Annotated in this window: 53 protein-coding genes (2 of these 53 cut by a window edge); 30 read left to right on the forward strand and 23 right to left on the reverse strand. The window is 55.0% G+C overall.

The window, feature by feature from the left end; genetic code table 11:
* Positions 1–652, reverse strand: partial view of a DivIVA domain-containing protein gene (locus IEW06_RS01135; RefSeq protein WP_188547238.1) — the 5' portion only. 359 nt of this gene lie to the left of the window's left edge; the window shows 652 of its 1,011 coding nt (coding positions 1–652); its start codon is at positions 650–652; its stop codon lies beyond the left edge, outside the window.
* A 172-nt stretch (positions 653–824) separates the two neighbouring features.
* Positions 825–1,751 carry a WD40 repeat domain-containing protein gene (locus IEW06_RS01140; protein WP_187731150.1) on the reverse strand — a complete coding sequence of 309 codons (927 nt, stop codon included), beginning with the start codon at positions 1,749–1,751 and terminating at the stop codon, positions 825–827.
* Between the two features lie 274 nt (positions 1,752–2,025).
* Here IEW06_RS01140 and IEW06_RS01145 point away from each other — a divergent pair, with 274 nt between their 5' ends.
* Both IEW06_RS01145 and IEW06_RS01150 read left to right on the forward strand, forming a co-directional pair.
* A complete protein-coding gene (locus IEW06_RS01145; RefSeq protein WP_187731149.1) occupies positions 2,026–2,685 on the forward strand; it encodes a 4'-phosphopantetheinyl transferase family protein in 660 nt (219 codons plus the stop codon).
* Between the two features lie 87 nt (positions 2,686–2,772).
* On the forward strand, positions 2,773–3,384 hold the full coding sequence (locus tag IEW06_RS01150; protein ID WP_188547240.1) for a redoxin domain-containing protein: 612 nt from the start codon (positions 2,773–2,775) through the stop codon (positions 3,382–3,384).
* 73 nt (positions 3,385–3,457) lie between these two features.
* On the opposite strand, the gene IEW06_RS01155 is transcribed toward IEW06_RS01150, so the two are convergent.
* The 5 genes from IEW06_RS01155 to IEW06_RS01175 form a co-directional block, all read right to left on the reverse strand.
* The gene (locus tag IEW06_RS01155; RefSeq protein ID WP_187731146.1) at positions 3,458–4,330 is read right to left on the reverse strand and encodes a transglutaminase-like domain-containing protein; all 873 of its coding nucleotides are present in this window, start codon (positions 4,328–4,330) and stop codon (positions 3,458–3,460) included.
* A gap of 364 nt (positions 4,331–4,694) precedes the next feature.
* The gene (locus IEW06_RS01160) at positions 4,695–5,180 is read right to left on the reverse strand and encodes an SMI1/KNR4 family protein (protein WP_187731145.1); all 486 of its coding nucleotides are present in this window, start codon (positions 5,178–5,180) and stop codon (positions 4,695–4,697) included.
* A 42-nt stretch (positions 5,181–5,222) separates the two neighbouring features.
* The gene (locus tag IEW06_RS01165) at positions 5,223–6,851 is read right to left on the reverse strand and encodes an acyl-CoA carboxylase subunit beta (protein ID WP_188547928.1); all 1,629 of its coding nucleotides are present in this window, start codon (positions 6,849–6,851) and stop codon (positions 5,223–5,225) included.
* A gap of 101 nt (positions 6,852–6,952) precedes the next feature.
* The gene (locus IEW06_RS01170; protein WP_187731144.1) at positions 6,953–7,996 is read right to left on the reverse strand and encodes an MlaD family protein; all 1,044 of its coding nucleotides are present in this window, start codon (positions 7,994–7,996) and stop codon (positions 6,953–6,955) included.
* Between the two features lie 65 nt (positions 7,997–8,061).
* Positions 8,062–8,868, reverse strand: coding sequence for an N-acetylmuramoyl-L-alanine amidase family protein (locus tag IEW06_RS01175; protein WP_188547242.1), 807 nt, complete (start codon positions 8,866–8,868; stop codon positions 8,062–8,064).
* A gap of 76 nt (positions 8,869–8,944) precedes the next feature.
* On the opposite strand from IEW06_RS01175, the gene IEW06_RS01180 reads away from it, so the two are divergent.
* The 8 genes from IEW06_RS01180 (at position 8,945) to rplS (ending at position 17,368) form a co-directional block, all read left to right on the forward strand.
* On the forward strand, positions 8,945–11,857 hold the full coding sequence (locus IEW06_RS01180) for a putative LPS assembly protein LptD (protein ID WP_229743023.1): 2,913 nt from the start codon (positions 8,945–8,947) through the stop codon (positions 11,855–11,857).
* A 79-nt stretch (positions 11,858–11,936) separates the two neighbouring features.
* Positions 11,937–12,752, forward strand: a complete 816-nt coding sequence (panB, locus tag IEW06_RS01185; RefSeq protein WP_187731142.1) for a 3-methyl-2-oxobutanoate hydroxymethyltransferase — start codon at positions 11,937–11,939, stop codon at positions 12,750–12,752.
* Between the two features lie 95 nt (positions 12,753–12,847).
* On the forward strand, positions 12,848–13,555 hold the full coding sequence (locus tag IEW06_RS01190; RefSeq protein ID WP_187731141.1) for an RluA family pseudouridine synthase: 708 nt from the start codon (positions 12,848–12,850) through the stop codon (positions 13,553–13,555).
* Positions 13,556–13,888: 333 nt separating this feature from the next.
* Positions 13,889–14,644, forward strand: a complete 756-nt coding sequence (locus tag IEW06_RS01195) for an acyl-CoA desaturase (protein ID WP_187731140.1) — start codon at positions 13,889–13,891, stop codon at positions 14,642–14,644.
* 188 nt (positions 14,645–14,832) lie between these two features.
* On the forward strand, positions 14,833–15,375 hold the full coding sequence (locus IEW06_RS01200) for a 30S ribosomal protein S16 (RefSeq protein WP_133271854.1): 543 nt from the start codon (positions 14,833–14,835) through the stop codon (positions 15,373–15,375).
* 149 nt (positions 15,376–15,524) lie between these two features.
* Positions 15,525–16,106 (forward strand): ribosome maturation factor RimM, encoded by a 582-nt coding sequence (rimM, locus tag IEW06_RS01205; protein ID WP_187731139.1) that lies wholly within the window; start codon positions 15,525–15,527, stop codon positions 16,104–16,106.
* Between the two features lie 73 nt (positions 16,107–16,179).
* Positions 16,180–16,857 (forward strand): tRNA (guanosine(37)-N1)-methyltransferase TrmD, encoded by a 678-nt coding sequence (trmD, locus tag IEW06_RS01210; protein WP_187731138.1) that lies wholly within the window; start codon positions 16,180–16,182, stop codon positions 16,855–16,857.
* A 154-nt stretch (positions 16,858–17,011) separates the two neighbouring features.
* On the forward strand, positions 17,012–17,368 hold the full coding sequence (rplS, locus tag IEW06_RS01215; protein ID WP_133271851.1) for a 50S ribosomal protein L19: 357 nt from the start codon (positions 17,012–17,014) through the stop codon (positions 17,366–17,368).
* An 85-nt stretch (positions 17,369–17,453) separates the two neighbouring features.
* Here the strand turns inward: rplS and IEW06_RS01220 are convergent, their stop codons facing one another.
* Positions 17,454–17,873: a hypothetical protein gene (locus IEW06_RS01220; protein WP_187731137.1), complete on the reverse strand. Its 420-nt coding sequence runs from the start codon at positions 17,871–17,873 to the stop codon at positions 17,454–17,456.
* Between the two features lie 148 nt (positions 17,874–18,021).
* Between IEW06_RS01220 and IEW06_RS01225 the strand changes: the two genes are divergently transcribed.
* Both IEW06_RS01225 and IEW06_RS01230 read left to right on the forward strand, forming a co-directional pair.
* Positions 18,022–21,006 (forward strand): M1 family metallopeptidase, encoded by a 2,985-nt coding sequence (locus IEW06_RS01225; protein ID WP_188547244.1) that lies wholly within the window; start codon positions 18,022–18,024, stop codon positions 21,004–21,006.
* A 12-nt stretch (positions 21,007–21,018) separates the two neighbouring features.
* Complete coding sequence (locus IEW06_RS01230; protein WP_188547247.1) at positions 21,019–21,606, forward strand: inorganic diphosphatase; 588 nt, start codon at positions 21,019–21,021, stop codon at positions 21,604–21,606.
* A gap of 77 nt (positions 21,607–21,683) precedes the next feature.
* Here the strand turns inward: IEW06_RS01230 and IEW06_RS01235 are convergent, their stop codons facing one another.
* Positions 21,684–22,394, reverse strand: coding sequence for a DNA repair ATPase (locus IEW06_RS01235; protein WP_187310055.1), 711 nt, complete (start codon positions 22,392–22,394; stop codon positions 21,684–21,686).
* Positions 22,395–22,706: 312 nt separating this feature from the next.
* On the opposite strand from IEW06_RS01235, the gene IEW06_RS01240 reads away from it, so the two are divergent.
* From IEW06_RS01240 to IEW06_RS01250, 3 genes are all read left to right on the forward strand, one after another.
* Positions 22,707–23,114, forward strand: a complete 408-nt coding sequence (locus IEW06_RS01240; protein ID WP_187731133.1) for a 6-pyruvoyl trahydropterin synthase family protein — start codon at positions 22,707–22,709, stop codon at positions 23,112–23,114.
* Positions 23,077–23,784, forward strand: coding sequence for a GTP cyclohydrolase I FolE (gene folE / locus IEW06_RS01245; protein WP_373285318.1), 708 nt, complete (start codon positions 23,077–23,079; stop codon positions 23,782–23,784). The genes IEW06_RS01240 and folE overlap by 38 nt, the downstream gene beginning before the upstream one ends.
* Positions 23,785–23,906: 122 nt before the next feature.
* Entirely contained in the window at positions 23,907–24,827 is a 921-nt protein-coding gene (locus IEW06_RS01250) for a TIGR01777 family oxidoreductase (protein ID WP_187731131.1), read from the forward strand.
* Positions 24,828–24,873: 46 nt separating this feature from the next.
* Here IEW06_RS01250 and IEW06_RS01255 read toward each other — a convergent pair whose 3' ends face one another.
* From IEW06_RS01255 to IEW06_RS01275, 5 genes are all read right to left on the reverse strand, one after another.
* Positions 24,874–27,237, reverse strand: coding sequence for a transglycosylase domain-containing protein (locus IEW06_RS01255; RefSeq protein ID WP_229743024.1), 2,364 nt, complete (start codon positions 27,235–27,237; stop codon positions 24,874–24,876).
* A gap of 160 nt (positions 27,238–27,397) precedes the next feature.
* On the reverse strand, positions 27,398–28,195 hold the full coding sequence (locus IEW06_RS01260) for a ferritin-like domain-containing protein (RefSeq protein ID WP_187731130.1): 798 nt from the start codon (positions 28,193–28,195) through the stop codon (positions 27,398–27,400).
* A gap of 37 nt (positions 28,196–28,232) precedes the next feature.
* Complete coding sequence (locus IEW06_RS01265; protein WP_187731129.1) at positions 28,233–29,849, reverse strand: DUF4153 domain-containing protein; 1,617 nt, start codon at positions 29,847–29,849, stop codon at positions 28,233–28,235.
* A gap of 78 nt (positions 29,850–29,927) precedes the next feature.
* Positions 29,928–30,224 (reverse strand): winged helix-turn-helix domain-containing protein, encoded by a 297-nt coding sequence (locus tag IEW06_RS01270; protein WP_133271841.1) that lies wholly within the window; start codon positions 30,222–30,224, stop codon positions 29,928–29,930.
* On the reverse strand, positions 30,221–30,874 hold the full coding sequence (locus IEW06_RS01275) for a hypothetical protein (RefSeq protein ID WP_188547249.1): 654 nt from the start codon (positions 30,872–30,874) through the stop codon (positions 30,221–30,223). The genes IEW06_RS01270 and IEW06_RS01275 overlap by 4 nt, the downstream gene beginning before the upstream one ends.
* Before the next feature lie 227 nt (positions 30,875–31,101).
* Between IEW06_RS01275 and IEW06_RS01280 the strand changes: the two genes are divergently transcribed.
* The 3 genes from IEW06_RS01280 to IEW06_RS01290 all read left to right on the forward strand — a co-directional run bounded on the left by IEW06_RS01280 (position 31,102) and on the right by IEW06_RS01290 (position 33,563).
* Complete coding sequence (locus IEW06_RS01280) at positions 31,102–31,896, forward strand: class I SAM-dependent methyltransferase (RefSeq protein ID WP_188547252.1); 795 nt, start codon at positions 31,102–31,104, stop codon at positions 31,894–31,896.
* Positions 31,897–31,963: 67 nt separating this feature from the next.
* A complete protein-coding gene (locus IEW06_RS01285) occupies positions 31,964–32,851 on the forward strand; it encodes a UbiA family prenyltransferase (protein WP_188547253.1) in 888 nt (295 codons plus the stop codon).
* A 91-nt stretch (positions 32,852–32,942) separates the two neighbouring features.
* Entirely contained in the window at positions 32,943–33,563 is a 621-nt protein-coding gene (locus IEW06_RS01290; protein ID WP_187731126.1) for a hypothetical protein, read from the forward strand.
* A 19-nt stretch (positions 33,564–33,582) separates the two neighbouring features.
* Here IEW06_RS01290 and IEW06_RS01295 read toward each other — a convergent pair whose 3' ends face one another.
* Together IEW06_RS01295 and rho are read right to left on the reverse strand one after the other, a co-directional pair.
* A complete protein-coding gene (locus IEW06_RS01295; RefSeq protein WP_188547255.1) occupies positions 33,583–34,248 on the reverse strand; it encodes a DsbA family protein in 666 nt (221 codons plus the stop codon).
* A gap of 470 nt (positions 34,249–34,718) precedes the next feature.
* A complete protein-coding gene (rho, locus tag IEW06_RS01300) occupies positions 34,719–36,995 on the reverse strand; it encodes a transcription termination factor Rho (RefSeq protein WP_188547257.1) in 2,277 nt (758 codons plus the stop codon).
* A gap of 418 nt (positions 36,996–37,413) precedes the next feature.
* On the opposite strand from rho, the gene serS reads away from it, so the two are divergent.
* Positions 37,414–38,691, forward strand: a complete 1,278-nt coding sequence (gene serS, locus IEW06_RS01305) for a serine--tRNA ligase (protein WP_188547259.1) — start codon at positions 37,414–37,416, stop codon at positions 38,689–38,691.
* A gap of 102 nt (positions 38,692–38,793) precedes the next feature.
* Here the strand turns inward: serS and IEW06_RS01310 are convergent, their stop codons facing one another.
* From IEW06_RS01310 to IEW06_RS01330, 5 genes are all read right to left on the reverse strand, one after another.
* Entirely contained in the window at positions 38,794–39,066 is a 273-nt protein-coding gene (locus IEW06_RS01310) for a UBP-type zinc finger domain-containing protein (RefSeq protein ID WP_187731123.1), read from the reverse strand.
* A 19-nt stretch (positions 39,067–39,085) separates the two neighbouring features.
* Positions 39,086–39,535 carry an OsmC family protein gene (locus tag IEW06_RS01315; protein ID WP_187731122.1) on the reverse strand — a complete coding sequence of 150 codons (450 nt, stop codon included), beginning with the start codon at positions 39,533–39,535 and terminating at the stop codon, positions 39,086–39,088.
* 152 nt (positions 39,536–39,687) lie between these two features.
* Positions 39,688–40,344 (reverse strand): hypothetical protein, encoded by a 657-nt coding sequence (locus IEW06_RS01320; RefSeq protein ID WP_187731121.1) that lies wholly within the window; start codon positions 40,342–40,344, stop codon positions 39,688–39,690.
* A 191-nt stretch (positions 40,345–40,535) separates the two neighbouring features.
* Positions 40,536–41,600 (reverse strand): glycosyltransferase family 9 protein, encoded by a 1,065-nt coding sequence (locus IEW06_RS01325; protein WP_188547261.1) that lies wholly within the window; start codon positions 41,598–41,600, stop codon positions 40,536–40,538.
* 29 nt (positions 41,601–41,629) lie between these two features.
* A complete protein-coding gene (locus tag IEW06_RS01330) occupies positions 41,630–43,381 on the reverse strand; it encodes a DNA polymerase/3'-5' exonuclease PolX (protein ID WP_187731119.1) in 1,752 nt (583 codons plus the stop codon).
* A 184-nt stretch (positions 43,382–43,565) separates the two neighbouring features.
* On the opposite strand from IEW06_RS01330, the gene IEW06_RS01335 reads away from it, so the two are divergent.
* The 5 genes from IEW06_RS01335 (at position 43,566) to IEW06_RS01355 (ending at position 47,382) form a co-directional block, all read left to right on the forward strand.
* The gene (locus IEW06_RS01335; RefSeq protein WP_188547263.1) at positions 43,566–43,961 is read left to right on the forward strand and encodes a hypothetical protein; all 396 of its coding nucleotides are present in this window, start codon (positions 43,566–43,568) and stop codon (positions 43,959–43,961) included.
* A 58-nt stretch (positions 43,962–44,019) separates the two neighbouring features.
* Positions 44,020–44,463, forward strand: a complete 444-nt coding sequence (locus tag IEW06_RS01340; protein ID WP_188547266.1) for a hypothetical protein — start codon at positions 44,020–44,022, stop codon at positions 44,461–44,463.
* A 129-nt stretch (positions 44,464–44,592) separates the two neighbouring features.
* Positions 44,593–45,000: an EVE domain-containing protein gene (locus IEW06_RS01345; protein WP_187731117.1), complete on the forward strand. Its 408-nt coding sequence runs from the start codon at positions 44,593–44,595 to the stop codon at positions 44,998–45,000.
* Positions 45,001–45,216: 216 nt separating this feature from the next.
* Positions 45,217–46,746, forward strand: coding sequence for a hypothetical protein (locus IEW06_RS01350; RefSeq protein ID WP_187731116.1), 1,530 nt, complete (start codon positions 45,217–45,219; stop codon positions 46,744–46,746).
* A gap of 66 nt (positions 46,747–46,812) precedes the next feature.
* A complete protein-coding gene (locus IEW06_RS01355) occupies positions 46,813–47,382 on the forward strand; it encodes a DUF4252 domain-containing protein (RefSeq protein WP_187731115.1) in 570 nt (189 codons plus the stop codon).
* A 447-nt stretch (positions 47,383–47,829) separates the two neighbouring features.
* On the opposite strand, the gene IEW06_RS01360 is transcribed toward IEW06_RS01355, so the two are convergent.
* Together IEW06_RS01360 and IEW06_RS01365 are read right to left on the reverse strand one after the other, a co-directional pair.
* Entirely contained in the window at positions 47,830–49,320 is a 1,491-nt protein-coding gene (locus IEW06_RS01360) for an OmpA family protein (RefSeq protein ID WP_187731114.1), read from the reverse strand.
* Positions 49,321–49,653: 333 nt separating this feature from the next.
* Positions 49,654–50,943 carry an aminopeptidase P N-terminal domain-containing protein gene (locus IEW06_RS01365; RefSeq protein ID WP_187731113.1) on the reverse strand — a complete coding sequence of 430 codons (1,290 nt, stop codon included), beginning with the start codon at positions 50,941–50,943 and terminating at the stop codon, positions 49,654–49,656.
* 321 nt (positions 50,944–51,264) lie between these two features.
* Here IEW06_RS01365 and IEW06_RS01370 point away from each other — a divergent pair, with 321 nt between their 5' ends.
* The 6 genes from IEW06_RS01370 to IEW06_RS01395 form a co-directional block, all read left to right on the forward strand.
* A complete protein-coding gene (locus IEW06_RS01370) occupies positions 51,265–52,305 on the forward strand; it encodes a glycosyltransferase family 9 protein (protein ID WP_187731112.1) in 1,041 nt (346 codons plus the stop codon).
* Positions 52,306–52,489: 184 nt separating this feature from the next.
* Positions 52,490–53,722: a M16 family metallopeptidase gene (locus tag IEW06_RS01375; RefSeq protein ID WP_187731111.1), complete on the forward strand. Its 1,233-nt coding sequence runs from the start codon at positions 52,490–52,492 to the stop codon at positions 53,720–53,722.
* 9 nt (positions 53,723–53,731) lie between these two features.
* Positions 53,732–54,220 (forward strand): YDG/SRA domain-containing protein, encoded by a 489-nt coding sequence (locus tag IEW06_RS01380; RefSeq protein ID WP_187731110.1) that lies wholly within the window; start codon positions 53,732–53,734, stop codon positions 54,218–54,220.
* Positions 54,221–54,265: 45 nt separating this feature from the next.
* On the forward strand, positions 54,266–55,072 hold the full coding sequence (locus tag IEW06_RS01385) for a DUF4184 family protein (RefSeq protein ID WP_187731109.1): 807 nt from the start codon (positions 54,266–54,268) through the stop codon (positions 55,070–55,072).
* Positions 55,069–55,713, forward strand: coding sequence for an O-methyltransferase (locus IEW06_RS01390; protein WP_188547268.1), 645 nt, complete (start codon positions 55,069–55,071; stop codon positions 55,711–55,713). Before IEW06_RS01385 ends, IEW06_RS01390 begins: the two co-directional genes overlap by 4 nt.
* A gap of 224 nt (positions 55,714–55,937) precedes the next feature.
* A protein-coding gene (locus tag IEW06_RS01395; RefSeq protein ID WP_188547270.1) for an outer membrane beta-barrel protein crosses the window boundary here: on the forward strand, positions 55,938–57,671 show its 5' portion. Its footprint extends 1,134 nt past the window's final position; the window shows 1,734 of its 2,868 coding nt (coding positions 1–1,734); it begins with the start codon at positions 55,938–55,940; its stop codon lies off the right edge, out of view.

The following is a 57,671-nucleotide window of genomic DNA, read 5'->3' on the forward strand; positions in this document are numbered from 1 at the left end:
ATGCTCCAGCTACCGCGGCAGCCGATGAAGTAGAAGCAGAAGATACACGCATGGCAGAGTCGTTTTGGGGTGAAGGTTCGGGTCTGCTTACCTGTACGCTACCGGCCCGCGAAAGGATGGCGGCCGCATCTGTTTTAGGTCGGGCTTTTGCTTTCGCTACTTTTTCCAGCGCGTCGGAGGCTAAGTGCTGCAAATCGCGCACGAGGTTTTCCATCTGGGTTTCCAGCCGATGACACTCCTGACCCAAACTATTGACTTCGGTGCGCATAGCGGCCACGCTTTTCTCAGCTTCGCGGGTGGCTTCTTCTACCAACCGACGCGCTTCCTGCTTGGCTTCGCTTAAAAGCTGATCCGCTTTGAGCTGAGCTTCGCGAATCCGCAGGTCGGCATCGCGCTGCGACTGCTCCGTGATGCTGTTGCCCGTGTCCTCGGCCGTTTTGAGGGTACGATACAGGCTGGTTTCCACTTCGCGCATTTTCTGCACATCGTGGGTGGCGTGCTCCAGCTTCAGGCGCAGCTCCCGGTTTTCATCGCCCATGCGCTCCCACTGCTGCGACAGCGTCATTAAGAAGGCTTGTACTTCGTCTTTGTCTACACCCCGAAAGGCTTTTTCAAAGGTTTTCTGCCGGATGTCGAGAGCGGTAATTTTCATGGAACTATGGATGATGGGCTGGAAGCTAAGGGAGCAGCCGGGGCCTTAATGAATGGAGAGATAGGGTAGAAACGAAGCGAGCGGCAAGGCGAGTATTTGAAAGAAACAGATTAGCCATTCGGGAGCTACTGCTGCTTTCTGTTCTTACCTCTCGGCCCTCACTCCTAGTGTCTCAAGAAATCCCCCACACGGCAAGGCTGCGGTCGTCACTACACGAAACTAGCCGATTCTGCCTGCCCGACCAAAATAACTTGTTGACGGAAGTGCCATGGCCGGCATGACGAGCCTTATCTACGACGCGCAGCAAGCGTCCCGTTTCGGCCTCCCATACCTTAATAGACTTATCCATGCTACACGTGGCCAGCAACAGTCCGTCGGGGCTGAACAGTAGGTGGTTAATGGTAAACATATGAGCCACAATGCTGCCTACTTCCGCATAATTGCCCCCCACAGCCCAAGTACGCAGATGAGCATCGCGGCCAGCCGTAAGCAGCTGCCGACCATCGGGCGAATAAGCAGCGGTAAACACGGAGTTGCTATGACCTAAAAGCGTGTACTTCACGGCCAGCGAATCAATATCGAGGATACGAACGACGGTGTCGCTGCCCCCTACGGCCAACTCGCCTCGCTCCTCGTGCAGCGCTAAGCAACGCAGGCTTTTGTCGCTAAGCGGCACCAGCTTTTCCAGTGAAAAATCGGCGGCTCGCAATACTGCCAGCACTCCATTGCCAAGGGCCACATACAGGCGCTGACGGGGCGCTGAGTATGCAAAATCGAAGATGGCAGCTGGCGGCAGCGCGGTGCTATGCACCAGCTTTCGCTCTGCCAACGCAATGGCCTGCACGCCCTGAAAATTATGGCCTAGCACCAGCAGCTCGCGCTCGGGTAAGTAGCGCAGGGCGTACACTGAGTTTTCAACCCAGGCCACCAGCTCACCATCACGCGCAAGGTCATCGATGCTCCACACGGCGACCATACCATCGGCGCCGGCCGAAAAGAAGCGGTTTTCCTCAGCAGAACCGGCTAAGGCGTACACGCAGTCGCGGTGGCCGCTGAGTGTGGCCAGTTTCTGCACCTGCGGACGTGAAAGCAACGGCATGAGCGAGGTCGTAATTTAGGGCGAAATTACAGCGGTTTTTCTAAGCCTATAGCAGAACGGCTAGCGGTTGATTTTGGCGAAACAATTCGATACCTGCTTTTAGACCTGCGTTTAACTAAGTTCTTAATAAATGGGCGGTCATGCAGAGCGATAGCGAAGCATCTCGCTCGTGCCGTTAGGTTACTAATCCCGCATCAGCACGCGAGATGCTTCGCTTTGCTCTGCATGAGGTTCGAAGTAAAAGTATAAGTGTCAATTCCTTCTATCTGCTATAATGCCTTTACACTCCCTCACGCCTCTTTCTGACCATGCTCTGCTCGGGTTGTGGCACCTTACAGAAATGCCCCCCGCGTTGGTCGAGCTTCTCCCCCACTCTGCCCATTACGCGGCGCAGCAGCCGGCAGTGCGCGATTTGACGCGTCAGGCGCAGTGGCTGGCAGGACGGGCGCTTACGCATACGCTGCTGCGGGAGCTAACCTCTGCTCAGTCCCTGCTGCTTAACGACAGCAACGGTCGACCTTACTTAGAGCAATTGCCTGATTTTGCGGTTTCATTGTCACATTCGGGGGAGTGGGTGGCGGGAATTGTATCGACTCAGGGGCGCGTTGGCACAGATGTTGAACTGATAAGACCCAAAGCGCAACACTTGGCAACCCGGTTTCTAGCCGAAACTGAACGAGTCAATGCCGGTGATGACGTAGCAAAATATAGTCTCTATTGGAGTGCCAAAGAGACGCTGTATAAGCTGCATAGTCGCCGGGGCGTGGTGTTTAAAGAGCAATTGTTGCTCAACCCGTTTGAGCTGCGGGAGGCAGGTGTTTTGACGGGGCACCTGCTGCTCGAAAACTTCCGCAGCGAACACCGAATTTCTTATCAACGCCTAGCATCCGACTATGTGCTAACGTATTGCGTTGAAGATGCTATGCACGGCTGAGTTTCGCCCACTTCGTCTGGTTGCAGACGCAACAATCTACCTCATAAAGATTTGGCGCTCCCATCCCACCTTCTAATCTTCCCACCTATGCTTTTTCGTCGAATCTCTATTATTGCAGCGGCCGCCCTGCTTTTCTGTACCGTTGCTATCAGTGTGGCAAAAGCGCAGGATGGCCGCACCGTCACCGACTTTAGTCTTACGAGTCCCACCAACGCGACCGTTACGCTGAGCAGCTATGCCAGCAACAAGGCTGTTGTGGTCGTATTCGTGAACCCTAACTGCGCCTTTTCCAAGCTGTATCAAAGCCGCCTGAATGCCCTGACGGCCGCGTATAGTGGCAAGGGCGTGCAGTTTTTGTTTATCAATGCGCCCATCAACCTGGAAGCTACGGCCGATGCTGCCGACGCGGATAAGCTCAAAATGAAGAGCACCGGCTCCGACGATTATCCTTATCTGACCGACCCTGGGCAGAAGGTGAGCGGCCTGCTGGGGGCTACCAAAACGCCGGAAGCCTTTGTGTTGCAGCCTGCTGAGAATGGCTTCGTGGTGCGCTACAGAGGGGCCATCGACGATAATGCTCAGGTAGAAGCCTATGCCAAGGAGCGCTACGTAGCGCAGGTGCTGGACAATATTCTGGCTGGAAAGCCCGCAGGCGTCGCCGACAAGCGGGCGGCGGGCTGCCTGATCAAGAGAATGTAGGCTTACATATAACTCCAAAAAAGCACCCCAGACTTGCGCTGGGGGGATTTTTTATGCCTTGATTTAACCCGAACTATTCTGTCGGCTCAATATCCGTGGGGGGAGTAATTTCATCGGTCAGGATGGCCAGGAGCTTGCCTACTTCGAGGGCTTTGGCGGGCTCCTGCAGCTTCTCGAAGCTCATCACCAGATTGCGCAACGCCCGGCGCACGATGTCGAGATGCGAGCAGGGCGCATAGAAGATATCGTTGGGCGACAGGTTGAGTTGGGCCACATAATGCTCGATGTCGGTGCGCGACAGAATGAGGCCGCGATTGTAGCAGTTGATGTAAAACGGCTCCGCTATCTGGCTCTGCGACTGATACGTGAGCACAAACAGATTGGGCAGATTCACGCCGTAAATAGGCAAGTTCAGCCGCTGCGCCACCAGCAGATAAATCACGCAGAGCGTAAGCGGGTTGCCACGCTTGGTTTCCAACACCAGGTGCAGCATGGAGTTGGCGGGCGAATGGAAGTTCTGCGTATTGGCCCCCAGCTTATGCACCCGAAACAAAACGTGATTTAGCACCTGCACCTGATCAGTAGGATGCATCTCGGGTCGCATGAGTGTCCAGGCTTCGAAGCGCAACTGCTCAATGGCGCGGTTCAGGGCCTGCAAATCGGCATCGGGATACTGGTAGGAGTTCAGCAGCCACATGCCTTCCAGCAGGTTTTCGCCGCCCGAATCGCGCCACACACGCAGGCGCTGCTTCAAGCCATCAAATTGCAGATCGTGAATCAGATCCTCCAGACGCTGCTGCTGACGCGGGTCGAGGCTCTCCTCCCACGACTCTTCCAAAAACGGAATGATGGTTTCGCCCAATGCCTGAATCCGCTCCTCTATCTGGGGGGCAATTTCCGGGTCGTCGAGCAGCGAGATAAGCGCTTTGATTTCTTTATTAGTCATGAAGCAGGTGGTCGGGGTGTTTGCAGCGGCCCCGAGAAGCACGAAGTAGCAAATAAAAGCAACCGACACGGTTTCGCCGCCGCCGGTTGCCCAGAATCAACACGTAGAATAGGTAGGAATGTTCAAATAAAGTGCTTTAACGAACTGGTTTTCGCCACCTCACTGGCGCGAGTTTAGTGCAGCGTAACTCGTGACCAGCCATGCCGGGAGGCTGCGCCTCCCCCGCCAGAACAACAACGCCGCCCGGATTTTTCCAGACGGCGCGGTCACAGTTTGCCGCTGTGCGGCAGTGGAGGTACAACCTCCACAAAAAGGCTTGTCACGAGCTACAATCTCGCGCCAGTTGGGGGTTACTAAAGTTATTTTATGAATTATTTAAAAATGCCTCCCAATACCAAATTGCAGCATCAGGATTTCGCTGTTCAATTTTTAATAAAAAATCTTGCTTCTGAGTCTCATCAATTGAGTTTTTATCAGTATCGAGTTCGCTATTTCTTTCTAAAGAACTATTATTTAATATGTTGAGTATCTCTTTAAAATCATCCAGGCTCTCTGCTATTACTTGTGGCTCCCAATCACCTTCTCCATGAGCTGCAGTTAAGACTGCTAAATCTGGCGAAGAAGTATCAACTATAATTGGATCACCTAAATCGTCATTAGCAATTACTAGCCATTCCTCCTGCCAATCACCTTCGTTTATTGATGTTAAATTATTTCCTTTCGAATCAACTTTATAACCAATTTGTGCGGCGTCCAAATCATCATAATCAACAAATTTTATTTCGCTATATCCCAAGGAAATATCCTTTGCTTCTAATAAGAAGATTTTGATCTTATTAAGGTCTTTCACTGAATAGATTTTAAATGAAAACTAAAGCGAATTTATTTCATTTCACACCTGAATAACACCCACATTAAACGCTTTCTCAATCGGCGCATGATTAGCCGCATCAATGCCCATTGAAAGTACCTTGCGCGTTTCCAGCGGGTCAATTACCGCATCTACCCACAAGCGGGCGGCGGCGTAATACGGCGACAGTTGCTCCTCGTAGCGGCTCTTGATGCGGTCGAGCAATTCTTTTTCGGCTTCGGGCGTGATTACTTCGCCTTTGGCTTTCAGGCTGGCTACTTGTATCTGTAGGAGCGTGTTGGCGGCGGCGGCGCCACTCATTACGGCAAGTTGGGCCGTGGGCCAGGCTACGATGAGGCGCGGATCATACGCCTTGCCGCACATGGCGTAGTTGCCGGCTCCGTAGCTGTTGCCCACAATGACCGTGAATTTCGGGACCACGGAGTTGCTCATGGCGCTTACCATCTTCGCACCGTCTTTGATGATGCCGCCATGCTCACTCTGCGAACCCACCATGAAGCCCGACACATCGTGCAGAAACACCAGCGGAATACGCTTCTGGTTGCAGTTCATGATAAAGCGCGCGGCTTTGTCGGCTGAGTCGGAGTAGATAACGCCGCCCATCTGCATGCCCGTCTTCTTCGACTTCACGATTTTGCGTTGGTTGGCTACAATGCCGACTGCCCAACCATCAATACGCGCCAGGCCGCAAATCAGCGTCTGACCATAGAGGTCTTTGTAAGGCTCAAACTCCGAGTTATCCACCAAGCGACGGATTATATCCATCATATCGTAAGGCTTGGCGCGGTCGGCGGGCAGCAGGCCATAGATTTCCTCGGACTTCTCAGCCGGCTCGGCCGGTGCGGCGCGGTGGAAGCCAGCTGAGGGCTGGCCGCCCATCTTATCGAAGATGTTGCGGATATGATCGAGGCACTCTTCGTCGTTCTTAAACTTATAATCAGTCACGCCCGAAATCTCGGAGTGCGTAGTAGCGCCGCCCAGCGTCTCGTTGTCGATACTTTCGCCAATGGCCGATTTCACCAGGTAAGAGCCCGCTAGAAACACCGAGCCCGTGCCATCCACAATCATCGCCTCATCACTCATAATGGGCAAATAAGCCCCCCCGGCCACGCACGGACCCATGATGGCGGCTAGCTGCACGATGCCCATACTGCTCATCACGGCGTTGTTGCGGAAGATGCGTCCGAAGTGCTCCTTATCGGGAAAAATCTCGTCCTGCATGGGCAAGTACACGCCCGCCGAATCGACCAGATAGATAATGGGCAGCTTGTTTTCGATGCTGATTTCCTGAGCCCGCAGGTTCTTTTTGGCCGTAATCGGGAACCAGGCACCAGCTTTCACGGTGGCGTCGTTGGCTACTACCACGCACTGTCGCCCTTTCACATAGCCAATCACCACAACCACGCCGCCTGAAGGGCAGCCGCCATGCTCTTTGTACATGCCTTCGCCCGCAAAAGCTCCTATCTCGACGGTTTCTGTGCCTTTATCCAGCAAGTAGTCTATCCGCTCGCGGGCGGTGAGCTTGCCTTTGGCTTTGTGGGCCTCGATGCGCTTTTCGCCGCCGCCCAGCGCCACTTTCTTCTGACGCTGGCTGAGTTGAAAAATGAGTTGTTTGACTTGATCTTCGTTTTTGTTGAACTCCAGATTCATGCGGGTGGGAAAAAGGGTGTTGGGGGGCAAATTGGGTGGTTTCGACACAAAAAAATCCGCCCGAAGGCGGATTTCAAAGGTACTTAAAATTGGCAGACGCCTTATTTAACCGGTGCAATGACTGAATCGACAGGCGCCATGGTTTGCGGGCTGCTAGATTTTACTTTCTGCTCAATTTCTATCTCCCCATCAGGCTTCTTGGTAACCTCCCGCTTCTTCTTATCCTTGCCGCCAAACGAAATCAGCGAAAAGTTGACGTAGCGCTTAGGGTTCGCCTTGAAGTCAACCAGCAGTGCATCGGTGCTGGCAGCGGAAGCGTTCAGATTCGTATACAGCGAGTCATCATTGATAAGCTTGCCGAGCGAGCCTTTGGTGCTGGTCAACGACTCATTAAGCGAAGCCATAGTTGCCTGCGCTTCCGTCACGGTGGCGTTCATTGTGCGCACTGTTTGGCTGATAGGGGCATTTTTGAGCGTGTCCGTGATTTGCGCCAAGTTGGAAGCCAAGCGGTCAAACTTGCGCTCCGTCACGTTAAGCGCACGGGTCAACTCGGCCATGTTGGTCGTAATCTGGTTGATGTTGCGCTGATTCATAATCAACAGGTTTTTCAGCGCCTCCGTCGAGCCCTGTGCATTCAACAGCGTGGCTTGCAAACTGATGCGGGCTTCTTTGGTCAGGAAGCTGTTCACCTTAATCAGCGTCGAATCTACGGTACCCAGTACGGGCAGCGCTTTGGCCTGAAACGCATCGGTAATACTGGCAACGGTGTACGATTTTAGCTCTTCGCCGCCATCATATACCTTCGAGTTCTTGCCCATAAACAGCGTGATGGTCTTGCTGCCCAGCAGCGTACCCGACAGGCTGGCCACGGTGGAGTCGCCCACCACGATATTCTTGTCTATCTCAAACTGCACGCGTACCCGGTTGCCTTCTTCCGGTACCAGATGCATCTCGCGCACCTGCCCCACTCTCACCCCGTTCAGAATAACCGGGTTGCCCAAGGCCAGCCCGTCCACGTTGTCATACTTGGCATGGAATGTACGGTTGGATGAGAAAATGTTGCTTCCTTTTAGAAAGGTGAACCCAAAGTAAAGGGCTACAATGGCCACGAGAGCAAGCAGGGCTACTTTGATTTCTTTTGACACGTTGGGTCAGCTATTGAGGGAGGTGAAGAGCAGGTAGATAAGGTGTTAACTGCTATGGGGGGCTTTTAGTCCCCGTTCATAGCCTCTAACTCATTCTTATAGTCGCGGAAGGCCCGGTATATACCCGAGGCCATATACGACTGACCCGATTTATCGTTCAGGTAGCGTTCCTCGTTGCGGTTAGTCAAGAAGCCAACTTCGATCAGAGACGAAGGCATTGTTGACTTCCAAAGCACCAGAAACCCAGCTTGCTTCACCCCGCGCGACTTGCGCCCCACCTTCGTTTTAAACTGATAATCAACCTTTTGCGCAAATCTTAGGCTATTATCTACGTGGGCGCTCTGAAACAGCGAGAACAGAATGTGGCTCTGAGGCGAGTTAGGATCGAAGCCGCCGTAGCGGGCTTTATAGTTATCTTCTTGTAAAATAACCGCGTTTTCACGCTTGGCTACTGCCAAATTAGCATCGGTTTTGGCCGTACCCATTGTCCAGACCTCGGTGCCATATGCCGCCGCAGGACCCGCGTTGCAATGCACGCTGATAAACAGGTCGGCGTTATTTTTATTGGCAATGCCGGCGCGGTCGGCCAGCTCCACAAACACGTCGGACTTGCGGGTATACACTACCTTCACATCGGGCTCATTAGCTTCGATGAGCCGCCCCAGCTCCAGAATTATTTTCAGGGATACGGCCGCTTCCCGGGCCGACACACCAGCGCAGCCTCTATCCTTACCGCCATGGCCGGCATCCAGTACTACGGTGCGTAGTTGGTATTTCTTGGGGGGCAAAACCGCTGACCCTGGGGCCACGGCTACCGACGAGCCAGAAATAAACAACAGACTCGCCAGACAAACAGCTACAATATTCCGCACAGAGTTCGTTAAGTTGGTGTAGCAACCCGCTACCTTTGCAAATCGCCACAAAATAAACGATAAAAACTACGTGGCCTTGCCCGCGCCGTTCCGCTTGCGTAAATCTTGCCTACTTCCCCATCCGGGGCGGCTGAGGCCGCTGCTCGCAGTAGTGCTATTGGTGCTGAGTATCAGCGGCGCCTGGGCCCAGCAGCAGCGTCCCGCAAAGGCCGTGCCTGCCGTCGTACCGCGCGTCAACTCCGACGGGCGCCAGACCACCAATGTACTAGCCGACACCAGCCGAGCGGCTCGTGGCACGCGGCTCGTATCAGCTATCGATACCAGCGCGGCTGGCGACTCTCTACGTGTGGGAGCCGAAGTGAAAGGCGATATAAAGACCACCGTTAAGTATTCGGCGAAAGATTCCATTCGTTTCGATGTCCAGAAAAAGGTCGCGTATCTCTACGATGAAGCCAACGTGGATTACGGCGATTTATCGTTGAAAGCGGCTGTAATCACCGTTGACTACGGCCAAAACCTGCTTAAGGCCAATGGTGCCCCCGACTCCGCGGGCAAAGTGCAGGGCCGGCCGGTGTTCAAAGACGCTGGGGGGCTTTATCAGGCCGGTACGATCAACTACAACTTCAAGACGCGTAAGGGCAAGATTGCCGACGCCGTTACCCAGCAGGGTGAAGGCTACGTGCATGCCGGCATTGTGAAAAAGAACGCGCTGAACGAGATTTTCGGGCGCAATGGGCAGTACACGACGTGCAATCTGGAGCATCCACACTTTCACATCAATGCCACCAAGATGAAGGTGATTCCGGGGGAGAAGGTGGTCACGGGCCCTTTCAACCTGGTGGTAAGTGACATCCAGACTCCACTGGGCTTCCTCTTTGGCTACTTCCCAACTCCGGGCAAAAGCCGCGCTTCGGGCCTCATTTTCCCCACGTTTGGCCAGTCCGCCGACCGGGGCTTTTTCCTGCGTAATGGGGGCTACTACTTCGCCCCCAACGAGTACATTGGCCTGCGCCTGACTGGTGATGTATACGGCGGTAATGCCGAAGCTTTTGGCGGCTTTGCTTTGCGGGGCGAGATGCAGTACATCAAGCGCTACAACTACAACGGCCTGCTCAGCATTGATTATACCCAGCGCCCGGCTAATCTTATTTTGCGTTCGGAGGCACTCAATACCAACGTAGAATTCCGGCGTCCGCGCAGTCCCAAGACCATCTGGATAAACTGGAGCCATACGCCCACTCCCCGGCCCGGTGGGGGGCGTTTTTCGGCCAGCGTGCAGGCGGGCAGCACCGACTACAACCAGCAAAACTCGTTTGATACGCGGCGCTATCTCACGCCTTCGTTCAACTCCACGATCAGCTATCAGAAGCAGATTCGCAACTCGCCTATCAACTATTCGCTTCAGCTTAGCCAAAACCAGAACACCCAAACGGGTGTCATGAATTTTGTGCTGCCCGATGTGTCGGTGCAGGTAGCGCGGCAATATCCGTATCAGTGGTTTGGCATTGAGCCCAAGGGGCGTTTCTACGATCAGTTTTACGAGCAGATTGCCATAACGTATAACCTCATCGGCCGAAACGAGATAAGCAACTCAGAGCAGCCCCGCCTGCTTAATGGCGGCGTCATACCCGTGATTGGCGGCACCGCTACGGGGCGCACCATTCCTTTCGATTTCTCGAATCTGGCGCCCTTGCTGAATAACGCGCAGCCAACGGTACAACACCAGTTTGGCATTACGCTGGGCAACTACACGGTACTTAAGTATCTGAGTCTCAACCCCACGATCAACTACGGCGAATCCTGGTATTTCAAACGCCTGAATTACAAATTCGAGCCCGAAGCACAGGCCGTACGCATCGATACGGTTTCGCAGTTTGGCCGTTTGTACAACTACTCCGGCGGGGCCAGCTTATCGACCAATATCTATGGCATTCTACCGATAAAAGGCGCCAAGATTGAAGCCATCCGCCACAAGATCACGCCCTCGGTTAGCTACAGCTACGCGCCTGATTTCTCCCGGAACGACAATTTTTATGAGTCGAACCTAAACCTGGGGGCGCTGCGTGATGCACAGGGCCGCTTGTACAACCAGTTTGGCCAGCAAAACGACATCACCCGCAATCCGATAGCTTTCAGCCGCTTTATTGGAGCAGCGGCGGGCAATGCGAATGGCCGGGCATCCAGCGCGGTAACTATTGGACTACAGAACCAGATAGAAATGAAGGTTCGCTCCAAAAATGACACGACCGGCACTACCCCGTTTGAGAAAGTAAGCCTGATTGATGGGCTTGACTTTAACACCGGCTACGACTTTGCCGCCGACTCGCTCAACCTGCTGCCGCTGGCCGTTACGTTCCGCACGCAGGTAGCCAAGAAGCTGAACATTGTGGTGAATGCCGGCTTTGTCTTCTATCAGCGCGACTCCACGGGCCGCTTCATCAACGAATACCTTTTTAATCAGCCCAAGCGGCGGCTGGCCCAGCTGACAACTGCTACGCTGAATCTTAGCTACCAATTCAACCCGGCGGCGGGCACGAAAAAGTCGGCTGTGGCGCGCGATGTGGCTCCGGCCAACGACCCTGTACTAGGCAATCCGGTGCGCGTCGATCCGTATGAGGATTACGTTGACTTTGATATTCCCTGGGAGCTGAGCACTTCTTTTGGCGCTACCTATCAGGATCCGGGCCCCATTCCGGGTCGCCCCAACCGCCCTCGTGCCGATGCGCTTACCGTGGCTTCGCTCAACCTGAGCGGCTCGGTGAAGCTCACTCAGAACCTGCGCGTCGGCTACAGCAGCGGCTATGACTTCCGCAGCAATCAGGTTTCGTTTACTTCCCTCGATTTTTACCGTGATTTGCACTGCTGGCAAATCAGCGGCAGCTGGTTCCCATTTGGTATTCGCCAAGGCTACAACGTAACTATTGCCGCCAAATCAAGCCTGCTGCAAGACCTCAAGCTCAACCGCAACCGCACTTTCCAGAACCGGTAAGGCTGGGGGGCAAATTCAGGCTTAGTCAAAAATCCGCCGATCCGGGTCCCACCTTTATACCTCACTTTCTCCGCTCCCTATGTCCCAGCACAAAGAAGTTAAGCTCGTGACCACCCACCAGTTGCTAGCCATGAAGCGGCGGGGTGAAAAAATTGCCATGCTCACGGCCTACGACTTTTCAATGGCTACTCTGCTCGATGGTGCCGGCATCGATGTGCTGCTCGTAGGCGACTCGGCCTCAAACGTGATGGCCGGCCACGAAACGACCCTCCCCATCACCCTCGACCAGATGATTTACCACGCTTCCAGCGTAGTGCGGGCCGTGAAACGGGCGTTTGTAGTGGTTGACATGCCCTTTGGCTCGTACCAAGGTAACTCATCGGAGGCATTGCGCTCGGCTATCCGCATCATGAAGGAGTCGGGTGGGCATGGCGTGAAGCTGGAAGGCGGCGCCGAAATTAGGGAGTCCATCACGCGCATTCTAACGGCTGGTATTCCCGTAATGGGCCATTTGGGCCTCACTCCCCAGAGCATTTACAAATTCGGCACCTACACGGTGCGAGCCAAAGAAGAATCTGAGGCCCAAAAATTGCTTGAAGACGCTCAACTGCTCCAAGAGCTGGGTTGTTTTGCCTTGGTGCTGGAGAAAATTCCGTCGGCTTTGGCTAAGCAAGTCGCTGAAAAGCTTACTATTCCGGTTATCGGTATCGGCGCCGGCCCCGATGTGGATGGGCAGGTGCTGGTAGTTCACGATATGCTGGGCATCACCAAAGAGTTTAAGCCCCGCTTCCTGCGCCGCTACGCCGAGATTGGCGATGTAATGCACGATGCCGTGGAGCGCTACATTCAGGATGTAAAAACACGCGATTTCCCTTCGTCTGAAGAGGCTTACTAAGTTCTACAAACACAATTTTTTGCCCTCATCTCTGTCCATTGTAGCTCTGGGGGGCTTTTTTCAAGAGTTTATCATTACCCGTCAATTAATCCCGCGTGACTCGTCCTAATCTATGGTCGGAACAGAAGGAAATTCTGTTTGAAGACAATCATCTGCTTATCATTAATAAACCGGCTGGCTTACTTGTACAAGGCGACTCAACCGGCGACGAGCCTTTATCGGTAAAGGCCGCGGAATATTTGCGGTTTAAATACAAAAAGCCTGGGGCCGCCTTCATTGGCGTAGCGCACCGCCTGGACAGACCCGTGAGTGGCGTAGTTGCGCTTGCGAAAACATCGAAAGCCCTGAGCCGCCTCAATGAGATGTTTCGGGATAATACGGTGCACAAAACGTATTGGGCGCTGGTAGGCAAGCGCCCTGAACCCAGCAGCGGGCACTTAGTGCACTGGCTCGTCAAAGATCCTATCCGCAACGTCACCAAAGCTTATTCTGCCGCTCATCCGCAAGGCCAGCGCTCCGAGCTGGACTATGAAGTATTAGGACAAGCTGGCTCGCGCTATCTGGTTCAGGTTAACCCTATTACGGGTCGCCCACACCAGATTCGGGTACAGCTCGCTACTGGGCTAGGTACACCCATCGTGGGCGACGTGAAATATGGATTTTTAGCACCCTTGCCTGATGTAAGTATTGCTCTGCACGCCCGACGGCTGGAACTGTCTCATCCTGTTACTAAAGAGCTGATGACCTTTGAAGCTCCTTTGCCGACTGTGGCGCACTGGGAGGCTGCCAGCATATACTATTGAAGACCAAGGTTTACAGCTTTTTTCAACCTTTTTCTGGTCTACGGGTTTAGAAGTAAATCTTCCTCATAAGGCTTCCTTACATGGGGCTAAAGAGTTCTATAAAGCCATTGTTTAAAAAGCTGAATCTTAGCTAGTGGAAATGGCTTTGTGCTTCCTTTTGAGCTAGCTTAAAAATAGCACCTGAACAAGATTTTGGCCTTTTCAGCCTATTTATTGACCCTACAAAGCTCTGGCTGTAGGTTTGTAGTCGAAATCTGAACTAAAGTCGACTGCGTAGTCTTTTGCGAATAACGCCCCGGTTCTGCTTCCTCTGATATTCAACACTCCTGCTCTATGCCCATACTTATTTTCTTCGTTGCCCACTACTACCTGTCGCTGTTCACCCAGACTTTTTATCTGCATCGTTACGCGGCGCATAAAATGTTCACGATGAACAAGTTCTGGGAGAAGTTCTTTTACCTCTTCACCTACGCTTGTCAGGGCTCGTCATTCCTGTCGCCGCGGGCTTATGCTATTCTGCATCGCATGCACCACGCATACTCCGACACTGAGATGGACCCGCACTCCCCTCATTTCTCATCCAACCCGTTTGCGATGATGTGGAAGACAAAGGTCATTTATACTGATCTGCTCAAGCATAATGTAGAAGCCCCTGAGCGTTTCGAAGGAGATTATCCAGTATGGGAAGCTGTAGAAAACTTTGGTAGCCAGTGGTATTCGCGTTTGGCTTGGGGTACGGCTTACGTACTATTCTACATCAACTTTGCTACTGCTTGGTGGATGTATCTGTTGCTGCCAGTTCACTTTCTGATGGGTCCGCTGCATGGCGCTATCGTAAACTGGGGTGGTCATAAGTACGGCTACCAGAACTTCGATAATCACGACAAATCGAAGAACACGCTAGCCTTAGACTTTTTGGCCTTTGGTGAGTTGTTTCAGAACAACCACCACAAGCTGCCACTGCGCGTTAATTTCGGTGTGAAGTGGTGGGAGTTTGATCCTACCTATGTGTTCATTTGGGGCTTGGATAAAATGCGTGTTATCAAAATCAAGCGTAAGCAGCAAGTACCAGTTCGGGTTGCTGCTTAAGTTATCCTGGATCATAGAAAGGCTGTTTCGGAAACGAGGCAGCCTTTTCTTTTGCCTCTATAATCTGGCTAACACCGAGCAATGAGCTTGAATCTGGTAAAAGGTTTTCAATCTTGCACAGATGTACGTACCTTTGCGCCTCACTTTCAACCAGACGGACGGGTTCCGTCGCTTAACCAACTAGGTTTATGGCAGTTAAAATCCGCCTCGCCCGCCGCGGCCGCAAAAAAGCCGCGCAATTTGACATCGTAGTAGCCGACGCCCGCGCTCCCCGCGATGGCCGTTTCATCGAGAAAATCGGTACCTACAACCCTAACACTAACCCTGCTACCATCAACTTCGACGGCGACAAAGCTTTCGATTGGATCATGAAGGGTGCCCAGCCAACCGATACGGTTCGTGCTATGCTCTCTTACCGTGGCGTATTGTACCGCAAGCACCTGCAACTGGGTGTTATTAAAGGTGCCATCGCTCAGGACGTAGCTGACGAGCGCTTCACTGCCTGGAAAGAGCAGAAAGACGCGAAAATCGAAGGCAAGCGCACTAGCCTGGGCACTGCCAAGGAAGAAACGCGCAAGCAGCAGCTTGCCGCTGAAACTAAGGTTAAAGAAGCCCGTGCTGAAGCAATTCGCAAGAAGCAGACTCCTGCTGCTGAGCCTGTTGCTGAAACCGAAGGCGAAACGACCGAAGCAGCTGCTCCGGCTGAAACCACTGAGGAAGCTGGCGCCTAAGCTTAGTTTAGGAGTTTAAATGTTTGAGAGTTTAGGAGTTGTTGTCTTGCGGCCTGCGTCGCGGCAGCTTCTTCTAAACTCTCAACTTTTTTACCGCCAATGCTGTCTTTGTTGCCTCCTCCCCTTTCACCCTCTTGAACCCCTATCCTATGACTATCGACGAATGTTATCAACTTGGCGGCATTGGAAAGACACACGGCCTGAAGGGCTTCGTTGTAGCTTACCTGGATGTAGACGACGTAGAGGCCTACAGCAAAATGAAGTCTGTGTGGCTAGAATTGCCCCCCACGCCCGGTAAGCTTATCGCTTTCACTGTGGAGCGGGTGCAACCTCAAACGTCTGACCGTGTGTTGCTAAAGCTTAAAGGCATCGACACGGTGGAAGCAGCCGAGCCTTTGCGAAATGCCAAGCTATTCAAGGCGCTCGAGGAGTTGCCGGAGCTTGAGGAGGATCAGTTTTACTTCCACGACGTCATCGGGTACACTGTAGTAGATGAAACGCTGGGCGAGTTAGGAATCGTAGAGACGTTCTATGAGATGCCCCAGCAAGACCTGATGGGCATGCGCTACCAAGGCCAGGAAGTGCTGATTCCGGTGGTAGATGAATTGGTTTTACACGCCGATGAAGCCGAGCAGAAGCTGCACGTCAGCTTGCCGGAGGGCTTGTTGGATGTTTATCTCAAGCCGTCTTCCCGGGAGCGTGATGAGCCCGATGAGTTCATCGAACCGTAGCTGAAAAAGCCCCCAGAGCTTTATTACCGATTTATTTTCAGAACCTAGCTTCATCGCCAACGGCGGTGCTCCCATGCGCCTCGATATCGTCACCTGCCAGCCCGATTTATTGGTCAGTCCCTTTGCTCATTCTATCGTGAAGCGGGCGCAGGATAAGGGCTTGGCTGAAATTTACGTCCACGATTTGCGGCGCTTTGCCATTAACAAGCACGGGCAGATTGATGACTATGTATTTGGCGGTGGCGCAGGCATGGTATTGCGCGTAGAGCCTATTGCGGCTTGCTTGGATGGCCTTTTGGCTGAGCGCCGCTACGATGCCGTCATTTATATGACCCCAGACGGTGAGACGCTTCGGCAGCCGCTGGTAAACCAGCTGTCGCTGACTGAGAACATCATCATTCTTTGCGGACATTACAAAGGGATTGATGAGCGAATTCGGCAGGCCTACATCACGCACGAAATCAGTGTGGGTGACTATGTGCTAAGTGGTGGCGAGCTTGGGGCCGCTATTCTTACCGACGCTATCGTGCGGCTTTTGCCGGGAGTGCTCGGCAATGAAGAGTCAGCGCTGAGCGATTCTTTTCAGGATAATTTGCTGGCGCCGCCTGTATACACACGGCCGGCTGAGTGGCGTGGCCAGTCCGTACCGGAGATTCTACTTTCCGGAAATACCCCTCAGGTTGACATCTGGCGACACGAGCAAGCGTTAGAAAGAACCCGCCAAAGACGCCCGGATTTGCTGGATGAGTAGCTGCCTAACCTCTATATACGTAGCGCTTTGGCCCTTTCAGAATTTAACTCAGTGATAAGTTTGCCTTCCTCAAAACAGAGCGCTATATTTGCGCCTCTTTTACCCGAAACCACTCGGACGGCGGCGCCGTCCTATTTTTAGTTTTTTTCCAGCCATGAGCGTACTACTCGATTTTATCCAGCAGGAATCCCAGGAGCGCCGCGCCAGCTTCCCCGCTTTCGCCGCCGGCGACACCGTTAATGTTCACGTGAAGATTCGCGAGGGCAACAAGGAGCGTGTTCAGCAGTTCCAGGGCGTTGTTATCCAGCGTAAGAATCCAAATTCCAACGGCGAAACCTTCACTGTTCGTAAGATTTCAAACCAAATCGGCACCGAGCGTATTTTCCCGCTTCTGTCGCCCAACATCGACAAGATTGAGCTAGTTCGTCGCGGTAAAGTGCGTCGTGCTCGTCTGTTTTATCTGCGTGGCCTGTCGGGCAAAGCAGCCAAGATCAAAGAGAAGCGCGGCTAAGCCAAGCTTTCTTAAGCATACAAAAAGCCGGCTCCTCAAGAGGAGCCGGCTTTTTGGCGTTTACACGAATTCGATTGTGCAGCTACTAGCCGTTCGAATTCTTCAAATCCTGCTCGGGAGTAGAATTGACATTGGGGTTTTGTACTTGCTTGGCTGCCTTGAGCAAAGCTTCACCCAGGTTGGTTACTCGCTGGGCCGTGTTTGGGTTTTCAGCAAAAACAGCTGCCTTAAGAGTGTTGTCACCCAAGCGGCTCATCAGCTGACCAACGAGCTTATGATCGATTGTGCCGCCATTAAAGTGAGCCTTCAACGCCTGCAAATCAACCACAATCTGGTGTAGCTCCGGGTTGTTCACATCTTTAACATCCTCTATCCAACGCTGAAGCACATTGTCGAAGCCGGCCTTGGAGGCTTCTTCCTGCAAGTCATTGTTCAGGTTATTGATGGCGCCATCCAGATGATTTTGGTGCTGGGTATCGTCTTTGGGAATTTTATTGAAAGACATAGGTAGGGGGTGTTAGTCCGCAGGGGCGGATGGTGAAACTGAGTTTGAGAAAACGGACCGACCGCTACAAAGGTTGTGACACGACATTCTGAGGCCGACCGCGTACTTTCGTCCCGCATTTATTCGCTCGTTACACTTTTCTCTTTGCATGAAAAAGTTATTAGCCAGCTGCTGGCTTGCTTTTCTTCCTCTGGCGCTATCGGCGCAGAGCACTTCACCTGGCAGTTATTGGCAGCAGGAAGTCAATTATTCCATTGATGTTACCCTGGATGACCGCCATCACACGCTCACGGCCCAGGAGGAAATTCAGTACACCAACAATTCGCCCGATCAGCTTACCTTCATCTGGTTTCACCTCTGGCCCAATGCGTACCGCGACAATACCACAGCTTTTGCCAAGCAGCAATTGCGAAACGGCAGCCGGAAGTTTCAATTTGCCCCCCAGGACCAGCGCGGCTTCATTGACCAGCTTGATTTCAAAGTAAACGGCCAACCTGCTACGCTTAGCTTCGATCCGGAGCACGCCGATATGGCAAAGCTAGCCTTACCCCAACCATTGGCTCCGGGGGGCAAAATCACGATTACAACGCCTTTTCGAGTAAAGATTCCAGCCTCTTTTTCGCGCTTCGGTCACGTAGAGCAGTCGTACCAGATTACGCAGTGGTACCCGAAGCCGGCGGTGTACGATAGCCAGGGCTGGCACCCGATGCCTTACCTTGACCAAGGTGAATTTTACTCCGAGTTCGGCTCGTTTGATGTGCGCATTACGCTACCCGCGAACTATACCGTAGGTGCCACCGGCGTGCTGCAAAACGCGGAAGAGCAGGCGCGCTTAACGCAGCTTGCTACCGCCACGGCCGCCAAAAAGGCTGAAGACTATAGCAAAGACCTGACCTTCCCGAGTTCTGCATCGGAGACGAAAACGCTTCGTTACGTGCAGGACCGCGTGCACGACTTCGCGTGGTTTGCCGATAAGCGGTTCAATGTGCTCAAGAGCGCCGTCACGCTGCCTTCGGGCAAGCAGGTAGATACCTGGGTTATGTTCCTGAACAAGGATGTGGCGAAGTGGATAAAAGGGCTACAGGACGTAAACGACGCTGTCACCTACTATTCACAGTGGGTGGGTGAGTACCCGTACACCGCCGCTACGGCCGTAGACGGGGCACTGAGTGCCGGTTCAGGCATGGAATACCCCATGGTAACCGTTACGATGCCATCGGCCATTGTGCACGAGGTAGGGCACAATTGGTTTTACGGTATTCTGGCCTCCAATGAGCGGGCTTATCCTTGGTTGGATGAAGGGGTAAACTCTTACATTGAAAACCGGGTGGCGGAGCGCGACAACCCGAATGCAGGTATGTTTGAAAGCGTACTGACATCGGGCAAAGCTTCTACTATTCTGGGGGTGGAAGGCTTAAATGCGACGGCCCTAAATCAAGTGCCGTATCAAGCCTCAGCCAGCCGGGGCCTCGATCAGGCAGTAAGCGGCCCGAGTGCGGCGGAGTACGGCAAAATCAACTACGGTATTATCGTTTATACCAAAACGGCTTCCCTGCTGAAGTATCTGGCTGGCTACTTGGGGCAGGAGAAGTTTGATGCTGCCATGCGCGCCTACTACCAGCGTTGGCAGTTCAAGCACCCCGCTCCTGCCGACATGCAGACGGCATTTGAAGAAAGCACCGGCCAGCAGCTGGACTGGTTTTTTGAGAACATGCTTCAAAACACCACCCGCTACAATGCCGCTGTCGGCGATATACAGGTGACTAATGACCAGGTAAAGGTGCTGGTTCGCAACGACTCGCCCGCTCCGTTTGCCGTGCCAGTAGCTACGCTTAACGCTCAGGGCGAGGTGATTGAAACGCAATGGACGCCTGTATTTGGCAACGGCGAAGAAGATGAGGAAACCCAGCTTGACTTCCGGCGTGAGGGCGTTGCCGCTGTCGTCATTGATCCAGCTTACCTGACGCCCCAGCTCAACCGTCGCGACGACAAGCTCAAGCTGGAAGGCAGCTTGCCTCGCCTGGAGCCGCTGCGTTTCCGACCCCTCGTAAGTGTGGAGCGCTGGGACCGTGCTGCCATCAACTGGGCGCCGGTGCTGGGAGCCAATACTTCCGACAAGCTCATGCTGGGGGCGGCTTTCTATAGCAGCCCTTTGGTTCCCAAGCGCTTGAGCTACCTGGCGATGCCAATGTACAGCTTCAATCGCAATGAGCTGAACGGTATCGGCACGCTTAATCTGAACATTTTGCCCAAGGAAACCGCTCGCCAGCTCATTACCGGCGTAACGGTACAACGTTTCGAACGCTATGTAAAGGTGGAGCCTAGCTTGACCCTGACTTTGCCTAAGTCGGCGTATAATGCCCCCCAGCACATGGTCCAACTTGCTAACACTTCCGTGCGCAACGAGGATTCTGATGTGACCAGCAGCATCCAGACGTTGCTGTATCAGGTGCAGGCTGGTGACGCCCTGCAAAGCTGGTCAGCCAGCGTGGAGCTGAACCGACTCACGCCGGATTTATCGATTGAAAGCTCGTCTTTGCAAGCTACGCTGTTGCGCGCTTCAGCTTCGTATAGCCGCTATTACTCGCCGAAGAAACGCGTGCAGGCCCGGTTGTTTGGAGGACGCTTCCTGCAAAAAGCTAACGACGCACCTTTCGTCATTGGTCTGAGCGGCAGCCCCGACTACCGCCGCCAAACTGCCTTCTTAGATCGTCAGCAGATTTCGAATGCTTTTACCGCCCAAACGCACCAAACTGATGACCGCGACGGCGCTTTCAAAGCTTTTGTAGGCAATGAAGTTCAGATTTCAGTAGCAAGTCAGCGTTGGCTTAGCACCCTTAACTTGCAAGCTGATCTGCCAGTAACAGGCCTAGGCATCTTCGCAGATTTTGGGGCTATGAAGGAAAACTTTACAGTATACGAAAGCCGTGGGGGGCAAAATTTCTTCTACGATGCAGGCTTGGTCGTTCCGGTGATCAAAGATATCTTCCAGTTCTATCTGCCCGTGGCCGGCTCTCAGTATGAGAATGGCTTGCCTAGCAGCCGCAAGGATTTTACTGATCGGATACGCTTCGTGCTGCGCCTAGATCAACTCAACCCTTTCCGCCAGCTCGATGAGCAGCTAGCTAAGTAAGTCCAAGTATTGATGCAGGGAGCCAAACGACTTATAGTTAGCCTTCTGATTGGTCTCGGCGTAGCTGGTTGCCAAACCGACTACGCCGAGTTACCGACCTTCTCATCTGAGCGAAAGCTGCTTCAAGCTGTCATTGAGATTCCGGCGGGCACCAACCTTGAGCGTCGCTACGATGCAGCCACTCACGAATTTGCCCCCCAGCAGCGGGCGGGCAAAGACCGAGTGCTGGAGTTTTTGCCTTATCCTGGTAATTATGGCTTTGTGCCGGGTACCAGCACCGCAGCTGGATTTCCGCTGCCCGTGTTGGTGCTGGCGGCAAGTCAGCCGGCAGGTACGGTGCTGGAAGTGCTGCCCATTGGCCTGGTGGTGCTTGATAATGCCGGCGCTTTGGAGCGGGTAGTGTTGGCGGTACCAGCCCGGCCCAGCCAGCAGATCTTACCAGAGACGAGAACCTGGACTGATTTTACCCAGCGCTACCCGGCCGCCCAACAGATACTGCGGCTTTGGTTTCAGCACCGGGCCTCTCTTGGCAGGGTGCGCATTATGGGCTGGAAAGACGAACAGGCGGCCGTCGAACATGTGCGTAGTGTAATGCGCTAGGAAAGCTTCCGGGAAGGGTAGAGCACGAAAAAGCCCCCCAGACAAACTCTGGGGGGCTTTTTCGTGCTTGGTATAAGCTACTCAATCTTGTTCATACGATCCTTTACAGCCTCCAGGGCTACGCGCATGTTTACAATGTCGGCGCGGGCAGCTTCCTGCTCTTTCAGGTTCATGTCCACTACGTTGTTGTACTGGAGAAGCTCGGCGGCATTTTTGGCCAGTTCCTGCTGAATCTCCATTTTGCGAGCCTTATTTTTCTCGATATCCTTTCTTACCAAGTCAGCCTTAGCAATTACAGCGTTATGATTATTCTGTGAAATAACCAGAGACTTTTCAGCCTCAGCTACCTGCACTGCTAAGTCTTCACGATAGAGCAGACGAGCAAAGTCTTTTAGGTACTTTTCCGCGGCGCTCCATTGTACGGGAGTAGCCGTTCTGTCGAGGTAAGCATTGCCCAAGTCAATGGCCCACCAGATGGTAGTACCTGTAGGGGTAGCATCAATTTTGCTGAATACCCGAACCGGCGTTTTAGAGATCTCATCGATCGTGACACCCTCCATCGAATACACGCCTTTGTCGTTCTTTACTTTGCTACCAAACCTCTCGTTCAGTCGCTTAGCCCATGATTCTTCTACGCGCTTGCTTTCAAGCTGCAAGGAAATGCGTTGCCCTTTGCGAGGAATGCCTTTGATCGACATATCCGTTTCATCAACGGGCGATTTCTGGGCGTAGCCAGTTACCGTCAGCATGAAGCTCAGGAGCAGAGTAAGTAGTACACCTTGTTTCATATATGAATGAAAAGGGTTGAAGAAAAAGTTATTAGTAGAAAGATTGTGTTGCTGTCTCAAATCTCACTACGCCAAATCTATACCAGACTACCCTTTACTACATACCCTTTAAGTTGTTTTTTTTCAAGAATTGACACTTTTGTTTATTAAGTCATAACCTTTATAGCTTTACTACCACAATATGAGCAGCGACTGACTTACAAGGCGATGCCAACTATTTCATTCGCCGCTAAAGTCCTTTTGATCGTAGAATAAATAGTCCGAACCGAAGTGGACTGAACAAATCACTACACCCGTGGTTCAGCAAGCACTATGCAAGTCACCGTCTGTCGTAAGGAACACTTTAACGCTGCCCACCGGCTCTTCAATCCTGCCTGGGATGATGCGCGCAATCAGCAAGTATTTGACAAGTGTAATAACCCCAACTATCACGGCCACAACTACGAGTTGATCGTACGCCTCACGGGCGCGATTGATCCGGAAACGGGTTACGTGTATGACCTGAAGCGCTTAAGCGACCTGATTAAGCGCGAGATTCTGGATACCTTTGATCATCGTAACCTCAACCTGGATACGGAAGAGTTTCGCCACCTCAACCCCACGGCCGAGAATATCGCCGTAGTGATTTGGCAAAAGCTACGGGCTCATGTTGAGTCCCATTTACTTTTATCGGTCACGTTATATGAGACCGAACGCAACTTTGTTGAATACCATGGATAACGCCGTGCCCGCAGTTGCCGCAACGGACCACCCCGTCCCAAACGATGCCCATTTGCCGGCTGACCTGCGCACCCCCCTGCGCCCCGATGCCTTTACGCTAAGTGAGGAAGAGAAAATAGCAAGCATTTCCGATCATTTTCGCGAAATCATGACGTTGCTAGGCCTCGATCTGAACGATGACAGCTTGAAGGGCACCCCGCGCAGAGTAGCCAAAATGTATGTACACGAGTGGTTTCGCGGCCTCAACCCTGCATATCAGCCCGATGTAAAACTTTTTGACAACCGCTACCAATATCATCAGATGCTGGTGGAGCGTGACATCACTCTTTTCTCCTGCTGCGAGCATCACTTTGTGCCTATCATTGGAAAAGCGCATGTGGCATATCTGCCCGGCGAGCACGTGGTTGGCCTCTCGAAGCTGAATCGGGTGGTGCAGTATTACGCTCGCCGCCCGCAGGTGCAGGAGCGCCTGACGCGGCAGATTGCCGAGGAGCTAAAAAACACGCTACACACCAACGACGTGGCTGTGTTGATTGAGGCTGATCATTTGTGCGTAATGAGCCGGGGCGTGAACGACACCAGCAGTAGCACGCTTACGGCCGAGTATGGCGGGGCTTTCGACCGCGACCAGGCGCTTCGCACTGAGTTCCTGCGGTTGATTGGGAAGTAAATTCTGGTTGTGAGTTGTCGGCAGCCTATTAGCTTGCATCCCCATTCACGACCTCATCTGCCCAACACCTTTTGCTGACCAAACACGTAAGTGCCAGACTGCAATAGGCAACACCCATTAGTATGTCCCAAAAAGTTCTCATCACCGGCGGTACGGGCCTAATTGGCACACGTCTCGCCGAACTACTCATTGATGCGGGCTATGAAGTGGCCCTGCTCAGCCGCCAAACCGGCGCCAGCCACTACCACACTTTCCGCTGGGATCCGCGCCACGATACGCTGGACCCCGCCGCCATTCGCTACGCCGATTACATTATTAACCTGGCCGGATCGAGTGTGTCGGATGGAAAGTGGACTGACGAGCGAAAGCGCGAGATTCTGGAAAGCCGCCTAGATGGTACCAGACTATTGGCAAAAGAGCTGGCGAAAGGCGAACACCACGTTCGGGCTTTTTTGTCAGCATCGGCTATCGGTATCTATGGAGATAGCGGCGACAAGCTTGTAAACGAAGAAACGCCCCCCAATACTCCCTCCGATGATTTTTTGGCTGATGTATCCCGGAAGTGGGAGCAAGCGGCCCATGAAGTAGAAGCGCTGGGCATCAGGACCATTGTTGTGCGCATTGGTATTGTGCTCAGCACGGAAGGCGGCGCGCTGCCCCAAATGGCCCGACCCGTGAAGCTTATGGCTGGAGCTGCCTTGGGCTCAGGCAAACAGTTTATGTCCTGGATTCACCTCGACGACTTATGTCGATTGCTGATTCAGATGCTGGACGAGCCGCAATGGCAGGGCACGTATAATGCCGTGTCGCCGAACCCAGTTACCAATCAAACTTTCACTGAAACTTTGGCGGACGTAATGCATCGACCCTTGGTGCTGCCCAAGGTGCCTGCTTTTGCCCTGAACCTGATGATGGGCGAGATGAGCGAAATCGTACTGGCCTCACAGCGGGTAAGCGCCGAAAAGGTACTGAAACAAGGGTTCACGTTTGAATACCCCAATCTGAAGGGCGCCCTGGAGTCATTTTACGCAACGGAGGAATAAGAATCAGCAGTTCTTATTCCTCCGTTGTATGATGGACTATCCTGATTTACAAGCTGTCGGGTATGGCAATAGTGCCTGCGTTAAGCTTTTCCAGCAGGTTATCAGCGACCAGCGAATCTATGGGCTCTACGATGCGGCGCGGGGCAGGCGTTACGCAGTTGTACTTCTTCGATATCTTAACAGTAGGCTGAGGAAAACGGCCATACTCTATATCCAGGTCTTTATCCTTATAGAGCTTCTCCATATAGGTGCCGTAAACGGGTAACGCCATCCGGCTGCCTTCGCCCTGCTGAGAGCGGAAGAAGTGAATGCTACGGTCTTCGCCGCCTACCCACACGCCGCTCACCAAATCTTTGGTTACGCCCATGTACCAGCCATCGGAATAGTTGGAGGTAGTGCCGGTTTTGCCCCCTATCTCGTTGCCCTTCTTCCACAGGTCGTACTCCCACAACGCTTGTGACGTACCACCGGGTTCTTCCATACCGCCCTTCAGCATGTGAAGCATAAGCCAGGCTGTTTCGGCCGGAATAACGCGCTTTTGCTTAGGATCGAACTGCTTGATGACGTTGCCGTTGCGGTCCTCAATGCGAGTCACGAGCAAAGGTTCGGTACGGAAGCCGTTGTTTACGAACGTGCTGTAGGCGTTTACCATTTCGTACACGCTCACATCGCCCCCCGAGCCCAAGCCAATGCTGGGCACATCGAGCAGCTTGCTGCGAATACCAACTTTGTGAGCATATTTGGCCACGTTCTCCCATCCTACTAGCTCTGTCAGCTGGGCCGTGACGGAGTTGATGGAGCGGGCCATAGCGTGGCGCAGCGTCATGTTGGAGCCGGAGTACTCGCGGGTTACGTTGTTGGGCTTCCACTCCATGTTTTTGCCGTTCTCCACGTAACGAATGGTTACACGCTCGTCGCGGATACGGTCGCAGGGTGTGTACCCATTGTCGAGAGCCGTTAAGTAAACGAACGGCTTGAACGTAGAGCCCGGCTGCCGACGACCTTGCTTTACGTGGTCGTACTGAAAAAAGCGGTAGTTCAGCCCGCCCACCCAGGCTTTGATGTGGCCCGTGAAGGGGTCCATGGTCATCATGCCGGCGTGCAGAAACTTCTTGTAGTATGCCAGCGAATCGAGAGGCGACATGACGAGTGTCGTGTCACCGTCGCCTTTCCAAGTAAACACCTTCATCGGGCGCTTCGCGTTCAAGGCCGAATCCAGGCGGGCGGGCTGGCCCTTGTAGCGCTCAGCTAGCCGCTTGTACTGATCGGTGCGCTTCATCTGGGTTTCAATGAAACCGGGAATTTCTTTCCCCTGATCATCTACCCACGGATTACCGCCTCTATTGCGCCAGAAATTATCGAACTGCCGTTGCAGCACCTTCATGCGCTGCAATACCGATTCCTCGGCGTGGGCCTGCATGCGCGAATCGATGGTGGTATAGATTTTCAAGCCATCACGGTACATGTCATAGCCGTTCTTCTCGCACCATTCATTCACCGTCTGGCTTACGGCCCCACGGAAGTATGCCTCTGGCCCGTCGAAGTGCTTATCTACCTGATAGCGCAACGCCAGGGGGCTTTTTTTCAGAGAATCAACGACTTGGGCGCTCAAATGTCCAGCCTGCCCCATTCGGGTTAGCACCAGGTTGCGGCGCTTGAGCGCGGCTTCGGGGTGAAAGCGAGGGTTATAAGCTGTTGGATTATTCAGTACACCTACCAGCATGGCCGCTTCTTCGGGCTTGAGGCTGTCGGGTGAGGTGCTGAAGAAGGTTTTGGCGGCCACTTTAATACCGAAGGCCTGCGAGCCGTACTCCACCGTATTGAAGTACATGCGCAGAATCTCCTCCTTGGTATAGCGGCGCTCCAGCTCCACGGCCGTCAGCCACTCCTTGGTTTTGCTAATGAGCGTACTCACCACCGGAATATAACCCAGTGCGCCTCTGGTCTCGCCCCGGCGGGTTTTGTATAAGTTTTTGGCTAACTGCTGCGTAATGGTACTGCCGCCGCGCTTTTCGCCGCGCACTACGGCCCAAACCGCGCCGGCCATAGCTTGTGGGTCGATGCCGGCGTGCTCGTAGAAGCGCGCATCTTCGGTGGCAATCAGGGCCTTCACCAGCAGAGGCGAAATCTTACTGAACGGAATAGGTGAGCGGTTTTCGCGGAAATAAGTACCAATCAGTACGCCATCGGAAGTGTACAGCTCGGAAGCCTTTTCCACTTTCGGGTTCTCCAGTTCCTCCAGCCCCGGCGACTTGCCAAAGAGAAACATGAAGTTGGTGCTGACCAGAATAGGATAGAGCAGAAAGACGCCCAGCCCTATAATAAAAGCCCCCCACGCCATGCGCGACAGGATATTAGGCCAGCGCCGACGCGGCTTTTGTACAGAATTGGGCGATTCGGAAGCGGACATGCAGAACAAAACACGTGGCGGCCGAGGGGCCACTCCTAGCAGAAGGCACCGACGACGGATACGCAAATATACCAACTAGGCGCGGCCCCGCAGCCAGACTTCCCGATGAAACCACATTGTTACGCGCTCTGGTTCAATTAGCTTCCGAATTACTGCCCCTTTAGTGAGCTTGAAATGCGACACTTGCTGGGCGGCGGGGAGCACTAGTTTTAACCAAAACAGTAGGCTCCTGCGTTTTTGGGCGCACAAAAATGCCCCCCGGCGTGGCCAGCATGTCTTCCACTCGCCCAAACTCTACGCTCACCGCGTCGGCAAAAGCCAGCAGTCCGAAGCCTCCGGCCCGCAACGTGCGATGGTAAGTGAGCCACACAACGAGCGTAGTGCCGGCCATCAGTACTCGGTAGGCCTGGCGCGTGGCCCAGCGACGCAGCCCGCTTTGGCCTTGCGTAATCTGAGTCAGGGTAAAGCACTGGAAGTTCAGGTGCATTTCTTCATCGCGCAGAATACGCCGACAGATTTGTTGCAGCAAGCCCGAATACGTAGCCTGATACAGTGCCTGATAGTATACGGCCGCAATAATCTCGGCCGTCAGCAACACCCGCAATGTGTGCTCCAGCGAGGCCCATTGCCGCAGCCAGCGAAACACTTTGTCTAAGGCGCTTGACTTGCATAAGCGCGGCAGCTGGTGAATGGCCATATACTGTCCCAATACGCGGGCATGGCCCTGCTCTTCCCTGATAAAAAGGCGGATGGCGGCTACATAGTCAGGGTCGCCGAGGTCTTTGGCTTTTTGGTACAGATGCTTGCCCTCCGAGTGCTCACCCTGCTGAAACTGCGGCAGCGAGTAGCGAATAGCGCGCAATTCGCGCTCGGTGAGGCGGTAGCTGTCGTCCCAGCTCAGGTCGTCGAGGTGGTCTTGGTTGGCACTGAAATAGTTGGCCCAATCGGAGAAAGTCATGGATATATAGTTAGAATACAGTAGAATGAGTTGCGACTTATAGCTTATTGGCTGTCAGCTGCTGATAGGCTCGCCAATCGGCGTAGGTGTAGCTGGGCCACTTGCGAGCCTCCTGCCTTTCTTTATACCGGGCCAGGCGTTGCTGAAGCCGTTGCGCCGCATCATCGGGCTTGAGCTCTATCCAGCTGCCGTAATACTCGTGCACGAGGTGACGCTGGGTGAGCACCTCGGGTTGGGCTGCCAGCGTGGGCAGCACCCGGTCGGGCATGTTGAGTAGGAAGCCGTAGTCGAGCTCGTGCAGCTCGGGGCGCAGGTTGTAGCGCGCAATCCAGATTTCCCAGTTGCCGCAGGCCAGTCCCAGCATAAGCACATAAGCCGCCAGCCCATTCATGCGAACCAGCGAGTACGCCGAGCGGCGCTGCCAGATTTTGAGCAGCACCGTGGCCAACCCAAAAAACGTGAGCAGCAGGAAGAAATACACCCCAATTCGCTTGTAAGCCAGCCCCGTGTAGAGGATGTAATAGTAGTTACGCAGCCCCACCGACACGGCCAACACGGCATTTTGCAGCACCCACACCGTCGCTAGCCAGCGCAGCAGTGGCAGACCCTGCTCATAAAAATTCAGGTTGCGGCGGAAAAACCACAGCACGATACCCATCGCCACGAGAATACTCAGAATGAGCACATAAGTGCCTTCGTGCACAAATTGAGTAAGGTCGAAGCCGGGGGAGGGCTGGAAGCCAAACCAGATCCAGTTGATGTCAACGCCATTGACGACGAGCAGCAACACGTTTACCAGACCGAACATGCTGAGGGCCACGATATATTCCTTGCGCAAATCGAGCGCCCGAAAGCGTTTGGCCCGGAAGTCGGGGCGGCGCACGGCGAAGGAAGCGACTCGGTCGCGCTGGCGCAGAATGAACTCACCGAAGCGGGACTCCTTATCAGCGAAGTAGTGCACCGGCACGATGACGAGCGCCGCCCCGGTTAGGGCCAAGCCAAACAGGAAAAACAGGAAGTGCGGTATCGAGAAAATCTCGAAAAAGGCCTCTACCCACTCCCCTATTGCGTTCAGCACCCGCTCCGTCAGGGCGCTATATACAGGATTGGCGATGGCAAAGAGGATGTGAAACCCTAAAAGCGCCACGAACGGCAGCACGAGCAGACGGCCGTAAAACCAAGCCCGTTCTACGCGCCCATCCAGGCTGCGTGGCAATACCAGCAGCTGCGCCAGCCTGGGCACTGCGCGAATGGCGCTGCTAACGGCCGTCAGTAGCGCGTAGACTACCAGCTTTAAGTGAGGCTGGTTGCGGTAGCCAAGCCACATGGCTGAAGAGGCCAGCCAAGCTAAAAATGCTGCCCCGGAGCCATACCAAGCCACCAGCGCGGCGCTGAGTATCGTACCGGCCAGCGTAAGCCGGAAGCCGGTAGAACGCCATTGGGGGGCGTGGCGCGGCAACTCCACCAGCCCAACGGTGAGCACAAACAGGGTATACAGGAGCACGTTCAGGGCGGGCCGCTCCTGCCAGAACAATGTGTAAAACCAGATTGCCCCGACGGGTATGGCCACTTTCTGCAAAGTGGTAAGCGTAAGCCGATGGGCTGCAACCGACGAATCGGAGCGGGCGGGTGGAAAATTGGTGGAAACTTCCATGGCGAATAAGGCGGCTAGAATAAATTTGACATTTTAAAAGAACTTTGTATTTCAAAGTTAATGAGCAAAAAAAGAGCGTTACCCCCGCAGCAATTTTTCTAATGCGTTCAGATGCTCCTGAAAAGCCTGTTTTCCTTCCTTGGAGGGCATATAGGTCGTATTGGGTTTTTTACCTACAAACTGCTTGCTCACCTCTACATAGCCTGCTTTTTCGAGGGCGGCTACGTGGCTGGCCAGGTTGCCATCGGTCAGGTCGAGGGCTTCTTTTAGCTCATTGAAGCTTACCGGGTCGCTTTGACCCAGCAGCACAGCCATCACTCCCAGGCGCACGCGGTGGTCGAAGGCTTTATTGAGAATGTGAATGTTGTGCTTCACAGGGCGCGGGCAGTCCGTTCGTAACGGTTGTACATGATCAGGCCGTAGATGATATGGCTTAGACCAAAGCCTAGCGCAAAGAATATCAGTCCGTAGCCGGGAAATAAAACCGCCACCAGCCCCAGCGCAATTTCGGTGAGGCCCAGCCACCGGATTTCTTCCAAGGTGTACTTACTGGCGTTCAGCAAAGCTAGACCATAAAACAGCAACATACCCGGCACGACCAGTCCGGCCGCGCCTTGCAGATAAATAGCGAGGCAAAAAAGCCCCCCAGCCACCAGCGGAATGGCCAGACTCAAGGCCAGCCGCCGCCCCAAAGGACTCCACAGCTGCACCCTGTCTTGCTTGGCCCGTCGACGGGTGAAGTAGTAAGCACCACCCAAAGCCAGCAGAATAATGCCCCCCGTAAGCATCAGCAGAAATGGCAGCGTTGCAACCCGCTCTTGCTCTGAGCTTTGCATGATGCGTACAAAGTCCTGCGTACTACCATACTTCTGGCCCAGATACCAATACCCCACTCCCACACCTGCCAAGGCCGCAACCCCCGCCGCAATACCGGAAAGGCCGCTGAGCGACAAGTAACGCGACGAGCGCTCCATGATGGCGCGGATCTCGGTAAGTTGGGCGAGCGGATCGACGGCTGGATTCATATCGACAAAAGTACTTTGTTTTGCAAAGCTGGTCAAGTTTGCCCTGATTCGCAACTAAGATCAGAGCTGATTCTACTTGTTGAAGAATATATTTTTAAACCGGAAGCGACTCGACGCTGCAAATTACGTTGGAACAGGGCCAAAACAACTCCTACGCAGCCTGCCAATCCGTTACAGCACTTCATGCGGCGGTTGAGCAATCTTGAAAATCTTAACCAACTGACTGCTTGAAGCTCCGCCTCCACCTTTTCGAGTTTGAAGACCAAGCCTGGTTTCCAAGTGTTATCCGGGCGGGCATGATGGACTACTTGCGCTTCATGACCAGCCACTTAGGCATTTATCAGCCGCTGGTGCCGGTGCTGCGGGAGGCGCTTCAGCAAACCCAGCAGCTTCATGTGCTTGAGCTGGGTGCGGGCGCGGGCGGCGGCACCGATGGCGTGGCGCGGGCCTTGGGCCAGCTGCCCGGCCTGGCCGATCTGCGCGTTACGCTCACCGACTTATACCCGCAGCCCAGCGCTTGGCAGAGCATCAGGGAAAGCTCTGGGGGGCAAATTGACTACGAAATTACGCCCGTCGATGCGACGGCGGTGCCCGCGCATCTTACCGGCTTTCGAACCATCTTTTCCGCTTTTCATCATTTCACGCCCGCCGCAGCCGAAGCTATTCTGGCCGATGCCGTGCGGCAAGGCGCCGGAATTGGGGTGTTTGAGGGCGCCGGCAAGCACTGGCACGAAATCCTGCTGGCCTGGACGATTTTGCCAATTATGCAGGTGATGGCCACGCCATTTATGCCGCCCTTTCGGCTGAGCCGCCTGTTTTTTACCTTCATTATTCCCCTGATCCCGTTCTGCACCATCTGGGACGGCACCGTATCCATTCTGCGCATGTACCCAACGGATCGGCTGCTGGCCTTAGCATGTAAAGCCGATCTGGGGGGCAAATTTGAGTGGCGGGCCGGTAAAGTGAAGCACTGGTCGGGCTCGCAGGTCACGTACTTAGTGGGCTGGCCAAAAAAGGCCTAGGGCCAAATGGCAGCGTAACTCCGCTTACCTTTCTACCTTATCAGGCAACTGCTACCTAATCGCTCCCATGCTTCTTGCTTACCGCCGTGCTGTGCCGCTGCTGCGCATTCCCTTCTCCGTGTACCTGATGCCGGTATTCTGGTTTGGGCTGAGTGCCTTGCGTGAGCCGTTTAGCTTGTGGCGGGCGGCGGGCGTGTTTGTGGTGCTACATGTGCTGGCTTACCCGGCTTCCAACGGCTACAACTCCTATTACGACCGCGACGAAGGCAGCATCGGTGGCCTCAAAAAGCCCCCCAAGGTATCGGAGGAGCTGCTGCATCTGGTGTGGCTGTTTGATATGCTGGCGGTGGTGGGCGCCTGGCTGCTCAGCCCGCTGTTTGCAGGGCTAGTAGTCGTGTATCTGCTTATTTCCAAAGCCTATAGCTACGAGGGCATCCGGCTGAAGAAGTACCCATTTCTGAGTACGTTGGTCGTCGTTGTGTTTCAGGGCGCCTTCACCTTTCTGATGACGCAAGTGGGCGCGGGGGGCAAATTTGAGGAAATTCTGGCCCCCGACAACTTACTGCTGGCCTTGGTGAGTACGCTGTTTTTGTGCGGTTCCTATCCGCTGACACAGGTATATCAGCACCAAGAAGACCGGCAGCGCGGCGACCAAACCCTGAGCCTCGTGCTGGGCATTCGGGGTACGTTTGTGTTTGCGGCGGTGGGGTTGCTGTTCGGCGCCGCGCTCCTGGGCTTTACCTATTGGCAGCGCGACGAACTACGCAACCTGCTGATCTTCTTGGTGGCGACCGGGCCGGTAGTGGCTTTATTCAGCCGCTGGGCTTTCCTGGCTTGGTCCGATGCGGCTGCGGCCAGCTTTGAGCGCACCATGCGCATGAACCAAGTGTCGTCGCTGTGTTTGAGCGCGGCTTTCGTCCTGATGCTGGTGCTGCGGCATTGGGTAGTGCAGTAGAGAACGACGCAGAGATTCGCTTTAAAAAAGCCCCCCAGAACAGTAATTCAACCTATTCCGTATTGGAAACAGCTTTCCAATTGCCTCTCGTATGCGTCATTTCCTATGCTCGGCTTTCCTGCTCATAGTGCTCGGAGCATGCTCCCGGCCCGATTCCACTCAGATAGAGTCGTCGGATACGGCGAGTGCGACTGCTCCGGCCGAGCCCATGGACACGACCCGCGCGCCAGCCGTCAATGCTCAATCGGACACGCTCAAAACGGTGCAGCGGCGGCGACGCTTTTCCTCCCCTTCCACCGACGATGAATTTAAGCTGGTGCTGCGCGGTCCTTCGCTGCTGGCCGGCGAAGCGACTTTTACCATCACCAATTCCAGTGGCGAAACGATTTTTCGGGAGGTGCTTTCTGCCGCCGATCTGGAGGCGTCGATGGTGTATGAGATGAAAAACAGCACCGCCACGCAGGCTGAGCGCGAAGCATTTGTGCGCCGCCGCATGGACGAGTTTTTTGCCGACAAAAACTTCCGCACGCCGGCCGTTACCGCCAAAGACACTTACCAAGCCGGCACCATCGACCGCACCACCTGGGACGACCTGCGCCGCCGCCCCGATTCCATTGGCTTTCAGTATTTAGTTGGCAAAGAAGACGGCCGCCGTATTGCCTGGTCGCCGATCAAACAGCAGGTGGTACGAATTGGCAGCATCGGCGGCTGACACGCAGTCTAAAGTTGCATTACTGCTCTTCTGCAGCCTGCTGCAAGGCCTGTCGCACGGCTTTGCTGAAGGCTTCATAGGGCTGAAAACCCCGCGCCAGCACGTAGCCCTGCTGGCCCACGCGCAGTATCGTCGTTGGGAAGCCTTGGACGTCAATGCGCTCCACGGCCGCAAACTCTTGGCGGGTCGCCGTGGCTGTTTCGGGGAGCACTAAGCGGCGCTCAAACTCGGCTGCATCCACATCATAAGGGGCAATCAGCGCCGAATAGATAGCTGGGTCATTCAAATCCAAGCCATGAAAATAATGCGCCTGCTGGATGTCGTGGGCAAAATCAATGACACGGCTGGGGTCACTATTCAGCTGGCGAAAAACGGTGAGGGCGCGGCAGGGTGGCTCGGAGCTCTGAATAACGCTGCCTTCCTCTCCTAACATACGATACGCTTCACCAAAACGCACTCCAGCCGCCCGCTCCACATCCTGTAGGGCGTTTTTGATGTAATTCCACTTGGCTCGCAAAGGAGCTACTCGCTCGCCGGTCACCATCCCACCGCTGAGCACAGACACCTGAATCTGGCCCGCCATTTCGGTGCGCACGCGCTGGATTACGGGCGTCATGCCATAGCACCAGCCGCAAAGCGGATCAAAGATGTACAGCAGTTCGGGGAGGTCGGGCGTGTTTTCCATGTTTCAAAGTACCGCCTTGTGCGGGCGTGGTGCAAATGCTGATATATTTACTCATTCCTGCCTTTGTAATTGATTGACAATATGAATGATTTGCAGAACCGTGCTCTCAAAAGCTCATTTGCTCTATCATTTTTATACGTCGGGCTAGGAACAGCAAGTGTTATATGCCTATACCCTCCACTCTATGGGGATTGGGTAATGTTAGGATTGTTGGTAACACTACCAGTTAGCTTCATTGGTTTTGGAATAGCATATATGGAGCCTGATAATTATGCTGAAATTTTGTTAGCGCAGGCTGTGGTATTCTGTGTGTTTTGGTTCATCGTATACCGAATCATGTTGACAAAGTATTCAAGAACTTAAGTCGGTTCATGTACTTGACTTTTTACTTGATGGTACAACCAATCTGCAAGCACAAAAAAGCCCCCCAAATAGTATCCGGGGGGCTTTTTTCATATTTAAGAAACACGTTAGCCGTTCATCGACATCAAGAACTCGTTGTTGTTCTTGGTGTCTTTGATGCGGTCTTTCAGGAATTCCATAGCTTCTACGGCAGTCATGTCGGACATGAACTTGCGCAGTACCCAAATGCGGCTGAGTTCTTCCTTGCCCATGAGTAGGTCTTCGCGGCGAGTGCCGGAAGCTGGTACGTCGATGGCTGGGAAGATGCGCTTGTTAGCCAGTTTGCGGTCCAGCTGCAATTCCATGTTGCCGGTACCTTTGAATTCCTCAAAGATAACCTCGTCCATTTTGGAGCCAGTCTCGATCAGTGCCGTGGCGATAATGGTCAGCGAGCCGCCATTTTCTACGTTACGGGCCGCACCGAAGAAACGCTTGGGCTTGTGCAACGCATTGGCATCCACACCACCCGACAGAATTTTGCCCGAAGCCGGCTGCACCGTGTTGTAAGCGCGGGCCAGACGGGTAATAGAGTCCAAGAGGATAACTACGTCGTGGCCGCACTCTACAAGGCGCTTGGCTTTGTCCAAAGCAATGCTGGCAATCTTCACGTGGCGGTCGGCCGTCTCGTCGAAGGTAGAGCTAAGCACCTCAGCTTTCACCGAGCGCGCCATATCCGTTACCTCTTCCGGCCGCTCATCGATCAGCAGGATAATGAGATAAACCTCGGGGTGGTTTTCGGAAATAGCGTTGGCAATTTCCTGCAACAGAACCGTCTTACCGGTTTTGGGCTGGGCCACAATCAGACCGCGTTGGCCTTTGCCAATCGGTGCAAACAAATCCAGAATGCGGGTACTGAGCAGGCTGGACTTGGTCGTCAGCTTCAGGCGCTCCTCCGCAAACAGCGGCGTAAGGTTGTTGAACGGAATTCGGTCGCGCGCTTCTTCCACCGTGCGGCCGTTGATGCTTTCTACCCCAACCAGCGCAAAGTATTTTTCGCCTTCGCGGGGCGGGCGAATCGTGCATTTTACCGTGTCGCCAGCCTTTAAGCCAAACTGCTTTACCTGCTGTGGTGCCACATAAATATCGTCGGGCGAGGCGAGGTAATTGTAGAAAGGTGAGCGCAGGAAGCCGTAGCCACCATCGGGCATAAGCTCCAGCGTGCCTTCGCCATCCACTACAATGTCAAAGTCGTTGCGCGGGCGCTGCGGCTGGCCAGCGGGCTGCTGACCACCATCAGGGCGCGGGGCGCGCTGCTGGTCGCGGGCCGCAAAGCGGTCATCGCGGCGCTGCTGGTCGCGGCCTTCCCGCGGCTCCCGATTTTCACGCGGCTCACGGTTTTCTCTTGGTTCGCGGGGCTCGCGCAACTCCCGTGGCTCCCGGTTTTCGCGGGGCTCTCGTAGTTCGCGGTTATCCCGCGGGGCATCGCGTAGTGGGCGCGGCTCCCGGTTTTCGCGGCTATTATCGCGCGGTTCGCGGGGCTCCCGGAATTCCCGCGGCTCGCGGTTTTCGCGTGGCGCATCGTTACGGTATTCACGCTCGCGCGGGCCGTCGGTGCGGGGCTCACGCTGCTCCCTAGGTTCGCGGGGCTCGCGGACGTCGCGGTATTCGCGCTCGCGGGGGGCAGTAGGATGATCGGTGCGCGGCTCGCGTGGTGCATTAGGCGCAAAGGAAACAGGAGCAGCAGGCGTTTCGGAGTGCGCCTCGGCAGCAGCCTCTACGGCACCTTCCGGCGTCAGAGAAGCGGGCACGTCGCCCCCCGATGTGTCAATGCCATTGGCGACACCATTCAAAGTCGTAGTGGGTGCTACTTCTTCGGTGCGGGTGCGCTCAACACCATTGCGCAGGCGGCGCTCAGGTCGTTGGTACAACTTTACGGGCCGGGCGGCACCCGCGTCAGGCAGGAGTTCGGTGTCGGCAGCTACAGTAGCCTCTGCGGGAGCGGCTACGGCAACTGGTGCATCGGCCAGCGCTAGCTCAGGCGCCGGAGTTGCAGCAGGAGCCACAGCCAAGGCAGCATCGGCAGCAGCAACAGGCGCTGGAGCGGCACTACGGGTAGCGCGGGCGCGGGCTGGAGCCGGACGCGCAGCGGGAGCCGCAGGTGCGGCGGCCGGTACAGCATCGGCTTCTGCTACATCCGAAAAGGGCAGCTCAGCTCCATTTTTAGCGCTGGCGGGCTTTATCATCTTCTGGGGAAGCTGATCGGCGGGAATAATGGCCTGCTGATCGAGAATCTTATAGATCAGATCCTGCTTGCTGAGCTTTTTGAAGTTACCGACCTTCAGCTCTTCCGCTATTTCTTTTAGCTCGGAAAGCAAACGGTCCTTCAATTCTTCAATATTGTACATAAACTAAACTAGGAGGAAAACGGGCAGAAGGGGGGTGGAGATACCAGACAAGAATGGATAGGGAGCAGCACGGGCCAACCGGGGCATAAAGGGCAACCGCAGCGCGGTGCGAAGCACAGAAGACGTAGGAAATGGGGTACTCGGGAGGCGCTGGAAATAAAAGCGGGCCGTACGCGAGCAAAAAATACTGCGGACCCGGCATCAGCCGCCGGCTTGTTGTCGCAATGTTAGACTAATACGGGTAAACCGCCAAATCAGATATGCTTTTTTTCGGGCTATTCGCCACGATAGTAAGGACATTAGCGCTGTCGTAATGGTTCGCAGCGGCGCATTTACCTACGCGGCGTCTTCTGGTCAGCCTTGATATTTACGCCTGCTTCGAATACAAAAGCTTCCGCTACTTCCCTACTTTTGCCTTATGCTGCAAGTTTCCGTTTTAAAAGAACACACCGACCTCGTGCTGGCCGGCCTGGCCAAAAAGCACTATCCCACCGCTGAAGCCGACGTTACGGCCATTCTCAACCTCGATCAGCGCCGCCGCCAGCTGCAAACCGCCCACGACTCGGCCCAGGCGGAAGCGAATGAGCTGGCTCGCCAGATTGGTGGCTTGATGAAAAGCGGCAATAAAGCCGGTGCCGAGGACCTGAAAGCCCGTACGGCCGCCCTCAAAGCGGATATAAAAACCCACGCCGACGAGCTGGGCCAGGTAGAAATTGCTTTGCAGCAGCTGTTGCTTAAGCTGCCCAACCTGCCCCATAGCAGTGTGCCCACGGGCCGCACGCCGCAGGATAATGAAGTAGTATCGGAGCATGGCGCTAAGCCCGATTTGCCCCCCACGGCCCTCCCCCACTGGGATTTGATAAAGAAGTACGACATCATCGACTTCGAGCTGGGCAACAAGATAAGCGGCGCTGGCTTCCCGGTATACAAGGGACAAGGCGCCCGCTTACAGCGCGCGCTTATCAACTTTTTTCTGGATGAAGCGCGGCAGGCTGGCTACTTTGAAGTGCAGCCGCCCATCTTGGTAAATGAAGCCTCGGGCTACGGCACCGGACAGCTCCCCGACAAAGACGGGCAGATGTACCACGACGCGCAGGATAATCTCTACCTGATTCCGACGGCCGAGGTACCCATCACGAACCTTTACCGCGACGAGATTATTGCCACCGATAAGCTGCCCATCCGGAACGCGGGCTACACGCCCTGCTTTCGGCGCGAAGCGGGCTCTTGGGGGGCAGATGTACGGGGCCTGAATCGCCTGCACCAGTTCGACAAAGTAGAAATCGTTCAAATTTCTTTGCCTGAGCAGAGCTACGGTATTCTAGAAGAAATGCGGGCACACATTGAGGGCTTGCTGCAAAAATTGGAGCTTCCTTATCGCGTGCTGCGCCTCTGTGGCGGCGATATGAGCTTTACTTCGGCTCTTACCTACGACCTCGAAGTATGGAGTGCTGCCCAGGGCCGGTGGCTGGAAGTAAGCTCGGCTAGCAACTTTGAAACGTACCAGGCCAATCGTCTTAAGCTGCGCTACCGGGCAGAAGGCGGCAAAACGCAGCTTCTGCATACGCTCAATGGTTCGGCCCTGGCGTTGCCTCGTATTGTAGCCGCCTTGCTGGAAAACAACCAAACGGAGGACGGCATCAACCTGCCAAAAGCACTTCACAGCTACTGCGGCTTCGATAAGATCACGAATTAATTTTGTCATCAGCGCAAAAAAGCCCCCCAGACTGCTTCTGGGGGGCTTTTTTGCTGTAGGGATTGGCCGAATACGCGTTTACCCCTTGCCTCAGATCATGGCTTAATACTCAGCAAATGCACTATCAATGTAGCACCAGGCCCACCGCTCACCGGGCTCGGCGGAGGTAATAACGGGGTGATGGGTGGTGTGAAAGTGACGGGTGGCGTGCTTATTTTTGGAGTTGTCGCAGCAGCCCACGTGCCCGCAGGTCTGGCATACGCGCAGGTGCACCCACTGGTCGCCCAGGGCTACGCATTCAGGGCAGATATACTGCTTATCCTCGATAATCTCCGTTAAGCTACCAAGGTGACTGCAAGGCGGTTTAGCTTCCATATAAGAGGTTTTAGGAGAATCAGTTGCTTTCGGGCACCAGCTGAGTTCTGATGCGCAAGCCACTCATCAGGGTTTTCTGCACAGGGCACTTCTGCGAAATTATTTCCAAGCGTTGGCGCTGCTCCGGCGTGAGCGGCCCCACCAGCCGCAGTTCTTTCTCTACTTCCTCCAGCATCTGGCCTTCCTGCTCACACTTATCACAGTCGGTGCGATGTACCCGCTGATGGCGCAAGCGCACTTCTATTGCTTCCAGGGGCCATTTTTTCTGGTCGGCGTAGAGGCGCAGGGTGATGGCGGTGCAGGCGCCCAGCGCCGCGAGCAGCATATCGTAGGGCGTTGGTCCTCGGTCTTCGCCACCTACCCCTTCGGGCTCATCCAGCACAAACGTATGGCGTCCGGCCTGCACATCAGCTAACAGGGCATCAGAACCAACTTTCACAAGAACGGACTTAACAGAAGCATCAGCCATAGTATCAGGAATAGATAGGAAAGCTATAATTTACTCTTTTTCTCCCTCATTTATCCCGCTACGATAAAGTTCTATAAACATGGAGGGCTGCTCCCGCCCATTAGCAGAAACAGCCCTCCTGGTCCCGACACGAAGGTCGGATATGCTACACCTTAGGATTTAGGCGTGTAAGGAAACTTCTTTGAAGCATTGCGCATCAGCATGTTCACCATGCCTTCCGTCGAGCTTCCCACCGAGCCAGCGGCTACGTAGTCGTACTTCCACAGCAGCTTACCGGCATCCGACTCGTGAATATTGACGGTTATATTGGCCTGGTTGGTAGCGCCCCAAGCGCCCACCAACACGCCCACGGCCAAGGCAGCGCCGTCGCTCATGGGCTTGGTGGTGCGTACGCTGGTGGTCAATACAGCATCTACACCTAGTGCTGCAGCTAACTCCTGGGCCGAATGCGTGCGCAGCTCGCTATATGGAATCTGCAACTCGCGCAGCTTCGCGTTTGTCTGCGTCACATCCTGAAACTCGACGGTATAGCCGCGCTGCTGGCTGCGGCGCAACAGCCAGGCATAGATTTTTTCCTGAAAGTCGATGCCGCTTTTATACTCCAGCTCGCTATGCTGCTCCGGCGTCGTGTGGCGCGCCTGATTAGGCCGTAGCTGCATTGTTACGGCAGCGGGCAGAATGGCTACCGTTTTGTGTTTTGGGGCATAAGCACGAAAGTCATTAGCCAGATAAATGTTAGGTCCGCAAGCCGTGCATAAGAACAGCATAACCAAGGTGAGGGCGCGAGCCCCAAATGTAAAAAGACGCATAAATTGAGTAAAAGAAGGAAGGGTTAGAATATGGTTTTATCGACAAAGCAACAATTTATTTGCAACTTTTAAAACAACATATTCGTATATGGCCTTCTTTTTTTATTCCGTCTTAATATTTGCCTCTCAGCGGGCTTTTTAAAGGATAAACAGGGCGCGACACAATCTAGGTGCGGGCGGGCAGGCGACTATCAGCGGCCATCGTGGGTGGGGGGCAAATCCAGATCGAATTGAATTTCGCGCATACACTTGAAGTGACCCAGGGGGCATTTTTCGTAGCCAATCTTGGAGCACGGCCGACACGAAAGCCCCGGCCTTTCCAGAATGCGGAATTCGGTGCGGTAAGGATACATACCAAACTCCGGCACCGTATTTCCCCACACGCTGAAGATCTCCTTTTTAAAGGCCGCCGCAATGTGCATCAGGCCCGTATCGTGGCTTACTACGAGCTGAGCTTGTTTTACCAGCGAGGCCGATTGATTGAGCGAATAGTGCCCGCAGGCATTATAAATAATGGTTGTTGGAGCAGTAACAGTACTCGGTTCGGACGGAAAGTAATAAGGGCTGTCGGGGACTTTGCGCGCAAGCGGTGGCGAGACAGCAGCTTGCTTGGCAAACGCCAGCCCCACCACATGGCCCGTCGTTTCGTCCTCGGGGCCACCAAGCAGCACCACCGGCCGGCGCAGCAATCCGCACAACTCGATAATGCGGTCCACGGGCAGGCGCTTGGTAGCATGCTGCGCCCCGATAGCAAAGGCCACGTAACCCCGCTGAAAGCCCGCCGGGAGCATATTTAGGTTTACCTCATCCTTAGCCGGAATAAAATAATCCAGCCCCTGACCATCATTGCGCACCCCCAGAGGCGAGGCCGCAGCCAGGTAGCGGTCCACGATGTGCAGCTGGGGCATGGTATTGATCTTCAGGTTCACCAGCAGCCACTTACGCACATTCAGCTTATCGAAGCTCGAAGCGGGCACTCCCAAACGCAGCTTCAGCAGGCGGGTGCGCAGGTTATTGTGCAGGTCGATGATGTAGTCGAAACGCTCGGCTTTCAGCTCGTTTACCAGCTCCGTGAGCGAACCAGTAAGATAATGCGCCTTATCCACGTACGGATTCGGCTCGATGATACTGCGGTAGGACGGCTTGGTACAAAAATGCACCTGCGCACCCGCCAACTGCTGTTTTAGCGCCCGCACCACGGGTGTTGTCAGCACAATGTCGCCGATGGAGGAAAAGCGCAGAACGAGAATCTTCATAAGCTATTTAACGGCAGCCCGCGCCCCCGTTAAAACAAGGTCGTTTTAAACTCTTCGGCCGGCTTAATCTTGGCTTTTCGCTCTGCAAAGTACGTGGCTACTTCCTCCCTAGACATGGCATTAAACGTCATTTCCTTTGTCAGGCCGCCTTTGCGCCCCATAAATACGCCGTAGCGCATATCCGCGTAGCCCTTGGTATGGTGCGCATCGGGGTTGATGCTCAGCTTCACGCCTTGATCAAGGGCGTAGCGCACCCAGCGCCAGTCAAGGTCAAGCCGCCACGGATTGGCGTTTATCTCAATGATAACCTGGTGCCGGGCACAGGCATCGATAACGGCTTTATAGTCAATCGGGTAGCCTTCGCGGCGCAGCAGCAGACGCCCGGTCGGGTGGCCCAGCATCGTACAATACGGGTTCTCAATGGCCCGAAGCATGCGTGTGGTAGCGCGGGCTTCGTCCATTTTGAGGTTGCTATGCACCGACGCCACCACAAAGTCAAACGACGCCAGCACCGAGGGTTGGTAATCCAGGGCACCATCGCCGAGAATGTCGCTTTCAATGCCCTTAAAAATGCGGAAGGGCGCAAGCTCTTTGTTCAACTCGTCTATTTCGCGGTGCTGCTGGCGCACCCGCTCCGGGCTGAGGCCGTTGGCATAGTGTGCAGCCTGCGAGTGGTCACAGATGCCCAAATACTCGTAGCCTTCATCCCGCAGAAACTCCGCCATTTGGCGCAGCGTGTGCGCCCCGTCGGAGTAGTTGCTGTGGTTGTGCACGCTCCCACGCAGGTCGGCATCTTCCAGCAGCTTAGGCAGCTTATGCTCTTTGGCTAATGTCAGTTCACCGAGGCCTTCCCGCAACTCAGGCTCTACGTATTGGAGGCCAGCTTTTTCATAAATAGCCGTTTCCTGGTAGAAGCGCTCCTTTTTTAGCAGCTGCCGCAACGTAGCCGGCTGGCCATGCGCGGCCTGGGGGGCAAATATCTCCGACAAATGGGCTTCGGCGCCAGTCAGCAGAAAAAGCTGATTTGTAAAATCATCCTTGGCTACCAGCAGCACTTCCACTTTTACGCCGGATGCCGTAGCCGTGCCACGCCACGCAAACGGCCCCGAACGCGCGGGGTCGGCGGTAAGGCCATCGAGGGAGTTCAGCAGCTTGTGGGCTTTCTCGGGCTGAGTGGTGGCCGCTACCAGCACCACGTTTTCCACTACTTCCAGGCGGCGGCGCACCTCCCCCGCCACGGCCACAGACTCCGTAAATAATGCCTCCTGCAAAAGAGCAATCAGTTCATCGGCTAGCTCTTCGGCCTGCGGATACAGCAGCTTGCCCCGACTTTGGTCGTTGAATTCGAGGGCTTGCAGAATGGCGTCCTGGGTTTTTTTGCCGAATCCTTTGAGCTTACTTACCTCGTCGCGCTCGGCGGCGGCACGCAGGGCGTCTGGGCTTTCTACGCCCAGCTCGCGCCACAGCGCCCGAATCTTTTTGGGGCCGATGCCTTTGATATTCAGCATCTCAACCACACCGGGCGGCGTGATGCTCAGCAGGCGCGTGAGCTCTTCAAAAGTGCCGGTATCCAGCATTTCGGCCACGCGGGCGGCGGCGGTTTTGCTCAGGCCCGTGCGGTCGGGCAGGCCGGTACGCTCTACTTCGGCCACCGAAAACTCGAGGCGTTCGAGGGCAGCAGCGGTGCCTTCATAGGCCCGGATTTTAAACGAATTTTCGTCGTGCACTTCCAGCAGCGAGGCCGCTAGGCGGAAGGCGCGAATCAGGGCGCGATTGTCCAAAACAGAAGCAGAATTTGCCCCCCAGCGGGGGATGGAGAAGGAAAGTAAAGGTACAGGGTTGGGAAATATTATGTTTTAAATAATACGGGGGAATAAAGGCCAATAGGCTTTTCGGGTACAACTATTGATGGTAAAATGAAAGCCTTTAATTTACTCGCTCATTCCTCACTCTTACGCTGTTGCTATGCGCCTGTTTTCTCTGCTTTGCTGCCTGAGCGTGCTGCTGCTAGCCGTGACGTGTAAACCCGACCCACGCAAGTCGCCGCAGCTGCTTCTGCTCGAAGGTACTTGGCTGCACGCGCACGAGGAGGATGTGGAGGATATAGAAGTGTACCGGCCTAATACGTATTCGTTTGCCCCTTCGCGGGGCCGTACCGGGTTCAACTTCGAGCACAATGGCCTTTTTACACAATACGACATTGCTCCTACGGACGGGCTTGAAGGTCATAAAGGCCAGTGGAAAGCCGAAGGTGAGTCAGTACTTCGCATCACTTTCGATAATCCGGAGGAGGCAGGCTACAGGCTCGAAATTGTATCGCTGGAAAAGGATTTATTTAAAATTCGTCGTTTGCCGCAATAGCCTTGCAACCTTTCGTTTCGTCTGCGGCTCCTGGTACTGTTCTATTATATATTCAATTATGCGCATTTCTATCCTTTCGCTCCTGACCGCTTTTGTAGCGCTGGTATTGGTGGCCTGTACCGAAAACGTAGGCGATCTGATGAGGCTGAATCCGGAGGGACCGACGGGGCCGCTCTACGGCCGCTCCTGGTACAACTCGCACGAAGCCCGCCCCGGCGATACCGTTATTTATCGGCCCCAGGGCTACATAATGCCCCCCAGCGTGCCGCGCTACGGTCCGGTTTATCTGGATGGGTTGCGCTTCGATAAGGATGGGCAGTTTACGTTTTACACCTTCGGCCCCGCTGATGCTCCGGAGGCGCATATTGGTCGCTGGGAGCCAATGGAGGAAAACCAGGATATCCTGACGATGACGCTAGAAAACACGGAGCTGCGCCCTCCATTCCGGTTGCGCGTGCTGCGCGTGGAGAACGACAAGCTGGTTGTGTTGCGCCTGCGCTAAGCACTTTCCTACGACTGTTGGGGGGCAAAAAAGCCCGGCAAAAGCGAATCTAGAGAAATTTAGGCCGTCTTTTGCCGGGCTTTTTAGCGTGTAGTTTTTTCTGAATTTCCGGCTGACTTATTTTTTGAAGTGAATTACTGGCTTGTTAAATCCGAACCCGCAGCCTACTCTTGGGCTGACTTTGTGCGCGATGGGCACACCCACTGGACTGGCGTCCGCAACTTCCAGGCCCGCAACTACCTCCAACAAATGCAGCCCGGCGACCTCGTGCTGTTCTACCACAGCGTAACCGATAAAACCGTGGTCGGGCTGGCCGAGGTAGCCGCGCCTGCCGCTCCCGATGCCACCGCGCCACCCGAAAGCGGCTGGGTAGCCGTTGCGTTGCGTCCGCACCAGCCCCTCCCCCGCCCCGTATCCCTGGCGGCCATTAAGCTCGACGCGCGCCTCAGTCAGATTGGACTGCTGCGGCAGTCGCGTCTGTCCGTGATGCCGTTGCGCAGTGAGGAGTTTGATGTAGTGCTGGAGCTGGGCAGCTAAGCCCCGAAACGCAGATACTTTGAAAAGCCTGTCTACTGTCCGTAGAACAGGCTTTTTCGCTTAATTATGGGCTGGAGGGCTTTTTTTGGCGTGGCCTGTTTGCTGGCGGCTGAATCAGGCATAAAAAGCCCCCCAACAACAAGCTGCACCACATGACTTTACGCCGTCTTCGTCGTATCTTACTAAGCGTCACAGCGAATAGGGCGCATGTCAGCTATGAAAAATATAATAGTCGGGTGGCTCGGAATGATGGCGCTGGTGGTAGCATGGCAGCCAGTAGCCGCCCAGGAGCCCGAGACGTCCATCGTTCCCGCCCAGCCCGCCCGCCTGGAGTTGCCTTTCACTCAATATGATACGGATGTGCACGTGCTGGCCATCCCCGAGGACAGCAGCGTGGTGATGCTGGTGGAGAAGGACGTTTTTATTGGCTCACGCACTAGCTACACCTTCCACAAATATGACCACCAGCTCAAGGATCTGGGCACGCGGAATGTGGAGATTCCGATCGAGTACGAGTTCAAGCTGATGAGTGCCGAGGCCACGGCGGTGTACGCGCTGTTTCAGTCGCGCTACGCCCCGGAGCGCTTGCTGGTAGCGGGCCTCGATGGTCGCACCGGCGACGTGGCTTTGGTTAAGTTCGATACGGAGGTGACGCGCGATGTGCTGGACCAGAAAGTACTGGCAGGCAATCTGTTCGTGACGGTGCTCCTGGATCAGCACATGACGGTAGTGAAGCTGGATATGAAAACCGGCAAGCACCAATTGCTGCCGTCGGTGTACGAGCCGCTTTCCACGGAACTCACCTTTCTCACCGACTCCGCAACTAAGCGCGCCGAGGTAATTATGCGGCAGTCGAACGGGGTGAAATCGCGCTTGCAGCTAAAGCAGCTTTCCGCCGATGGCGAATTGATTAATTCGGAGTTTGTTCAGACCGAGAGTGAGCGCAGCCTGATAACGGCGCAAGTCAGCCTCGGCGACAGCTCCGACCGTATGTTGGCCGGCACCTACACCCTCCGCGACCCGCGCTATTCTCAGGGCATTTTTTCGGCTGATCTGACGGCGGGTACCACCCCCACGGGCGTCCGGCACTCCCTGCGTTTCTATGATTTTACGCGTCTGAAGCACTTTTTCGATTACCTGAAGCCAGCTAGGGCCGCCCGTATTCGGCAGCGCAGTCAGGAGCGGCGCGCGGCCAACCGGGAGCTGCCGCTGCGCTACCGCCTGCTCGTGCACGACTTAATGCCTTTCCAAAACGGCTACGTGCTGGTGGCGGAGGTGTATTATCCGCGCTACCGCAGCGACAGTTACGGCCCCGGCATGGTAGGCACCCGGTACCGGCAGTTCGACGGATACCACACCACCCACGCCATTGTGTGCGGCTTCGATCGGCGTGGCAACCTACTCTGGGACAACACTTTCGTCCTGAAAGATGTGGAATCGTATGAGTTGGAAGAAACAGTGCGGCTGCGGCCCATGCCCGATGGCCAGCGCCTCGTGATGACCTATCTGGAAGAGGAAAATATCCACTACAAAATCATTGACCGCAGCTTACCAACACCCAATGATCTGGTGGTGCCTTTGCAGCCTGCTAACCCGGAGGTTAAGGAGAAGCTGAGCAGCACCAACTACGAGGGCATGCAAGCGTGGTACGGCAGCCGGTTCTTGGCATTCGGCTATCAATACGTGCGCGCTCACCGGGGCGCGGGCCGCGACGTTTTTTTTCTGAACACTGTTTCCTTCGATTAGAGCCTCCGTTCGAACGGGCTGCCGCCAAGCTACGTATGGGAGCCAAACCACCTTTGCTCCCTCCCTATGTATACCAAACTACGTCTGCTTTCGCTCGTCGCCGTAATGGGCCTTGTTCTCACGGTAAGCTGCCGCACAAGCGGCCCCGAAACCCCAGCCCGTACGGTTGCTGAGTTTTTTCGCAAATACGAGAACCGCTCCGGCTTCAAGGCAACCACCTTATCGGCTGGCTTTACCACCCGGCTGCTGCTGGCACGCCTGGGCAAGCTGGGGGGCAATAATGAGCTAGCGCAGGCGCTGACCTCGGTACGCGAGATTAAAATGCTCACCTTCACCCCTACCACCGATCGGGCCCAGCGCCTGGTGGCGGATGGCCTCAATAAGGAAGTAGACGGCCTGCTGGCCAGCGAGCGATACACGTCCATTCCCGTATCCGCCGATTCGGCCAGCACGACTATTACGCGCTACGCCATCCGCCAGCAAGGCGACCGGGTACCGGAGCTCGTGGCTACCGGCAACGTAGAAGCCGTGCCCGAATCCTTTGCTTTGATAGCCGTATCCGGCAATTTCACCCGTTCTCAGGTTGATGAGCTGATAAAGTTTCTGCCCGGCGCCGTTGGTGAACTAACCCAGTAGAAACCGTATTTATTCATTGCCAAAAAAGCCCCCCAGAGAATTCTGGGGGGCTTTTTTGGCTATAATATTGTGTGAACGGGGCACAGCCACTACGCGTCTCTATCCCGTTCGCAAAGCTGCTATATCTAAGAGTGTAAAAGCTATGGTAGTCAGCTTTAATAGATTCTTTAAGTCCTGAAGCAACCCGGTTTGCAAATCAGCTTATTGCGATGAAAGCCTAAGCTACGCCTCAGAGACACGAAAGCTATAACCCGCTAGTTACTAGTTACCGAGGCTGGCTGCCACAAACTCATTGTGTTGTTGATCAGTATTTAAAAAAAACAAAAAGCCCCCCAGAACATCCTGGGGGGCTTTTTTACAGATATGCATACTACATGCCAGCAGCCACGACAAAAAAAGCGGCGGACCTGTGGGTCCGCCGCTTTTTGGGCTAAAGCAGGTCAGCGATTAAGGCTGAGGCTGGCTTGGGATGTAGAACTCGAAGGTGAACTCTACACGGCGGTTCTTAGCCATGCCGGCAGCCGAAGTGTTCGGTGCAGCGGGCTGATCTTCGCCGAAGCCTACCGTAGTGATACGGTTCGGATCAACTGTCTTGCCAGTGAAGTAGCGCTTGGCCGAGGCTGCACGACGCTCCGACAGACCTTGATTGTACTCATTCGTACCGCGGCTGTCAGCGTGACCAGCAATGCGGAGGCTATACTCGGGGTATTGCTCCAGAATCTTGATCATGTTGTCAAGCGTGCCATACGACTGGCGACGAATCACCGTGCTGTTGGTTTCGAACTGTACTGGACGTACTTTCTGCATCAAAGCAGGGTCAATTACGCGGCAGCCAGTAGAGTCTACCGTAGCGCCGGTTGGCGTGCCAGGGCACTTATCAACGTTGTCTGGGATACCGTCACCGTCTTGGTCGAGGTTTACAGGGCAGCCTGTAGCATCAACTTGAGTACCGGCAGGGGTGTCTGGGCAAGTGTCATTCTTATCAGCTACACCGTCGCCATCAGCGTCAGGGCAACCACGGAGTGCAGCCGTACCAGCTTGGTCTGGGCACTCATCTTCTGAGTCACGTACACCGTCGTTATCACGGTCTGGGCAACCTTCTAGGTTAGCCAAGCCTTTCTCGGTGGGGCACTTGTCCTGGTAATCCGGTACACCGTCGCCGTCACCATCTAATGGGCAACCAGCTTCGTCCACGGCTACGCCGGCTGGAGTGGCGGGGCACTTGTCTTTGCGGTCTGGCACACCGTCCATATCCTCATCCTTGGGCTTGCCAAAGTTGTAAGTGATACCGGCTGAGTGCTGGAGGTAGCGGTCATTCAGATCGCCTTTATCCACGTTGTCAATCGTGTTGGTCAGGCCGTAGATCTGGCCCGTCTGCACGAAGATGCCGAAGGAGGGGGAGAAGTTTAGGGCGATACCGGCCGCGCCGTGCAAATACGCCGCGTAGTGGTCTTTGTTGCCTTGGAAGGTTTCGCCCCCGGTGCCCGTGTTGATGAACTTATCCGAGGAGGCAATCATCAAACCCGGCGCTAAGCTCAGGTAAGGAGCAAAGATGGCGTCCTCTTTCAGGGCCCAGCCGTTGTTGAGCTTGAACTTGATGGGCACCCCAATCGTGGTCACGTTGGCGTCGAAGCGGCGGATAGCGGGGGCCAAATCCTCAATGGGCTTGAGCGTCTTGGTCGAGAACTTCATGTCCCCGTAGTTGGCCGACAGGCCGATGTCCAGGCCCGGCGTCAGGTAACGCGAGAGCGTGATGCCTCCGCCGCCTTCGATCTTGTCGGACTTGAACCACTCCGAGCCCAGGTCGCCGTGGTATTGCAGGGTGCTGCCGTAAAGGCTAATGCCGGTCTTGCGGTCCGCGCTTTGAGCGTGACCCTCGGGGGCCGCTGCTACCAGCGCTAATCCCAAGACCGCAGATTTTGCTAGAAGGTGTCTCATAGCATACAGGTTAGGTGAAAACATTTTCTTTGGTTTTAGCAGCTTATTCCGGGTTGAATGAGAGCCTTAACTGACTGCCTATACTTTCCATTACGAATAAGGTTGTTGTTGCGACCTCAAATGGGGGGCATTTTTCTGAACTTATTTCTACCAAAACAGCGTTTCCGCCTGATTTTCAGGCTTGCCTATGCGATAGCAAAGGAATATTTATCTTTTTTAATTTTCAAAAAAACTGGTTTTACCCGTTGGAGCGCTCACAAAAAAGGGGCGTTCCTTCACGAAACGCCCCTTTTTCAGGCTTACTGTTGAGCCTTACTTCGCCTGCTCATCTTCTTACTTGCCCATGAGGTGCTCGATGTCGGCAACTTCCAGCGGAATAGAAGCCATTAAATCTTCGGGCTGGCTGCGGGTAATCAGAATATCATTCTCCAGCCGAATACCCAGTCCTTCCTCCCGAATGTAGATACCCGGCTCGCAGGTGTACACCATGCCCGGCTCAAACGTGCGGTATTTGCCCCCCACGTCATGCACATCGAGCCCGAGGTAGTGCGAGGTGCCGTGCATAAAGTATTTCTTGTAGAGCGGCGCGGCCGGATCTTGGTTTCGAACATCGGCCTCATTGAGCAGATCCAGCTTAATCAGCTCCTGCTCCATGTGCTTGCCCACGGCCGCGTGGTAGTCTTCAATGTTATTGCCGGCTACCAGGTTTGAGGTAGCAAACTTCATGACGGACAGCACGGCCTCGTACACATCACGCTGGCGCTTGGTGAAGGTGCCATTCACAGGAATGCTGCGCGACAGGTCGGCGGCGTAGTTGCCGTATTCGGCCCCGAAGTCGAGCAGCAGCACGTCGCCGTCCTGACACTGGCGGTCGTTGCTGACGTAGTGCAGAATGCAGGCGCTGGCGCCCGAAGCGATGATGCTGCCGTAAGCCGGGCCGCGCGAGCGGTTGCGCACAAACTCGTGCAGAATTTCGGCCTCAATCTCGTATTCCCACACGCCCGGCTTCACAAAGCCCAGCAATCGACGAAACGCCTTCTCCGTGATATTGGCCGCCTCGCGCATCAGCCGTATTTCCTCCTGGCTCTTGATGGCCCGCAGATGGTGCAGCAGTGGCGCGGCGCGGCGGTATTGATGCAGCGGATATTTGGTTTTTATCTCCTTAATAAAGCGAGCATCGCGGGTTTCCACTTCTACCACCGCCCGGATGTGCTCATTGGTATTCAGGTACACATTCTCCGCCTCATTCATCAGAGCGTGCAGCACCTGCTGGAAGCTGTCGAGCCACAGAATGGTGCGGACACCGGAGTTGGCGCGGGCCTCATCTTTGGTCAGCTTGTAGCCTTCCCAGATGAGGATATGCTCGCTGGTTTCCTTCAAAAACAGTATTTCGCGGTATTGCGGCAGCTTGGCATCAGGAAACAGCAGCAGGATGCTCTCCTCCTGATCGACGCCGGAAAGGTAGAACAGGTCATTATTTTGCCGAAAAGCCATTGTGCCGTCTGCATTGGTGGGCATGGTGTCGTTGGCGTGAAAAATGGCCATTGACGCCGGCAGCAGCTGTTGAACGAAATTGCGGCGATTTTCAATAAAAAGCTGGGGATCAAGAGGTCCGTAACGCATAGGACGGGCTAGGTTTAAGGGAATGGGAAGAGGCGCCGGGGCGCGGTTGCAAGTTAGGGGAATGCAGGTAGCGCGAGGCTTCCGTTTCGTGCACCGTCGAACAATAGTTGTTTGGATACTCCGGCCCGTCATGATCCAAACGACCCGCGAAGCAGAAGCTTCGCGCTACTTTCTGCCATAGCCTGGTGGCTGCACTTTATGTAGGCTATTTAGTGTTATGCTCCTAAAATCAACCTTATGATCTCTTTGAGCTTGCCATAAGCTTGTATCCTATGGCAGCTTGGGTATTTTCGCCCCCGCTCTATCCGCTTTTCGCTTCTAATGCCGCCCAAGTCGCACCCGCGCCGCGCCATTCTGCTCATCCAAACCGCTTTCATTGGCGATGTTATTCTGGCCACAGCCTTACTGGAAAGACTGCGCCAGACTGAGCCGAATACGCCCGTCGATTTTTTGGTCCGTAAGGGCAACGAGGGCCTCATAGAACAGCACCCGCACGTGCGCGACGTGCTCATCTGGGACAAGAAAAACCATAAGTACCGCGACCTGTGGCGCTTGCTGCGCACCATCCGGGCCGGCGACTACGAGCGGGTTATCACGTTGCAGCGCTTTGCCTCCACGGGCTTTCTTACCGCATTCTCGGGCGCACCCAAGCGCATCGGCTTCGATAAAAATCCGCTTTCGTTTGCCTTTACGCAGGTTACGCCCCACCTCATGGGTCAGGGAATTCATGAGGTAACGCGCAACCTTCACTTGCTTTACCCCGAGTCCGAAGCCCCGCTTACGCCGCCCCGCCTTTTCCCCACGCCCGCCGATGAGGCCACCGTGGCTCCGTATATAAGCCGGGGGCCGTACGTGTGCATTGCGCCTACGTCAGTGTGGTTCACCAAGCAGTTTCCGGAGGAGCAATGGCTGAAGCTGCTCCGGGCCTTACCGCCTCATTATAGTGTGTATCTGCTGGGCGCAACCTCCGACAGCGCCGTGTGTGAGCGCCTGCGCCAGGAAAGCGGACGAGACAGCGTCGTGAACCTGGCGGGTCAGCTTCCCCTGCTGGCGTCGGCGGCGCTGATGCGCGGGGCGGTACTTAATTACGTGAACGACTCTGCGCCTCTGCACCTGTGCTCCGCGATGGGCGCGCCTACGTGCGCCGTCTTTTGCTCTACCGTCCCGTTTTTTGGCTTTGGGCCCCTGAGCCCGTTTTCGCGGGTGGTCCAGATTGAGGAAGAGCTAGATTGCCAGCCCTGCGGCCTGCATGGCTACAAAAAATGCCCCCTGGGTCATTTTTACTGCGCCCGTGGCATCCAAACGCAGCAGCTCATTGAGGCACTGACGGAGGCCGAGGCGTGGGCGGCCGCTCAGCACTAAGGCGAATGAACTTCGTTGCGGGGGGCTTTTTTGTACCTTTGTGCCCCTTCCAATCATTCCAGAAAATAGAAGGAAACCAGTCGAGCCCGTAGCTGGTTATTACTAGTTGGGGGGCAAATTTGTGGCCGCGTTCAGCCATTTTGCCCTCTGCTGTTTCCAAGACAAGACTCCAAGCCCGTATTAAATGGCCGATTACGATTTGCACGAATTGCCGAACGGCATCCGCGTGCTGCACAAACAAGTACTGCACACCAAAATCGCGCACTGCGGCTTCCTGCTCGATATTGGCTCGCGTGATGAGGATTTGCACCAGCTAGGGCTGGCTCACTTCTGGGAGCACATGGCGTTCAAAGGCACCGAAAAGCGCCGCTCTTTCCATATTCTCAACCGCCTCGAAACCGTGGGGGGCGAATTGAACGCGTATACTACCAAGGAAAAAATCTGCTTTTACGCCTCGCTGCTCAGCACGCACTTCGAGCGCGCCTTCGAGCTGCTCACCGACCTCACCTTTCACTCCATATTCCCGGAGCGCGAGATTGAAAAGGAGCGCGGCGTGATACTGGAGGAAATGGCCATGTACCACGACGCCCCCGAGGACGCCATCATCGACGACTTCGATGCCGTTATCTTTGGCAATCATGCCCTAGGCCACAATATTCTAGGCACCCGCCAGAGCGTTTCGGGCTTTCAGCAGCAGGACTTCCGCCAGTTTCTGATCGATAATATCCGCACTGATCGGCTGGTGTTTAGCTCCGTAAGTAATCTGCCGTTTACGGAAGTGAAGCGCCTGGCCGAGAAATACCTGGCGCCGCTGCCTGCTCGCCTGGGCCCACGGCCGCGCACGCCGTTTTCCTCGTATCAGCGGGTGGAGCAACTGGAGCGTAGGCCCATAACCCAGGCCCACTGCCTGATCGGGGGCCCGGCGTACGCCATTGAAGACCCACGCCGCATTCCGTTTTTCATGCTCACCAACATTTTGGGCGGTCCGGGCATGAACTCGCGCTTGAATCTGGGAGTGCGCGAAAAATACGGCCTCGTGTACACCATCGACGCTACCTATTCGCCCTACACCGACACGGGTATGTTTGGCATTTATTTCGGTACGGAGAAAAAGCAAGTGAAGCGTACCATAGCGCTGGTGCAGAAAGAGCTGAAAACCCTGCGTGAAAAGCCGCTTGGTTCCTTGCAGCTGCACACGGCCAAAGAGCAGCTTATGGGCCAGCTGGCCATGTCAGAAGAAAGCAACAGCGGCTTGATGCAGCTTCTGGGCAAAAGCACCCTCGACATTGGCCGCGTGGAGCCGCTCACCGAGATTTTTGACCGTATCCGCGCTATCACGGCTTCGGAGCTGAGCGAGTTGGCCAACGACGTGCTGCGCGAAGACAATCTGAGCGTGTTGCAGTACGTGCCGGAGTAAAGCGCCACGATGGCCAAGCAGCCTGCCACGTTTGGAGCAATTGCCGGTTTTCAGGAAGGATACGAGTTTCTGAACCGGCTGGAGCTGAGTGCTTCCGGTGTACACCGGCCTACCCGTGCCGGCATCGGAGCACGGAGCGGCTTAGGCGCCGAGTCGATTGTATTAGCCGAAGGGTACGAGGACGACGTAGACCTGGGTGACGTTATCCTCTACACGGGCCAGGGCGGGCGCAGCAGCTCATCGGGCCGGCAAGTGGCCGATCAAACCCTGACGGGCGCCAACCTAGAGCTGGCGCGCAGCCAGACTACCGGTCAGCCTGTGCGAGTGGTACGCCGTATGCAGAGTGCTGGGGGGCTTTTTTTCTACCGTTACGATGGGTTGTACCGCATCACGGCGCACTGGCAGGAAACGGGGAAATCAGGTTTCAGCATCTGGCGATTTAAGCTGGAGAAGCTGTCATCAACCCCCGTTCTTCCTAACTCATCAGCCCATATTTAAGTACGCTACATGGTTGTGCTTTCCTTCAGGTACTAACTTTTCATAATGCCCTTTACCCTTTCGCATCCGGCTATAGTATTGCCCCTGCTTTTCCGAACCCGTCGGTGGCTGTCGATAACGGGGTTGGTATTGGGCAGTATGGCCCCCGATTTCGAGTACTTTCTGCGCCTTAAGCCTTTCGGTTATTATGGCCACACGTGGGTGGGCCTATTCTGGTTCGATTTGCCGATGGGGCTACTGATTGCCGGCTTGTTTCATGGGGTGGTGAAACGTCCGTTGGTCCGCAGCCTGCCGTTGCTGTTGCGGGCGCGGCTGGGTCAGCTATCCGAGGAGCCTTGGCCCTTGCGTAATCTTTGGAGCGGACGGCTCATTCTGGGCATCTTAGCGGGTAGTCTGTCGCACATTTTCTGGGATGCCTTTACGCACAACAATAGCCCCGTTTCGGTAGGTATTGACTTTCTGAATCAGCAAGTAGGGCCACTTACGCTTTATCGATGGCTGCAATATGTGTTCTCCGTAATCGGCTTGCTGGCTATGGCCTGGTTTGTCTGGAAACTCCCGGTGCAGCCACGGCTGGTAAAAGCTACCAGCAAAATTCAGCGCTTGTTCTGGACGTTCACCGGTGCGCTGACGGCAATATTCTGGCTCACCTTTATGCTGATCCACGACACGTATTCGCGCAGCTTGCTCACTTACTTAATCGTGACGGGCATCAGCGCCATTAGCTTAGCCCTGCTTATTACCTCAACTTTGATGCGACGCTATTTTCAGCCTTCCAAGCAGGCCCGCGCCGCTCGCGCCCTGAAACGCAAAATTGCCCACGAACTCGCCCAAAAGCAGCCCCAACTGTGACCCCCGACGACGCACGCCACCAGTACGCCGAAGCCCATACCACGCCCGAGTCGGAGGTGCTGCGCCGCCTCAACCGCGAAACCCACGTGCAGGTGCTGGCGCCGCGCATGCTGTCGGGCCACCATCAAGGTCGGCTGCTGAGCATGATCAGCCACATGGTACGGCCCCGGCGCATCCTTGAAATTGGTACGTTCACGGGCTATTCGGCGCTTTGTCTGGCCGAAGGCCTCACGCCCGACGGCGAGTTGCACACCATTGAGCAAAATCCGGAGCTGGAAACCCGCATCCGGCGCTACGTGGCCGCCGCCGACCTCACCGAGCGCGTTCATCTGCACATTGGTGATGCCCGCGCCGTGCTGCCCACGCTCACCGAAACCTGGGATCTGGTGTTTATCGATGCCGACAAAATCAACAACGACGCCTACTTCGAGCTGGTCATTGGTCAGGTGCGCGCGGGGGGCTTTTTGCTGATCGACAACGTGCTGTGGGGCGACAAAGTGCTGCCCTCCTATTCCGTAAAGCCCGCCGATAAAGACACCCATGCCGTTCGGGCCTTCAACGATAAGATACAGGCCGATCCACGGGTTGAAAACGTGTTTTTGCCCCTCCGCGACGGGCTGCTGCTGCTTCGCAAAATCTGATCTCAATAACTGGTCTCATTAGCTGAATGGCTTTCACCAGATTTTTTTATCTCTTTTAGAATTTCACAAAAAAGCCCCCCAGAGTCGCTTCGGGGGTTTTTTTGTGACTTTAAACGTGATTTACGTGCCCAGCTTGGCGGGAAAAATGATAGCCATTTTACTTTCTGATTAAACCTTCCTCCTTGCCGGGCGTCTACGCCCGCATTACCCCTGATCTATCGATTATGAGAAAGGCGCTACGCCTGCTGCTCGGCTTCTGGCTGACCTTCACCGCGACCAACGTTTTCGCCCAAAACCAAACCGTAAGTGGCCGCGTGCTGGATGCCGCCGACCAGTCGGGGCTGCCGGGCGCCAACGTGCTGCTTATCCACCTCCCCGACTCCGCCAAGCAAGGCGTGGCCACCGATCCGGGGGGCAATTTTTCCTTTACGGAGGTAGCGCCGGGGCGGTATCTGCTCACCATCTCCTTTGTCAGCTACCAAACCCAGCGCCGGCCCGTCACAGTAGCTGGCTCGCCGGTGGTATTGGGGGGAATTTTGCTGGGCTCCAGTCAGATAAAGCTGGGGGAAGTAGAGGTAACGGGCCGCGCCGCTGCCGCTGTGCAGAAAGGCGACACGGCCGAGTTCAACGCCCGTGCGTTCAAAACCAACCCCGACGCCAACGCCCAGGACCTCGTAACCAAGATGCCCGGCGTAACCGTGCAGGATGGCCGCGTACAGGCCCAGGGCGAGAATGTGCAGCGCATTCTGGTAGACGGCAAGCCCTTTTTCGGCGACGACCCCGACGCGGTGCTGAAGAACATTCCGGCTGAGATGATTGATAAGATTCAGGTGCTGGACCGGCAGAGCGAGCAGTCGCAGTTTTCGGGTTTCAACGACGGCAACACCGAGAAAACCATCAACATCGTAACCAAGCCGGAGTTCAAGACCGGGCAGTTTGGGCGCTTTGTGGCCGGCGCCGGACCGGAGCGCTACCGCGTGAGCGGCAACTACAACTCCTTCGAGGGCGACCGGCGCTTATCAGTGGTGGCCCAATCGAACAATATCAACGAGCAAAACTTTGCCACCGATGACCTGCTGGGCGTAGCCAGCAGCTCCGGCGGCGGCGGCAACCGGGGCGGTGGCGGACGCCCTGGCGGCGGTGGTCGTCCGGGCGGCGGGCCCGGAGGTGGAGGCAACAACGCCGGCGACTTTCTGGTGAGCCCCAGCGGCGGTATCTCCACCACGCATGCCATTGGCCTGAACTACTCCGACGTGTGGAACAAGAAAACGCAGGTCACGGGCAGTTACTTTTTCAATCTGTCGGAGAACCGGGCCAACACCAACCTGTTCCGTCAGTTTGCCTTGTCCGATGTGGGCGCCAACCAGACGTATTCAGAAAACTCCCTAACGACGAGTCGTAACATCAATCACCGCTTCAATCTGCGCCTGGAGCACAAGATCGACTCGGCCAATTCCATTCTTTTCCGGCCGCGCCTGTCGTTGCAGCAAAACCGCGGCAACAGCAACCTCGATGGCTTCACGGCCGCCGATGACATAAGCAGCAGCAACGTGCTCAGCGACTATCGCTCCGCGCTTACGGGCCTCAACTCCAACAACGACCTGCTCTATCGTCACCGCTTCCATAAGCCTGGGCGCACGATGTCGGCAAATGCTACGCTCAATTATAACCAGAAGCAGGGCGACAACAACCTGCTAACACGGTCCGAAACCGATTCGCTCAATCAGTTTTCAACCCTGGATCAGAGTGGCTGGAACCTGGGCACGCGCCTGGAGTACACCGAGCCGCTGAGCAAGCAGGACCAGTTGCAATTCAACTATACGCTGGCTTATACTCCTAACGACTCCGACAAGCGCACCTTCGACTTCGTGGATGACACGGGCGAGTACGCCGAGCTAAACCCGGCGCTGAGCAACGTGTTCACCAACACATACCTCACGCAGGGCCTAGGCGTCAGC

The organism is Hymenobacter qilianensis (genome assembly GCF_014638675.1).
GTDB lineage: Bacteria > Bacteroidota > Bacteroidia > Cytophagales > Hymenobacteraceae > Hymenobacter > Hymenobacter qilianensis.

Bases quoted from the DNA above. Each gene is read 5' to 3' on its own strand.
- IEW06_RS01140 (WP_187731150.1), bottom strand. From the start codon at position 1,751: ATGCCGTTGCTTTCACGTCCGCAGGTGCAGAAACTGGCCACACTCAGC.
- IEW06_RS01145 (WP_187731149.1), top strand. From the start codon at position 2,026: ATGCCTTTACACTCCCTCACGCCTCTTTCTGACCATGCTCTGCTCGGG.
- IEW06_RS01150 (WP_188547240.1), top strand. From the start codon at position 2,773: ATGCTTTTTCGTCGAATCTCTATTATTGCAGCGGCCGCCCTGCTTTTC.
- IEW06_RS01155 (WP_187731146.1), bottom strand. From the start codon at position 4,330: ATGACTAATAAAGAAATCAAAGCGCTTATCTCGCTGCTCGACGACCCG.
- IEW06_RS01165 (WP_188547928.1), bottom strand. From the start codon at position 6,851: ATGAATCTGGAGTTCAACAAAAACGAAGATCAAGTCAAACAACTCATT.
- panB (WP_187731142.1), top strand. From the start codon at position 11,937: ATGTCCCAGCACAAAGAAGTTAAGCTCGTGACCACCCACCAGTTGCTA.
- IEW06_RS01195 (WP_187731140.1), top strand. From the start codon at position 13,889: ATGCCCATACTTATTTTCTTCGTTGCCCACTACTACCTGTCGCTGTTC.
- IEW06_RS01200 (WP_133271854.1), top strand. From the start codon at position 14,833: ATGGCAGTTAAAATCCGCCTCGCCCGCCGCGGCCGCAAAAAAGCCGCG.
- rimM (WP_187731139.1), top strand. From the start codon at position 15,525: ATGACTATCGACGAATGTTATCAACTTGGCGGCATTGGAAAGACACAC.
- trmD (WP_187731138.1), top strand. From the start codon at position 16,180: ATGCGCCTCGATATCGTCACCTGCCAGCCCGATTTATTGGTCAGTCCC.
- rplS (WP_133271851.1), top strand. From the start codon at position 17,012: ATGAGCGTACTACTCGATTTTATCCAGCAGGAATCCCAGGAGCGCCGC.
- IEW06_RS01220 (WP_187731137.1), bottom strand. From the start codon at position 17,873: ATGTCTTTCAATAAAATTCCCAAAGACGATACCCAGCACCAAAATCAT.
- IEW06_RS01225 (WP_188547244.1), top strand. From the start codon at position 18,022: ATGAAAAAGTTATTAGCCAGCTGCTGGCTTGCTTTTCTTCCTCTGGCG.
- IEW06_RS01230 (WP_188547247.1), top strand. From the start codon at position 21,019: ATGCAGGGAGCCAAACGACTTATAGTTAGCCTTCTGATTGGTCTCGGC.
- IEW06_RS01235 (WP_187310055.1), bottom strand. From the start codon at position 22,394: ATGAAACAAGGTGTACTACTTACTCTGCTCCTGAGCTTCATGCTGACG.
- IEW06_RS01240 (WP_187731133.1), top strand. From the start codon at position 22,707: ATGCAAGTCACCGTCTGTCGTAAGGAACACTTTAACGCTGCCCACCGG.
- folE (WP_373285318.1), top strand. From the start codon at position 23,077: ATGAGACCGAACGCAACTTTGTTGAATACCATGGATAACGCCGTGCCC.
- IEW06_RS01250 (WP_187731131.1), top strand. From the start codon at position 23,907: ATGTCCCAAAAAGTTCTCATCACCGGCGGTACGGGCCTAATTGGCACA.
- IEW06_RS01255 (WP_229743024.1), bottom strand. From the start codon at position 27,237: ATGTCCGCTTCCGAATCGCCCAATTCTGTACAAAAGCCGCGTCGGCGC.
- IEW06_RS01260 (WP_187731130.1), bottom strand. From the start codon at position 28,195: ATGACTTTCTCCGATTGGGCCAACTATTTCAGTGCCAACCAAGACCAC.
- IEW06_RS01265 (WP_187731129.1), bottom strand. From the start codon at position 29,849: ATGGAAGTTTCCACCAATTTTCCACCCGCCCGCTCCGATTCGTCGGTT.
- IEW06_RS01275 (WP_188547249.1), bottom strand. From the start codon at position 30,874: ATGAATCCAGCCGTCGATCCGCTCGCCCAACTTACCGAGATCCGCGCC.
- IEW06_RS01285 (WP_188547253.1), top strand. From the start codon at position 31,964: ATGCTTCTTGCTTACCGCCGTGCTGTGCCGCTGCTGCGCATTCCCTTC.
- IEW06_RS01290 (WP_187731126.1), top strand. From the start codon at position 32,943: ATGCGTCATTTCCTATGCTCGGCTTTCCTGCTCATAGTGCTCGGAGCA.
- IEW06_RS01295 (WP_188547255.1), bottom strand. From the start codon at position 34,248: ATGGAAAACACGCCCGACCTCCCCGAACTGCTGTACATCTTTGATCCG.
- rho (WP_188547257.1), bottom strand. From the start codon at position 36,995: ATGTACAATATTGAAGAATTGAAGGACCGTTTGCTTTCCGAGCTAAAA.
- serS (WP_188547259.1), top strand. From the start codon at position 37,414: ATGCTGCAAGTTTCCGTTTTAAAAGAACACACCGACCTCGTGCTGGCC.
- IEW06_RS01310 (WP_187731123.1), bottom strand. From the start codon at position 39,066: ATGGAAGCTAAACCGCCTTGCAGTCACCTTGGTAGCTTAACGGAGATT.
- IEW06_RS01315 (WP_187731122.1), bottom strand. From the start codon at position 39,535: ATGGCTGATGCTTCTGTTAAGTCCGTTCTTGTGAAAGTTGGTTCTGAT.
- IEW06_RS01320 (WP_187731121.1), bottom strand. From the start codon at position 40,344: ATGCGTCTTTTTACATTTGGGGCTCGCGCCCTCACCTTGGTTATGCTG.
- IEW06_RS01325 (WP_188547261.1), bottom strand. From the start codon at position 41,600: ATGAAGATTCTCGTTCTGCGCTTTTCCTCCATCGGCGACATTGTGCTG.
- IEW06_RS01335 (WP_188547263.1), top strand. From the start codon at position 43,566: ATGCGCCTGTTTTCTCTGCTTTGCTGCCTGAGCGTGCTGCTGCTAGCC.
- IEW06_RS01340 (WP_188547266.1), top strand. From the start codon at position 44,020: ATGCGCATTTCTATCCTTTCGCTCCTGACCGCTTTTGTAGCGCTGGTA.
- IEW06_RS01350 (WP_187731116.1), top strand. From the start codon at position 45,217: ATGAAAAATATAATAGTCGGGTGGCTCGGAATGATGGCGCTGGTGGTA.
- IEW06_RS01355 (WP_187731115.1), top strand. From the start codon at position 46,813: ATGTATACCAAACTACGTCTGCTTTCGCTCGTCGCCGTAATGGGCCTT.
- IEW06_RS01360 (WP_187731114.1), bottom strand. From the start codon at position 49,320: ATGAGACACCTTCTAGCAAAATCTGCGGTCTTGGGATTAGCGCTGGTA.
- IEW06_RS01365 (WP_187731113.1), bottom strand. From the start codon at position 50,943: ATGCGTTACGGACCTCTTGATCCCCAGCTTTTTATTGAAAATCGCCGC.
- IEW06_RS01370 (WP_187731112.1), top strand. From the start codon at position 51,265: ATGCCGCCCAAGTCGCACCCGCGCCGCGCCATTCTGCTCATCCAAACC.
- IEW06_RS01375 (WP_187731111.1), top strand. From the start codon at position 52,490: ATGGCCGATTACGATTTGCACGAATTGCCGAACGGCATCCGCGTGCTG.
- IEW06_RS01380 (WP_187731110.1), top strand. From the start codon at position 53,732: ATGGCCAAGCAGCCTGCCACGTTTGGAGCAATTGCCGGTTTTCAGGAA.
- IEW06_RS01385 (WP_187731109.1), top strand. From the start codon at position 54,266: ATGCCCTTTACCCTTTCGCATCCGGCTATAGTATTGCCCCTGCTTTTC.